Origin of the sequence: Dorea formicigenerans, assembly GCF_025150245.1 — a bacterium.
GTDB classification, from domain to species: Bacteria; Bacillota; Clostridia; order Lachnospirales; family Lachnospiraceae; genus Dorea; species Dorea formicigenerans.
In genome coordinates, this window is sequence record NZ_CP102279.1 from 1,696,102 (window position 1) to 1,753,772 (window position 57,671).

Genomic DNA, 57,671 nt, shown 5'->3' on the forward strand with positions numbered 1-57,671 from the left:
TATCGTAAATTGGTGTTTGGTCCATCATATCTACTCCTGATACAAGCAGGCACATTCCGTACTTTTCATGAGAAATGATTCGTTCCAGCTTTACACAAGACAGTCCGATTGGATTCGGGCGGTAAGGAGAACGACAGGCGAATACTCCGACTCGTTCATTTCCTCCAAGTCTCGGAGGCCGCACGGTCGCTTTCCATGTACCGGATTCTTGTCTTACTTCCGAAAATCCCCACAGAAGCCACAGGTGTGTGTATTCTTCAATTCCTCTCAGAGCGTCCGGCTGGCGAAACTCCGACTCAAATACAACAAGTCCAGTCGCATCGGAAAGCCCACTCTGTCTTGGAATCCCGAATTTAGTTGGAAAATCTGTGTGAATTCTTGCGATTACTTTTACCTTTTCTAAACTCGCAGTTTCTTTTTCCAGATTATTGCAGTCTCTCTTTTTCTTTACAACTTCATGCCCCGATACCGGTTCACGCATGCATATACCTCCTGTTTTCTCGGCATTGCCAGATTGCCCGGAACGTTTCCGCTCTCACAGACCGCTGCAAATCCTTCCGCTTCCAGCTTCTTCACCAGTCGTTGGATAATCTGTCCGGCTTCTTTTCTGCCGTCAAATTCCTGTTCTTCCATATAACGGAGAAGATACCCCAGGCAGGTAAGTTGTTCGGAATCTGCAAGCTGTTCCACATATCGAAGATCAATGTTTTCATGGTTCAAGACTACGCCGTCTCTTCCCATGGTCTTAATCTTGATACGTCCTTTATGAACTAACCCTGCATTTTTCTTCGGGCATCGTCTGGACTCTGGTAGTTTCACATTTCCTTCTGGCAATTCCAGTGCCGGATACTGGCTGGCAGCCTCTTTTGCAAGGGCTGTAATTTCTTTCGGGACATACCGATCCATCTGAATCACCACATCTGCTACCTGAAAATATGCCCCGGAGCTTCCCGCAACTAGAATTGTGGAAATGCCCTGATTTTCATATAAATCACGCATTCTTTCAATAAATGGTGTAATCGGCTCCATATCCCGGTGAATCACTCTTTGCATCAGTTCATCTCGCACCATAAAGTTGGTCGCCGACGTATCCTCATCAATGAGAAGCGCTGCAGCGCCAGCCTCCATGGCCTCCACCACATTTGCCGCCTGGGATGTACTTCCACTGGCATCCTCCGTGGAAAATGTTTTCGTGTCTTTCCCATTTGGCAGGTCATTGATGAACATAGAAATGTCTGTGTCCTTGATACTTCTGCCGTCCTCAGCGCGGATTTTCACTGCATCTGACTCTGTAATGACATATTCCCTGCCATCACCTGCAATGTGCGGATATACGCCCATTTCCAGCGCTTTTAGAAGGGTAGATTTTCCGTGATAGCCACCACCCACAATCAAGGTGATTCCTTTTTTGATGCCCATACCTGTAATTTTGCCTGCGTATGGTAAATCCATGGTCACTTTCATCGATTCCGGCGAAGCAAATGGCACAGCTCCTTTCATCGGCTTTGCTGAGACACCCGACTCACGCGGAAGAACGGCTTTATCTGCCACAAACGCTACAAGTCCCTGTTCTTTTAACTGCTCACGGATATATTGCTGGTCTACGGATAGCTCCATGACACGTTCCACTTTTTTCTTATCTTGTCTTGCATAGAAAAGAGAACTCTCCACGCACTCCGGGAGATAATCGAATAAAATTTTTGAAAGCTCTCTTGCATTGATGGTTCTTCCATTTGCCGGAAATCCAGCCTCAAATCGCATGCTAATGTTTCCATTTGCCGGATTGATCTCACAGGCGCTCCGCTTTAGAATTTCCTGACCACATCTAGTCACAGAAATAATTCCACTCTTTCCGGATCCTTTCGCCTGAAATGAATATTTTCCGATTGCTGCGCCAAACTGACGGATCAGATAATCCTCAAGTGCGATCCGTTTCCATGTTTCATCGTATAGACGCTCTGGAAATGCAGCCACTTTTCCTGAAACTTCAATATGAAGACTGGACGGCGCCGCGAATGGATCTCCCTGTACATGGTCAATTCCCAATGCATATTTTCCAAATCGATATACTCCTTTCGTACCCTTATAAGCCGGATAACTTTTTCTATCAATATTTTGTAATAACTGTCTTAAATCGTCTGCTGATTTCATGTCACTTCTTCTTTCTTCTGTTATAAATCTACAATCCTTGCTCTGTGGTGAATCTTTGGCAAAAACTTCTGTAATAAATCCTGTGTCTTAAATTTCAAATGACTTGTATTAATTCCCGGATTGCAACCGAACCATTCACTCTCTGCCACTTCTTTATCTACAATTACCTGCACATAGTCGTCTTCGTCCACGAGAAGTCCTGCCACACTGGCTGATCCCGGTGTCGTTCCAAGATGCTTAAGCATTTTCTCCGGCGGTGCAAATGACATATGGGATACACCCAGTTTCTTACTGAAAGCTGCTGTGTCGAAGGATTTATTTGCCGGCATGACAAGCAGGAAAAATGTTGTCTTTTTCTGGTTACATAAAAACACGTTTTTCCGGATTTCAGTTCCAAGAACTTTGTCCACCTCTGCACACTCCTCCATGCTCGCTGCCGGGTCATTGTCCACACGCTCATATGGAATCTTCAATTTATCTAAAGTCTCGTACATACGGCGCTCCAGCGGACATCTTTCGTTTGTCGGCGCACCAGTCATAAGTTCACTAATATACATCATTTCCCCTCCTCGATTATTCAAGAATCCCTCACCTGCATCACAGACAAGTTTTCTCTTGCAAGTTCACTCATTTCAGTTTACCATAAAAGTATTGATTTTTACAGAAAAGAGAGGTATTCATTATGAAATATATTCTGGCATCCCAGTCTCCGAGAAGACGTGAACTTCTTGCCCGCACCGGACTTGAATTTGAAGTAATTCCTTCTGACGTTGATGAAAAGATTACAAAAGAAATCCCTTCTGATGTTGTCATGGAACTGGCACACCAAAAAGCTGAAAATGTTTATGGAAAAATTACTGATTTGAACGATTACACGGTCATTGGTTCTGATACTATTGTAGTCTATCGCGATGAAATTCTTGGAAAACCAGTCGACAAACAGGAAGCCTATGACATGCTGTCTATGCTTGCAGACCGCACGCATCAAGTCTATACAGGTGTTTCATTGATTCAGAAAAAAAATGGTGAAAAAAAGACAAAAACCTTTTTTGTACAGACGGATGTCACTCTTTATCCAATTGATAAGGAAGATTTGCACCGTTATGTAGAATCCAAAGACCCTATGGATAAAGCTGGAGCCTATGGCATTCAGGGGAATTTTGCAATTCATGTAAAAGAAATCAAAGGTGATTATAACAATGTAGTCGGACTTCCGATCGGAAGAGTCTATCAGGAACTGAAATCTTTATAATTACGCCCATGAATTGCTCCGTGTTGTGTATTTTGCCCCTGGCGCAATATAAAAGGGGCTTTCGGTTAATACCACATTTCGGCATCTCCAGTAGCAATTAAAAGGATCCCTGCAAGGACAAAGTTTGTTAGCCGTCTACCTTGCGAGGGATCCTTTTCTCTATGAAAGATGAAATTTATTTTTGGCCGCAAAAATCCCTTGTCTGGATTTTTACAGCCACACTTTTAATCAAGCTGTTTTTTCCGTTGTTTTTCCCTCAAACTTCTTTAATTTTTCATTGAGAAAACGGCAGTATTTATATTCCTTCCGATTGCATACAACATGAATTCTTTGTACACTTTATCTGCGGAACGGTAATTAAAACGGCGGAAATTTTCGTTTTCTTTGATATCACCGAAATATCCTTCTGTCTGGATTGAACGTGTCTGCCGTTTCAGAATTCCACGCTCACTTTGGATGTTTGCATGGGATTTTTCACGCAGTTCCTCCCACTGCTCATTGATCTTCATTATCTTGTTTTTCTCAGTATCCTTTGAGTTCACTGTCCAGTTACAATATTCATAAATGTAGCCTTTCCTTCGCCGTTTGCTCCTATAAGCCCAATATGTTCTCCTTCTGTATTATACAACGAAGGCTTCGAGAGGCATTTTTTGCTCCCCGAAGCCTTTTTTCATTCAATCACTGGTTTTATCCCCTGTAATTGTCTGCTTATTTTTCAATATCTTCCATAGAAATCAGTTCCTGTGATACCTCCAACTGGGAGAAACGAAGACCATGATCCTCGTACTCAAATTCTCCTCTCTGATTATCAATCGGATCGATGCGAAGCCATTTTTTCTCCGGCATAAATTCTTTTTGGATTTCAGAGTTGGCTGGCATACGGAAAATATCCAGATTACCAAAGTAATAGTTCCAACGCTCTTTCTCTCCTGCGCGCCATGCACTTCCACCAAAGGAAGGATCTGCAAATACCCATCCGTAAGGTGCTACATAAAACTGTGCCCAATCATGACATCCTGTATAATACTCTGTTGCATACAGACCTGACTGCCAACGTGCCGGAATTCCGGACATGCGGCAAAGTGTAATGAATAACAGTGCCTGTACACCACAATCACCTTTCAGGTTAATTGCACAGTATTCTGGAATACACTCAATTGTAAAATACTCTCTCATGAAAGAATACATAACTTTTGTTGTCACAAAATCATAGAATCGACGCGCCAAAATAATTGGATTCGTCTCATCACCTGCCAGCTCGTCTCTCAGCTCTCTTAAGTAAGGAGTGAATACGATATGTGGTGCCTGCTCTTCCAGACAGAAATCCGGCTGTTCTTCAGATACCTTGGCAGGATCTAACTCTACATAATTTACATGGTAGTCAAATGAATAATCTACCATAAATTCCTGATCTGCTTTCAGTTCAGTCTCAAAATACACTGTTCTCTGCGGTGCATCTTCAGGTGCTATATAAGTAATCTCTGGATTAGATGCATGGATCTCTACATTAGAAACCTGCTCGTATACCTTCGGAATCGGAAGATGTACACGAACCTTGCGTCCTGCCTCTTCGAATTCTTTCTTAGCTTTTATCGTTGAACGTATACGAGTGCGTACAGTTCTTCCACCATGCTCCTTCATGTAATGTATATTTCCGTTCAGCAGCTTCTGCTTCAGATTATTTTCCTTTTTATCCTCTGGATTCTCTACAATTACACGCTCAGCTAAGTCTGGACGAGTCTTAATCAGATTTTCATAAAATCGACGCTGAAAATGTACCTCTCCGTCAATATAAATCCAATCTGCTGCACTGATTTCTTTCAGATGATCTAACTCTTCTTTTTTGAAATCACGCAGATGACTAGTCATAATCTCCAATGCTTCATCATATGTAAATGGATATTCATTTCCACCCATAACACCAATGACTTCCTGTTCGATTTCCAGACGTTTTCTAAGCGCCTGTGGAATGTCCTTCTCTTCCAGGAAATAACGAATCATTTTCTGGGCTCCGGCATAATCACCATAAATTTTTAATTTCAGAACGTCCTCCGGAAGCGGAACCTTCATAAAAGATAAATCCTGATACATGAGTTATACCTCCATACAAACTAATTTATATTACTGTTCGTTCTCAAAACCAATAAATCCAAATCCTGGAACTTCAGGGAGTACCAGTTTCTTTGTATCCTCTACAATCACACCACCCTTGAATGGCATATCTGTCAATGTAAAGATTGCATCCAGATCTGCACGAGTAATATTCTTTGTTGCTGCACCAAGGCTGGCTGCTGCAGTAATACCCAGATTACTCTCTTCTGCCATACATCCAAGCATAACCTCAATACCTGCTGACTCGCAGATTGCATTGATCTTAAGTGCCTCACGGATACCGCCGCACTTCATCAGCTTGATGTTAAGGTAATCAATTGCACGACGCTCTACAAGACGAAGTGCATCTTTTGAATTGAAGCAGCTCTCATCAGACATAATTGGCACGATAGAATGTTTTGTAACATACTCAAGGCCGGCAATATCATGATATGGAACCGGCTGCTCTACAAGCTCAAGATTATATTCGTTCAGACGCTCAATCAAACGAACAGCTTCTTTTGCACCCCATGCCTGGTTTGCATCTACACGAATCTTAACATCATCACCAACAGCCTCACGAATTGCTTTTACTCTTGCAAGATCTTCATCAAAAGATGTACCTACTTTAGTTTTAATTGTATCAAAACCATCTGCCACATGCTTCTTAGCTTTAGCTGCCATAACTTCTGGTGTGTCGATTCCGACTGTCATATCTGTCTCGATGAAGTTCTTGTGTCCACCAAGCAGTTTGTACACTGGCATACCTGCTTTCTTGCCAAGGAGATCATAGCAAGCCATATCAATAGCATTCTTTGCACTTCCGGAATGTGCTGCAGTACGATCCATGATCCAGTATACTTTTTCCAGATCAGTAGGATCTACACCAATGAGTTCTCTCTCCATTGCCTTAATGACATCGTTTGTACCGGATAAGCTCTCTCCTGAAATCAGGATAGCCGGAGCACCTTCACCATATCCAACGAGACCTTCATCTGTCTCTACAGATACGATAGCACTACGAGAATGAGTAATCACTCCCAAAGAAATGCGGAAAGGCTCAATTAATGGTACTTCCACTTGACGAACTTTGATTCCTGTAATTTTCATTTTTCTCTTCCCCCGTATATAATAATTTTATTGGAACACTATTTTATTCTGGTTGATTTTCCGGAAAATGGCATGCACAGCAATGACCATTTCCACAATCACGAAGTTCAGGTACCTGCGTCTTACAGATTTCCTGAGCTTTATAACATCTGGTGTGGAATACACAACCTGATGGTGGATTCGCCGGGCTTGGCAAATCTCCCTCCAGAACGATTTTTTCTTTTTTATGTTTACGATCCGGTACCGGAATAGCCGATAACAGTGCTGTCGTATACGGATGCATTGTTCTCTTATAAAGATCATCTTTATCTGCCAGTTCCACCACATGACCAAGATACATTACCATGATTCGGTCAGAAATATGTTTGATGACACTTAAATCATGAGAAATGAAAATATATGCCATGCCCATTTCTTTCTGCAGATCCATCAAAAGATTCAATACCTGTGCCTGAACAGATACGTCCAATGCAGATACCGGCTCATCACATACCATCAGCTTTGGTCCAAGAACAATTGCTCTGGCAATACCGATTCTCTGACGCTGACCTCCTGAAAATTCATGCGGATAGCGGTTCACGTATCGCGTATTCAGACCTACACGTTCCATAGTCTTCAGCACTCGCTCCATACGCTCTTTTGTAGGAAGTTTCAACTGGATATCCAGTGGCTCTCCAATAATATCACCGATTGTCATTCTAGGATCCAATGATGCATACGGATCCTGGAAAATAATCTGTAAATCGCTACGTGATTTTGCAAGCTCTGAACTTTTCAGTGCTGTATAATCTTTTCCCTCAAACAGCACCTGTCCGTTGGTAGGTTCCAGCAAACGTAAGACAGAACGGCCCATGGTAGATTTACCACAACCAGACTCTCCTACTACTCCCAGCGTTTCCCCTGCATTCAAGGTAAAACTGACGCCGTCTACTGCCTTGATAAATACCTTTTCCTTGGAAAACGGTGAACTTTTCGCAGGAAACCATTTTTTCAGATCTTTTACCTCTAACAAAGGTGTTTTATTTTCTTCACTCATTAGGCTTCCTCCCATTCCTTAGAATATTTAAAGCAGCGAACCTTATGTCCATTCACATCCATCAGCTCTGGCATACGCTCACGGCAGATATCCTTTGCCTCTGAACAACGCGGACAAAATGCACAACCCTTAGGCATCTGGTCAAAGCTTGGAACCATTCCTTTGATTACATCCAGACGAGTATGATCCTCATCTGTTAATTTTGGAATACAGTTCATAAGACCGCTTGTGTATGGATGCTTCGGAGATTCAAATATATCATCAGCAGAACCATACTCTACTACTTTTCCGGCATACATAACCATTACATCATCTGCCACCTCTGCAATAACACCCAGATCATGAGTGATCATCATTACAGAAGTTCCCAGCTTTTCTTTTAATTCATTGATCAGATCCAGAATCTGTGCCTGAATCGTTACATCTAACGCCGTTGTCGGCTCGTCACAGATCAAAAGTTTCGGATTACAGGACAATGCCATTGCAATCATAACACGCTGACGCATACCACCAGACAACTGATGCGGATACTCGTTAAAACGCTTCTCAGGAAGCGGGATTTTTACAAGCTTCAGCATCTCAATTGCACGTTCTTTTGCTTTTTCCTTATCCAGATCTGTATGGAGTCTCAATGCTTCCATAATCTGTTTACCTACCGTAAACACCGGATTCAGAGAAGTCATCGGCTCCTGGAAGATCATAGCGATTTCGCCGCCACGAATCTTACGCATTTGATCTTTATTCTTTTCCAGAAGGTTTTCGCCCTGATAAATGATTTCTCCACCCACAATTTTTCCCGGTGGAGTCTCTACCAGCTGCATGATAGAAAGAGATGTAATACTTTTTCCGCAACCGGATTCTCCTACAATACCAAGGGTCTTGCCTTTCTCTACATCGAAAGAAACATCATCTACAGATTTTACGACACCTTCATCTGTATAAAAATACGTCTTTAAGTTCTTTACTTCAAGTAGTTTTTCTGACATTTTTCTTCCCCTTTCTTACTGATTCTTCATCTTAGGATCCAGTGCATCACGAAGACCATCACCAAAAATGTTGAACGCGATAACCGTAATCATGATTGCAAGACCTGGGAAGATACTATAACCTGGCAGGTAACTGATATAGGACTGGGCAAAACTGATCATAGATCCCCAGCTCGGTGTTGGAGGCTGGATACCCAATCCTAAGAAGCTTAATGATGCTTCATACATAATTGCATTCGGAATACCTAATGTTACAAGTACGATGATTGTTGAAATACAGTTCGGAATCAGATGTCTTGTAATAATATAGAACGGGGATGCACCACTTGCCTTAGCCGCTTCTACATACTCTTTCTCCTTTAACTGTAAAATGGAACCACGAATCATACGTGCCGTACGCACCCAGGTCAAAAGTCCCAAGGCAACGAAGATATTTTTCATACCTGCACCTAATACATACATAATCGCCATTGCAAAAATCAAATCTGGGAATGCAGCAAAAATCTCCATGATACGAGAAATCAGTGTATCTACCCAACCACCATAATAAGCAGCCAAAGATCCCATAGTCACTCCGATGATTGTTGCAATAACCTGTGCAAGAATACCAACACTTAAAGAAATTCTAGTTCCGTAAATAATTCTGGATAAAATATCTCGTCCATACTCATCTGTACCGAGTAAATGCTGCTTGGATGGTCCCTGTAAAATGGATGCATAATCCTGTACAGTCGGATCATATGGTGCAAGCAACGGTGCAAAAATAGCAATAAGAATCAACAACAAAATCACAAACAAACAAAACATGGACATTTTATTCTTCTTCAGTCGTTTGAAACTGTCTTTATAATAACTGGAATATTCCATATCCCCAACGGCATATTCACCGGACAGGACTTCTTCTTCAAATTTTTTCTGTTTATTAAAAATATTAATCTTCATTAGCCCTCTCCTTTCCCGTAACGAATTCTAGGGTCAATCAGGGCATAAGAAAGGTCAACAACCAGATTGACAACAACAAATACAAGGGCAATGTATACTACCGTTCCCTGAAGCTGCGGAAGGTCACGGTTACTCATGGCATCTACTGCCAGCTTACCGATTCCAGGAATGGAGAATACTTTCTCGATCAGCATAGAACCAGTCAACATATTACCAAGTTCTGTACCTACCAGTGTAACAATTGGAATCATGGCATTCTTAAGCGCATGCTTCATAATGACAAGAGATTCTTTCACACCTTTTGAACGCGCTGTACGAATGTAATCCTGCTTAATAACATCCAGCATACTAGTTCTTGTAATACGTGCAATACTTCCTGCATAACGGGTACCAAGAGCAATACTTGGCAAAATATAATTTAAAGGGCCATCAAATCCAGAGATTGGCAGAAGATCCAATTTTAATCCTATTAAAATCTGCAAAATGATTGCAATCCAGAAAGACGGAGCTGATACTCCGACTACAGATAACGTCATCAACGTCGAATCTATCCACTTGCCTCGGTAGACCGCGGCAATCATACCACACGTGACACCCAGCACCACTGCAAACAGAAATGACATCGCAGCCAGTTTTACAGTTACTTTAAAACAACGAACAATAGCATCAATTACTACCTCTTTTGTAAAGTAAGATGTTCCAAAATCTAACTTTACTGCGCCTTCCACAAAATCAATATATTGCTCATGAAGCGGAACATCAAGTCCCATTTCATGGCGGACTTTCTCAATAGTAGCTTCGTCCGCACGCTTATCCAGCATCATCGCCACCGGATCTCCCGGTACAACATTCAAGAGCAAAAATGTGATCAGCGTAATTCCAATCAGAACCAGAACTGTCTGTCCCAGTCTTTTTAATGTGTATGAAAACAAGGAAGCCCCTCCTTTTTTTATTCTTTTGTGCTGTTTTTATCTAAAACAGCAATCATCTATGACTACTTTTCCTATAATCATAGAAATAGCTACGGACTAAGAGTACAGCCGTAGCTATTTCCTATCTTATTCGTTTTGAAAATCTAGTACTCAATATCTGCGTCTTTAAACATTGTTCGATATGTAAAAGTAACTTCAAAATTCTTTACATAAGGTTTTTTCAAATAGAACATTGTCTCGTTATAAAGCATTACCACTGGGAACTGCTCATGTGTCAGGATGTGATCTGCTTTTGCGTAGATTTCCTGTCTCTTTGCAGTATCTTCCGTCTGAATACCTTCAATCATTAACTGTTTGAATTCATCATTGTGGAAGAAACTTGAAGAAAGATCTGTACGGCCATCACTCATCGGATATAACATACTATCCGGGTCATTGTAGTCAACATACCAGTTACCAATACCACAAGTTACTTTTCCTGCTTTCTTCATATCTGTCCATGCTGCACTGTCGACCTGTTCGATCTCAACGCGGATACCAGCTTCTGCCATCTGTGCCTGGATAGCTGTAGCAATCTTCACTGAAGTAGGATACTTTGTATTTACAGTCATTGTTAAATCATATCCATTCGGATAACCAGCTTCTGCCAAAAGTGCTTTTGCCTTCTCTGGATCATACTCGAACTGCTCTGCACTGTCATCTGCTCCAATCAGACCATCCTGTATGAAGTTGGAGTTCGGTATTGCTGTTCCAAATAATACGCTGTCACACAGTGCTTTTCTGTCAACTGCGTATGTCATAGCCTCACGCACTTTAACTTCTTTTACTTCATTTACATTGAAGTTCAGATAGTAACCGCCAACTGGATTGAAAGAATAAAGTTCGTCTTTCAGCTCTCCGTTTGCATATGTAGGATACAGGGAGGAATCCAGATAAACTACATCAATGTTACCTTTCTGATATTCAAGGACACCAGTGTTCGGATCATCAATAAATGTGTATTTGATACCATCCAGTTTTACGTCTCCACCATGGTAATTCTCATTCTTAGTAAGTTCAACACCAACGCCTGTCTTATAACTTACCAGCTTAAATGGACCTGTACCATAAAGCACTGTCATACCCCAGTTATCACCAGCCTCTTCACATGCTTCTGCAGGATAAATTGCGCAGTAAGGTGTGGAAAGTGCTGATAAGAAAGGTGTATAAACCTCTGACATATGAATATTGAAGTGTTTATCATCAACAATTTCAATACCTGTGATCTCATCAGCCTGCTCATCAAAGTATGCCTGATATCCTTCTACCTTTTCCAACAAAGAAGACATCTTGTACTTTCTTACCATTCTCTGAAGAGAATACTTTACATCATTACTTGTAAGCGGTGCATCATTGTGGAAAGTAACACCATCTTTCAATGTGAAAGAATAAGTCAGCTTATCATCAGACAATGTAGGCATCTCTTCCAACAATGTAGGCTCAAGTTCACCTTTTTCATTCGTTAACAGCAATGACTCTGTAACATTGTCTGTTATCTTCATGATAATACTGTAAGTATTCAGCTGCATATCCAGCGGTACCTGTGGATCCTCAGATGCCACACGAAGAATCTTCTCTCCACCTGCTTCTGAAGAATTCGTTGCATCTGCCTTCTTCTCTGACTTAGAGCCGCCACAGCCAACAAGACAGCCTGCAGCTACTGTAAGTGCAAGAACAAGACTAAATAATCTTTTTTTCATACATTCTTCTCCTTTTTTTCGTCTTTTGGCTCATCCTCATAAATTCTACAAACTTGATCAAGTAAATATCATTTCCCTAAATTAAGCAAGAACCTTTCTGTATATTATATTTGTATTAATTTAACGTGTCAATAATATTTACCCATTTTTATTTTTTAGATATTTAATTATTAGGCATTTTGCTTATTTTTCCTTGTGTGTATTGTACAAAATCACCAAATAGTGATTTTATTAAAAAATTAATTATAGCTAGCATCAATTAATGTTCCAATATATTCTGTTCCCTGGCAATTTCATAAAGTACCATTCTGGATTTCAACTGCTTTTCTGCTTCCTTGATGAATTCATCCATCAATTCTTTCTCTGTAGTACCTGTTCCTTCATAATACTTTTCAAAATCTTCTCCATTATTAGCCAATTGCCGATCCATTGCACGCATCATTTTCTGTGCCCATTTTTCAGCTTCCTTCTTTGACACTTTTATTTTACTGGCTTCTACTGCTTTCTGCAAAAATGCTGTCTGTAAAAAATATCTTCTTGTATCAGCAGCACTTTCTTTCGGAGCCATTCTTGCTGCTTCTTCTGCTTGTCTGATATCTTCTGGCAGAAGAGCTATTTTCTGATAATCACATAATTTAATGCTTGATTGTTTTCATATCCTATATTTTCTATCTCTCCGTAATTATATCGTATTTCCAAAGAAGTCCAGCACCGGCTGATCCTCCTGCTTCACCCTGTCATAATCTGTAATATAGATTACGCCTTCCAAATGCTCTATAATATTATCATCTGCCAGCTTCTTCACTAAATTATAAAAGTTCCTTCTGCTAATTCTGAACATCTCACAGATAGCATTTACATTATTGACATGGCCGGCACCTCCAACTTCATTCACAATGATATGATGTGCAATCTGCTCACAAGCTCTTTGGATAGAACTTACTGGTGAAATACCAAGAACAGACATCTTTGATATATCAGCTAGGAGATGACTCCCACCTCTATAGGGACGCCACTGAAAAACTGTTTTTGCATACTATATATAGTGTCTCAAACTTGATTGATATGCTTTATTTTGTGTTAATTTATACGCAAAAAGGACTTTTTCATTGTATGTACTTCTATAAATATTGCTATATATGCTGGGTCAATAAAAAATTCTTTCGCTAAGCACCTTAATGATATTTTTAATACGGTATATATTATGAATTTAGAACGGAGTATCCTCTCCAATATAGCAGGCAATATCATTATTAAGATAGCGTTCCTGCAGTTCCAACATACGTTCTTCTGGCATATCCCCATGATCACTGTATTCATATTTCTTTCCACGCTGCTCCCATTTGGTCGCGCCCATTCGATGGAAACGAAGAAGATTGATCTCATATAATCCAATTGCCGTATACATCTTTTCTTTTCTGCAACGCTGTAACACCTGATCAAGGAATTCATGATGAAGCAATGGCTCACCATCAGAGAATGTAACTTCACCATCAGATCCCCGGTTTGGGAAATCTCTCATTAAAATTTTCATAAGTTCATCTACTGATAAAAACCTTACGCATTGTTTTAATGCTCCAGCTGCACAAGAATCAACACACTCGATAGTTTCACAGTCGCTACAAATCTTCCAATCTACAGTCATTTTACCATTCTCGTCAAAATGAATAGAATCGTATGGACATGCATTACGACACGCAGTACAGTTTTGGTCCCATTTGCAGGAGCGTTCAGCTATCTTTATTCATCATAGAGATTCACCTACCGTTATTTTTGTTTAAAAACGAAGGGGCTGTCGGGAAATAGACAGTTCTAAGAGAGGGAGGGTGTGACTCATACCGAGTCACACCCTCCCCCAATTTTTTTACCATAAAAAGAAAAAAAGATGGCTAACGGCAACCATCTTTCTCTCCGTTACATGTTATAATGTAACTATGCTAACATCTTTATTTAAAAGAAAAAGGAATAGAAAGCTATATAAAATTGCAGGATCATGAAAAACGCAAAACACGTGCATATGCCGAAGATATCAGCAAATATTACAACATGAAAGTCGAAGTATTTGAAGATGAGCAGTTCTATATCTGCCATGATGGACGTGAACTGCGTCACATAAGAACGGAAACTAAAGAGCAGAATGGTTATACCCAGACCTTTGAGGTATACGGCTGCGCCGACTGCAGTGGATGCGAACATAAAGCCCGCTGTTTGTATAAATATAATGCCGAAAAGGATACTGAGAAAAACAAGATAATGAAGATCAATGAGCAGTGGGAGGAACAGCGTGAAAAATCCCATGCAAACATCCAAAGTGAGCGTGTAATTCTGAAACGGCAGACACGTTCGATCCAGACAGAAGGACATTTCGGTGATATCAAAGAAAACGAAAATTTCCGCCGTTTTAATTACCGTTCCGCAGATAAAGTGTACAAAGAATTCATGTTGTCTGCAATCGGAAGGAATATAAATAAATACTGCCGTTTTCTCAATGAAAAATTAAAGAAGTTTGAGGGAAAAACAACGGAAAAAACAGCTTGATCAAAAGTGTGGCTGTAAAAATCCAGACAAGGGATTTTTGCGGCCAAAAATAAATTTCATCTTTCATAAAAAAAAGGATCCCTCGCAAGGTAGAAGGCTAACAAACCTTGTCCTTGCAGGAATCCTTTTAATTGCTACTGGAGATGTCGAAATGTGGTATTAACCGACAGCCCCTTTTTTGCACATATTAGTTATACTTGCGTTTTCTAGCAGCTTCAGATTTCTTTTTACGTCTTACGCTTGGTTTCTCGTAATGCTCTCTTTTACGAATCTCCTGCTGAATTCCAGCCTTTGCACAGTTTCTTTTGAATCTGCGTAAAGCGCTGTCTAACGTCTCGTTTTCTTTTACGATTACATTTGACATAGTCTCACACCTAACCTCCCCTCCAGTCCTATATTGTGCATTATACGACTGTTCGGGTATATTTTTTGCACACATACGATTATATCATAAATTTACGTTACGTCAATATCTTTTTACAATCTTTTTTTAATTATCATGTATGCCGGCAGTCCAAGCAGCATAACAATTATGCTGGCAATGGAAATTACGGTTGATCTGTGCCCTGCCAGAAAAATCTGATTGATAATAACAAAGATTCCGCTGGCAATCGCAATGAGCGGAACAATAGGATATAACGGCACTTTATAGGTTCTCACTGCATTCGGACGGTCTTTTCTGAGTTTAATCACACCGATAAATGTCAGTGTGTAGAATGTCCAACTTGAAAATACCGCCAGGTCTGTCAGCAGATTGAACTGACCACTTAATGCATAAAATGCACCGATGCCTCCGACAAGCATAATTGCATTTGCCGGAACCTGTGCTCCATTCAATTTTGCAAATGTCTTGTGGAATGGAAATTTTCCTTCTGCCGCAAGAGAATATGCCACACGGGAACCGGAAAGTATAAATCCGTTACAGCTTCCGAATACGGAAACAATGATTCCGATTGATACAATCTGTCCTCCAAGCTTTCCTAAAATCTTCACTGCTACAGCTGATGCCGGTGCAGTCAGTGTTGCAAGTTCGGATGCCGGAAGTACCCACAGATATGCAAGATTAATGATAAAATAAACTGCCATGATCAGTGATACTCCGCCAACGATGGCAACAGGAAGATCCTTTCCCGGATTCTTCATCTCTCCCGCAATTGCTCCTACATTGGTCCAGCCTTCGAATGCAAATAAAATCGCGATCATAAGCTGACCGAGAACAACCATCGGACTTAGTCCTTCGCCTACCATCGGAGTAAAGACTGGATTCGTTCCTGCTCCGCGCACAAACCCGAAAATCATCAAAAGGATTAACGGAATCATCTTGCAGACTGTAAAAATGACTTGTACACTGCCACCTATCTTGGATCCCATAGAATTCAGAAAGATGATAATGATAATCATGGCAACTGCTACCGGAGCAACATAACCGTCCCCGATAAAAAACGCCATCTGCTGACCTCCTGCCACTGCAAGGGCAGATATCATGGCTGGATAAAATAATAAAATCTGTACCCAGCCTGCCAAAAATCCAATCATCGGATTATAAATTTCTTCCAGATAGGCTACGATTCCACCTGTTTTTGGAATCATGATCGCAACTTCTGAAAATGTCAATGCTGCTGCGATACTTACAATTCCGGTAATCAGCCAGGCATGCATTCCAAGTCCAGGAGCGCCGCCTGTCGCTGTATAAATAGCCTGGGGTTTAAAGAAAACCCCAGACCCGATAACGCTTCCGACAACGGTTGCCATCGCTGTCACTGCGCCCAAATTCTTTTTTAACTCTTGTTTCTGTTCTTGTTTTTGCTCCATAAACTACCCCTGAAAAGTCTGATCAAATGTCTATAACTGGCTCTCCAGGACTTCACTTACTTTTGCAATTGCAGCGTCAATTCCGTCTGGATTCTTTCCTCCAGCCTGTGCCATATTCGGACGTCCACCGCCGCCACCTCCAACAAGACCGGCAATACCTTTGATCAGATTTCCGGCATGGGCACCTTTCTTCACAGCCTCATCTGTTGCCATTGCAACAAGGCTTACTTTTCCACCTGCCGCGGATGCAAGAACGATCACACCTTCACCAAGTTTTTCTTTCAACTGATCTCCAAGATCACGAAGGCCATTCATATCTACATCATCTACTTTTGCAGCAATAAGTTTTACACCTTTTACTTCTGTAACCTGATCAGATACATCTCCCATTGCCTCTTTTGCCATCTTACTCTTCACGCTCTCAAGCTCGCTGTGAAGATCTTTATTCTCAGCCTGAAGATGACGGATCTTATCTGATAACTGGTTCGGAGTTGCTTTCACAAGAGCTGCTGCCTCTTGAAGTTTCTTTTCCATATCATCATAATATTTCAGAAGTCCCTTTGAAGTCAGAGCCTCAATACGTCTGACTCCTGCTGCAACACCTGTCTCAGAAATAATCTTAAGTGCACTGATAACTCCTGTATTCGATACGTGAGTACCTCCACAGAACTCTACTGAAAAATCTCCCATGCTTACGACACGGACAACATCACCGTATTTCTCACCGAAAAGGGCTGCTGCTCCTGTCTTTCTTGCTTCCTCGATTGGCATATTCTTAGCTACGACCGGTAAGCATTCTGCAATCTTTTCATTTACAATATTTTCTACTTGCTTTAACTCTTCTTTTGACAATGCTGAGAAATGTGTAAAGTCAAAACGAAGTCTCTCAGCATCTACATAAGAACCTGCCTGCTCAACATGTGTTCCAAGTACCTGGCGGAGAGCTGCCTGAAGAAGATGTGTTGCACTGTGGTTTCTTGCTGACAGATTACGGTTCTCTTTATCTACTTCCATAGATACTGTATCACCGACTTTGATCATTCCATGGCTTACATATCCCACATGTCCAATCTTTGTTCCGGCAAGGTGAATTGTATTCTCTACTACGAACTCTCCATCAGCAGTCTTAATGGTACCGATGTCACCTTCCTGACCACCCATTGTTCCATAAAATGTAGTCTTGTCAACAATAATTGTACCTTTCTCGCCATCGGATAATGCGTCTACAATCTCCTCTTCGCTTGTAAGTGCTGTCACTTTTGCATCACATACAAGATTCTCGTATCCTACGAATTCTGTTGCAAGCTTTGCATCCAGTTCATCATAAACTGTAGCGTCTTTTCCAGTGTAGCTGTGAGTACCAAATGTTCCCTCCGATTTCGCACGCTGCTCTTTCTGAGCTTTTTCAAATCCTTCCTTATCATAAGTCAGGCCCTTCTCTTCCAGAATCTCGCTTGTCAGATCAATTGGGAATCCATAAGTATCATAAAGTTTAAATGCATTTTCTCCGGAAAGAACTGTCTCACCATTTTTCTTCATCTCTTCTTCCATATCTGCAAGAATAGAAAGTCCCTGATCAATTGTCTTATTGAACTGAGCCTCTTCTTTTGCAATCACGTTGAAGATAAAGTCTTTCTTCTCTTCAAGCTCCGGATATCCATCTTTTGAACCATCAATAACAGTCTGTGCAAGCTCTACAAGGAAAGCTCCCTCGATACCGAGAAGTCTTCCGTGACGGCAAGCACGGCGGAGCAGACGGCGGAGTACATAACCACGGCCACTGTTAGATGGCATAATTCCGTCTGAAATCATAAATGTAACAGAACGGATATGATCTGTTACGACACGAAGAGAAACATCTGTCTCGTGGTCGATGCCATAATGCTTTCCTGACATAGCGCATACATGGTCACGCAATGCTTTCATTGTATCAATATCAAACATGGAGTCTACATCCTGTACGACACATGCAAGACGCTCCAGTCCCATACCTGTATCAATGTTCTTCTGAGCCAGGTCAGAATAGTTTCCATGTCCGTCATTGTTGAACTGTGAAAATACATCATTCCAGATTTCCATATAACGGTCACATTCGCAGCCTACTGTACAGCCTGGTTTTCCACAGCCATATTTTTCACCACGGTCATAATAAACTTCTGAACATGGACCACAAGGACCTGAACCATGCTCCCAGAAGTTATCTTCTTTTCCGAAACGGAAGATACGCTCTGCCGGGACACCGATTTCTTTATTCCAGATTTCCCATGCTTCATCGTCATTCTCATATACAGAAGGATATAATCTCTCTGGATCAAGTCCTACAACCTCTGTAAGGAACTCCCATGTCCAGTGGATTGCCTCTGTCTTGAAATAATCTCCAAAAGAAAAGTTACCAAGCATCTCGAAAAATGTACCATGACGAGCTGTCTTACCTACATTCTCGATATCTCCTGTACGGATACACTTCTGACAGGTTGTCACTCTTCTTCTCGGCGGGATCTCCTGTCCTGTAAAGTATGGCTTCATTGGTGCCATACCGGAATTGATCAACAATAAACTTTTATCGTTATGTGGCACCAGTGAAAAACTTTTAAGTGCCAGGTGATCCTTGCTTTCAAAGAATTCAAGGAACATTCTTCTTAATTCGTTAACTCCGTATTTCTGCATAATTTCCTCCTCAAAATTCACTAACTTATAATTATAAGTAGTCATCTTTCGTTTGTCAACGTCCGTTGAATTTATTTCAATTCAATTTCTTCCAGTTCTTTTGGTGGAATCTCCTTTCCTCCTGGCAAACGAAATTTATCCGTTTACATTTTTATAATCTATAAAAGGATAATGTCATGCTCTCTGCATGTCTGTCTCATCTCTTCCGGCCAGAGACTTGCCTGCACCTCTCCTACATGAGCACGGTCGAGAAGGAGCATACACAGTCTGGACTGTCCAATACCTCCTCCGATTGTGTATGGAAGTTCTCCGTGAAGAAGCATTTTGTGGTATGGAAGCTCTCGTCTGTCCTCGCATCCTGCTTTCTTAAGCTGGGAAGCAAGAGATTTCTCATCTACTCGGATACCCATGCTGGAGATTTCAAGTGCACAATCTAATGTATCATGCCAGAACAGAATATCTCCGTTCAACTGCCAGTCGTCATAATCCGGTGCACGTCCGTCATGTGGTTCACCACTTGCAAGCTTATCTCCAATCTTCATCAGAAATACACAGCCATATTCTTTTGTAATCAGGTTCTCTCTCTCCTTTGGAGTTTTGTCCGGATATCTGTCTTCCAATTCCTGAGTCGTGATAAATGTTACATCATCCGGTAAATGTTTCACTGCCTGCGGGTATTTGTACCACACCTCATGTTCCATATGTTTGATAATTTTAAAGATATGACGTACGGTTGTCTTTAATGTCTCTTCTGTTCTGTCCACCTTACGGATAACTTTTTCCCAGTCCCACTGGTCAACATAGCAGGAATGAAGGTTATCAAGTTCCTCATCGCGCCGGATAGCGTTCATGTTTGTGTAGAGTCCTTCGCCTGGCTCAAAGTCATATTTTTTGAGAGCCATACGTTTCCATTTTGCAAGAGAATGTACAACTTCTACTGTCTCTCCCGGAATTCCGGCAACATCAAACTGTACCGGTCTTTCAACTCCATTCAGGTTATCATTAAGGCCACTGCTCTTCTCAACAAAAAGCGGTGCTGAGATACGCTCCAGATTCATTTCTTTTCCGAATTCTCTCTGGAATGTATCACGGATATACTTAATTGCCTCCTGTGTCTCGCGCACGGTCATGTGTGGATCGTAATTTTCTGGTAATATTAAACTCATGTCTATTTCTCTCCTCCAAATAATTGTTGTGCATAATAAACGGACTGCATCGCATCTTTTCCGTAGAAATCTGCTCCGATCATATCAGAATAATCCTGATTCAGTACCGCTCCGCCGACCATTACCTTGCATTCTGGTTTTTTCTTGCGAAGCTGTCTGATCGTCTCTTCCATGCTGACTACAGTTGTAGTCATCAGAGCGCTTAATCCCACCAGTCTGACATCTTCCTTTATTGCTGTCTCGACAATCTCCTCCGGCGGAACATCTTTTCCAAGATCAATCACATCAAAGCTGTAATTTTCAAGAAGAACTTTTACAATATTCTTGCCAATATCATGAATATCTCCTTTTACGGTAGCAAGAATGACTTTATCTTTAGCCTGCTCGCTCTCACCGCTCTTGGCAAGTTCATCTTTCAAAACTGCAAATGCTATCTTTGCTGCATCGGCACTCATCAGAAGCTGTGGTAAAAATACGGTTCCTTTTTCAAATCCTTTTCCAACCTGGTCAAGTGCCGGGATCAGTTCCTCGTTAATGATATCCAGTGGAGCTTTATCTTTCACAAGCTCTGCTGTTATGTGATGTGCTTCTTCCTTCAGGCCTTTCTCAATGGCAGTCTTAAGCGTCATCTCCGCCTTTGTGGCAGGTGTCACAGCCTGCACTTTCTGACTTCCATACTGTTCAATATATTTCTCACAATTTTCATCATAATTCATCAGCGCACAGAAAGAATAATAAGAACGCATCATATCCTCTGAAAGTGGATTAATGATTCCCGCGCTTAAGCCTGACTGCATTGCCATAGTATAGAAATTGGAGTTCACTGCCGGTCTGTATGGAAGCCCAAAGGAAATGTTTGATACACCAAGTACCGCACAAACTCCATATTTTTCTCGTACCTGTCTCAGAGCTTCCAGCGTAGTGATTGCTCCTGTCGGCTCAGAACTGATCGTCATACAAAGAACATCAATTACAATATCTTTCTTATCGATACCATATTTCTTTGCCTCTTCGATAATTTTGCCTGCAACCTTTACACGCCCTTCGGCTGTTGCCGGAATTCCATCTTCATCGAGAGTAAGACCGACAACTACCCCGCCATATTTCTTAATCAGTGGAAATACTGCATCCATGGAACTTTGTTTTCCATTGACTGAGTTGACCATTGGCTTTCCGTTGTAAATTCGCATAGCTGCTTCCAGAGCACTTATATCTACCGTATCAATTTGAAGCGGAAGACTCGTTACACTTTGAAGCTCCTGCACCACCTCACGCATCAAAGCCGGTTCATCTATATCTGGAAGCCCTACATTGACGTCCAGGATATGTGCTCCTGCATCCTGCTGTGAAATAGCTTCTCTTAATATATAATCAATATCATGGTCTTTGAGTGCCTGTTTGAATTTCTTCTTACCTGTTGGATTGATTCTCTCTCCGATGATCATCGGTTTCCCGCCAAGTTCCACAGCTCGCCCATAGGAGGACACGATTGTCCGGTTCTTAAATTCTTTTCCAGGCCGGTCTGTAATGTCCCTCTGATCTTTCGTTGCTTCCACCATGGCACGGATGTGTGCCGGAGTTGTTCCGCAACAGCCGCCGATCAGACTGGCACCACGTTTCAGGATTTCAGCCATGAATCTCCCGAATTCTTCAGGTTCTACGTCGTAATACACCTCTCCGTCTTTTTGTTTTGGGAGCCCGGCATTCGGCTTAACAATGACGGGAACAGAAGCATATTGTAAAATTTCATCCAGAATCGGCATCATCTGCTCCGGTCCCATGCCGCAGTTGATTCCAAGTGCGTCTACGCGGAGCCCTTCCAGCATTGCTACAACCGATGGCACATCTCCTCCGGTCAGTAGTTTTCCTTTGTCATCAAAGATCATAGTTGCAAATACCGGAAGTGAAGTATTCTCCTTTGCAGCAAGTACTGCTGCCTTCACTTCATAAGTATCACTCATCGTCTCTATATGGATCAGATCAGCACCTGCTTCTTCGCCAAGTCTTGCCACCTCTGCAAACGCCTGATATGCATCTTCAAAATCCAGATCTCCCATTGGCTTTAAGAGTTTTCCTGTCGGCCCGATATCAAGTCCTACATAAGTCTCTCTGCCATCTTTGACACCTAGTTTTGCTCCTTTTCTCACATTTTCAATTGCTGCTTTTACGATTTCATCTAATTCATGTCTGGAATCATGAAATTTCAGTGCATTTGCGCCAAATGTGTTACTTAGCACAATATCACTTCCAGCCTCATAATACTGTCTTGCGATATCAATCATATCATCTGCATGTTCCAGGCTCCATGTTTCTGGCAATTCTCCCGGTTTTAATCCCCGCTCCTGCAGAAGAGTTCCGGTCCCCCCGTCAAAATATATGAGTTCTTTCCCTAATCTGTCTAATATCATTCGTTAATTCCTCCGGTAAATACAATCTTTTTTACTGCAGGATTCGCATCCTTCTTCATGACAGTGAACCTCTTCCCTGCCAAGTCCAATAACTGCTGTTACTGATTTCGTAGGTGTCAGCATACTGCTTTCAGTCATAGTAAGTCCAATCTTCTTTGCACAATCCAGCATTCCGAGAATATCCTTTTGGTGTAAAATACTGAAATCACCGTATCCCGGGCTAAATCTCGGACGCAGGAAATATCCCTGTGAGGTCATCTCTTCTTTCAGACTTTTCTGCCAGTTATTTAAATATTCCTCCAGCATTGCTGCTGCACAAGCCTGTAAAACAACTGTTCTGGACATTTCTGTCAGAGAATAACGCTTCATCAGCATATCAACTTCTACTCCAAGCGTTGCACCAAGCATCACGACCTGGGTACAACCTTTCATATTCTTTGCCAGATTCCTGCTTGTAATTTCAAGTCCTTCAATATTCAAGTGTTCTTCGTCCGATACCTTTAACTCAAAGATGCGATAGACGATTCTCCTCTTAGCGACCCGTTCCAGGTCTTCAAATGAATCCCGGATCAAGGCTAACGTCTGATCGTCTACCGCATGTTTTCCATATCCAAGATAACGGACCGCTTCTAATGTCCTTTTATCCATGTTCCAACATCCAGTCTAATCTTCTACTTTTAATATTGCTGACAGGTTATTCATGATTGCTTCTGCTACATCCGGTTTATTCATAGAATACACATGAATGTGATTGATACCATTGGCGATCAGGTCAATAATCTGATCTGTTGCATACGCGATTCCCGCCTGCTTCATTGCCTCAGGATCATCTCCAAACCGATCGATAATTGCCAGGAATCTCTGTGGAACTGCTGTCCCGGATAATTCCATAGAACGTCTTAACTGCTTTTTATTCGTAATCGGCATGATTCCCGGAAGTACCGGAACCAAAATTCCTTTTTCACGTATACGATACAGGAAATTATAAAAAATATTATTATCAAAAAACATCTGTGTTGTCAGGAAATCAACTCCACAATCTACTTTCGTCTTCAGATTGCTGATATCGTCTTTCTTATGCTCCGTCTCCACATGGCCTTCCGGATAACATGCCGCCCCGATGCAGAAATCTCCCTGCTGTTTGATATCTTCAATCAGTTCACATGCATAACGATATTGGTTCGGAAGTGGAAATGCATTATCTTTCGGAATATCTCCGCGAAGCGCTAATATATTATCAATGTTCTTTTCTTTTAACTTATCAATGACCCGATGTACTTCTTCTCTTGTAGACGACACGCACGTCAGGTGCGCAAGACTTGTTACTCCAAAATCATCTTTGATATGAGATGCAATACTTACAGTGTTCTTACTTGTTCCACCGCCTGCTCCATAAGTTACACTAATAAACGACGGCTTTAATGCCGCAATCTTCTCAGCAGCGGAAAGCACACTGTCATATCCTGCATCTGTCTTCGGTGGAAAGATTTCAAATGAAACCTGTGGTGTCTGATCTTTTAAAATGTCTCTTATCTTACATGTCATCGTATAATTCCTCATACTGTTTTGCAGAACTCTTCCATGAAAAATCCTTACTCATTCCCCGTTCTACAATCTTATTCCAGTCTCTCTTCTTGTCGTAATATATTTTTTCTGCATAACGCACAGTTGCCATCATCTCATGTGCATTATAATTTGCAAAGCTGAATCCTGTTCCAGTCTTCTCATATTCATTATATGGCTCTACCGTATCCTTAAGTCCTCCAGTCTCTCTGACAATCGGAACCGTTCCATATCTAAGGCTCATAAGCTGACTCAGACCACAAGGCTCAAACAGTGACGGCATCAGAAATGCATCACATGCCGCATAGACCTTGTGAGACATTGCCTCTGAATAATAAATATTCGCAGATACTTTATCCGGATATTTCCATGCATAGTGGCGGAACATATTCTCATACTGCTCCTCACCTGTTCCAAGCGCAACAATCTGAATTGCATCCTGACACAGTTCATCCATCACACAAGCGATCAGATCAAATCCCTTCTGATCTGTCAGTCTGGATACGATACCGATCATCAGCTCCTTATGGTCCTGTGCAAGTCCAAGCTCTTTTTGAAGTTCAATTTTATTCTTAATCTTCTCTTTCCGGAAATTCTCTACACTGTAATTCCTGTAAATATCCTTGTCTGTCTGCGGATTATATACATCATAGTCGATTCCATTCACAATACCGGAAAGGCTTGCCGACCTGGCCTGCATCAGTCCTTCCAGCTTTTCTCCGTAAAACGGAGTCTTAATTTCCTCTGCATAGGAGTTGCTGACAGTTGTCACTTTATCTGCATAGACGATACCGCCCTTTAACATATTGGCATCATCATAAGATGTCAGCTTGTCCGGTACAAAATAATACTCCGGAAGTCCGGTAATGTCACGCACTTTTTTTGCATCCCACATCCCCTGGAACTTCAGATTATGTATCGTCATCACAGTCTTGATTCCGCGGTAATATTCATTGGAATACCGAAAATTATCCAGAAATATCGGGATCAGTCCCGTCTGCCAGTCATGGCAGTGAATGATGTCCGGTCTGAAATCAATGACCGGAAGAGCACTCAATACTGCTTTTGAGAAAAATGAAAACTTCTCAACATCTGTATACATCTCTCCATATGGTGCAAAACCATTAAAATAAAATTCATTATCGATAAAATAAAAGGTGACTCCTTCATACTCTGTCTCCAGAACCCCGACATACTGTGTCCGCCAACCAAGATCCATATAAAAATGCGTCTTATACTGAAGCTTTTCCTTCCAGGATTCTTTCATACACATATACTTTGGAAGCATGACTCTTACATCATATTTTTCTTTATCAAAGAATTTCGGTAAAGAACCTGCCACATCTGCCAGACCTCCGGTCTTAATAAATGGCACTGCTTCTGAAGTGGCAAAGAGTATTTTTTTCATAATAATTTCCTCCCGATTCCACGATATATGAATCATTATACAGTATTTTTTTTCAGAAGAAAAGCCTTTTATCTATGTTTATATTCTAAACGTATCGTATCTGCGATAAGTGCGATGAATTCAGAATTGGTCGGTTTCCCTTTTCCACCATTCACAGTATATCCAAACAGCTCGTCCAGAGTATCTAATTTTCCTCTGCTCCACGCCACTTCAATTGCGTGACGGATTGCACGTTCCACACGGCTTGCCGTCGTCTGATGCATCTTTGCAACAGTCGGATATAATACTTTTGTCACTGCATTTAATACATCCATATCTTCAATTGCCATAAGAATCGCATCTCTCAGATAATGATATCCTTTGATATGTGCTGGAATCCCTATCTCATGGATCATATCCGTTACACGATTTTCCAGATTTATCTTCGGCTCCGAAGCTTCTGCATTTCCAACCGGTGCAAATGATTTTGCTTCCGGCACATGATATTTTCCAGCTTCACGGATCTTGTCCAGCACCATCTGATTACTGAACGGTTTCAGAATATAGTAAGAAGCACCTTTACGAAATGCATCTTCTGTAATCCGCTCCTGTCCCACTGCAGTGATAATAATAAAACTTGGATGTTTTCTGATATCATGATCCCGATTCACGGTATCCATAACACTTAATCCATCCATTTTCGGCATAATCAGATCTAATAGTACAACATCTGGCTGTTTTTCCTTAATCAGTGTATATACATCTTCTCCATTATTGGCTTTCCCAACCAGCTTCATCTCTTTGTTATTTTCAATCATTTCGCCAAGCAGATCCAGAATTCTCTCATTATCGTCTGCGATTGCAACAGCTATTTCTCCCATATTCCAAAATCCTCCTCGATTTTATTTCTCGTTGGATTTTATTATAATTTTCTCCTTTTTTCGAATCAAGAAATTGCTGTCGGAAAGTTCTATCACTTCTCGACACGGTATTTTTTATTCCGACTCATTTATCATAGATTCTGCAAAAATGCCATAACCTTTTGTCGGATTGTTGACAAAAACGTGAGTTACTGCGCCGATTAGTTTTCCGTTCTGGAGGATTGGACTGCCGCTCATTCCCTGGATGATCCCGCCCGTCTCATCCAAAAGCAACGGATCTGTCACTTCGATTGTCATGCTTTTATTTACTTCGCCCGACCACAGATTGACTTGTGTGATTAAAATATTATATTCTTTTATTTCTCCATCCACAGCACAGCGAATGATAGCAGGCCCTTCTTCTACCTCTTCTTTTTTTGCCAGTTGTACCGGAGTCTGATTTGCGAACAGGACATCAACCCGGTCAATAGTTCCAAAAATTCCTGCCTCTGTATTCTTCTTTATTTTTCCAAGCACGTTATAATTATTATAAACAATGATTCCTTCCATACCACCAGGTGTCCCATTCACACCTTTTTGGATTTCCTTAACACTTGTCAGATATAGTGTTCCATCGGAAATATTAAGAAGCTCCCCTGTATCGATATCATGGATTCCATGTCCCAGCGCGCCAAAATGACTGTCCGAGTCCAGATAAGTAATGGTCCCAAGTCCTTGTGCATTATCCCGCACCCAGATTCCGAGTTTTTTTGTCCCATCTTCACACTGGATCATATCCATTTTTACATGAATCGTCTCCCCCTTCCTGCAAATATCTAATTTTGCTTTTTGTTCCGAGAAGGAACTTACTGCTTCAACCAGTTCATTTTTAGTATTGATATCTTTGCCGTTAAATCCAGTGATGTAATCTCCGGCTTTTACAATATGAAGCGCCGGTTCATATTCTGCACCGTCTTTCCCTTTGATTTTCTGTGTATCCAATACCATAACACCTTTTGTTTTCATATAAATCCCTACCGGCATGCCACCTGGAATTACCAGGTCTTCTTCAGAGGTCTGAGCGCTCACCTCTCGCCTCATGGCATCTTTTTTCTGCTCGATCAAAAGATAGCTTCCACCTACCGATACAAAAAACACCAATGCCATAATTAAAATTCGCCGATACCAATACTTTTTCATACACTCTGATCCTCCCATGTTTTTTACAAAAAAATCTCAATCAGCATCCTGCCGGAGGCTATATCAGATGAGTATGGACTTTCTGCCACTGATACTGATTTTTTTGCTTGCCATCTACAACGGCAGGAAGCATCTCACATCTGATAGAACAAAGAATGTGCCTTGGCACATTCTAGCGCCTGCGGCGGTCGCTTGCGACATCATCATTGAACGCCGCAGTGCGCATCCTGCCGGAGGCTTTTTTATATAATAGGAAATGCAATTTCCTATTATATAAATAAAGACAAGTGTCCCTCAATCAGAACACCTGTCTTAGTATGTGTATTATTTGAATTTCAATTCTTTTATTTTTTGATCTGCGCTGCCAGTTCCTGCATTTCTTTTGCATTCTGTCTGACCGTGTCCGTAATCTTAGCACCGCCAAGAATTCTCGCCAGTTCATCGGTAGATTCTTCCGCCTTAAGTTCCCTGATAGATGTCTTTGTCTGACCATCTGACACATTTTTTTCGATCATAAAATGATGATCTGCCATAGCCGCAATCTGTGCAAGATGTGTGATACAGATGACCTGATGCTTTCTGCCGATCAACGCCATCTTCTCAGACACTTTCTGTGCTGTTCTTCCACTTATCCCCACATCGATCTCATCAAAAATCAGCGTCGGAATCTCATCCCTGTCAGCCATAACACTTTTGATCACAAGCATAATTCTGGACAGTTCTCCACCGGACGCTACTTCCACAAGCGGACGCACCGGCTGTCCGGGATTCAAAGAAATCATAAACTCTACGTCATCAGAACCATTTGCAGAATAAGAACCAGACTTTTCAAATGCAATAGAAAATTTCACATCTTCAAAATTCAGATCTGCAAGACCTTCTGTAATCGCCTGTTCCATAATCTGCGCCTGCTCTTTTCGGATCTTCGTCAGCTTCTTTGTCACTTTCTCAAGCTTCTGCTCTTTTTGTTCCAGATCTCGCTTTAAATCCGCAATATAATTCTCATAATCTTCCAGTTTTTGTATCTTTTTCTGTTGTTTTATTCCATAATCCAGAATTCCTGCAATATCCGTGCCATATTTCGTCTTCAAACGGTTGATCTCATTAAGGCGCTCAGTAATTGTCATATAATCTTCTTCTGAGAACTCCAGACTATCCTGATAATCGGAAAGATCATGATTAAAATCATTTAACAGACTGTCTATCTCCATCAGCTGGCTGTACAGATTTCCTGCTGTCTCATCAAGATTACTGACTGGTGCCAGCTCCCGGATCGCGCGGCTCAGGCATTCGCTTGCACTTCCGGCTTCCCCACTCGTATAAGTATACGAAGCCGCAGTACTCTCAGCAATCTTTCGTCCATTTTCCATGCGTTTGAAGGTTGTCTCCAGTTCTTCATCTTCTCCTTCTTTTAACATGGCATCTTCAATCTCAGATACTTCAAATTTTAAGAAATCCAATTCCTTTGCACGGCTTGATTCGTCCATATCAGCCTCATCCAGAGTCTTTTTACATGTACGATATTCCTGATAAGCCGAAGCTGCCTGTTTTTTTATATCTGCAAGATAATCCCACGCAAATGCATCGACAAACCCGAGATGATTCTTTTTATATAACAGAGACTGATGTTCATGCTGCCCGTGAATATCGATCAGAATAGCAGCTACTTCCTTTAAAACAGCAATTGTTACAGTCTCACCGTTGATCCGGCTTACACTTCTGCCATCCATTAATTTCCGGCTCAAGATCAAAAGGCCATCCTCCGGATAAATACAAAGTTTCTCCAAAGCTTTCAGACGGCTTTTTTCCGTCACAGTAAAGACCAGCTCCACCAGTGCATAATTCTCCCCCTGACGGATCAGATCTTTTGTGTATCTTCCACCCAGTGCCAGATTTACAGAACCCAAAATAATAGATTTTCCTGCTCCCGTCTCACCGGTCAGAATATTTAACCCTTCTGCAAATTCTACTTCTATCTCATCAATCAATGCCAGATTCTTTACGTGTAAACTCTGTAACATCTATTCCTCCTGCCGAACAATTTTACGAATCTTATCCATCACCTTCGGAGTATCCTCTGTCGTGCGGATTGCACACATAATTGTGTCGTCTCCGGCAATACTTCCCACGACCTCGCTCCAGTTCATAGCATCAATAGCCAGGCATACAGCCATCGCCATTCCAGCCACCGTCTTGATGACCAGAATATTCTGTGCCATATCCATCGACATATATCCGTCTCTTAAAACACGGATATATTTTTCACTCATGCCATTGCCACTTTCCTGATGCAGCGCATATTTCTGTTTGCCGTTCTCAGCTGGAATCTTGGTAAGTTTCAGATCCCGGATATCTCGGGACACCGTTGCCTGAGTCACTTTAAATCCTTCCCGGTTCAGATAATCTGCCAATTCCTCCTGGGTCTCAATATGATATTTGCCAATCAGTTCAATGATCTTAGCATGTCTGTTTACTTTCATATCTCTAATTTCCTTTCATCTTCCTTCGAAGCGTTTCCAGAAAACTATCCTGGTTCAATTTTATAATTCTTGTCTGGGCTTCTGCCTTGCGGATCTCTACCATATCACCGGAAGTCAGCTCCACTTCGTCCACACCGTCAAATGCCACGTATGCCTCATCTGGGATTCCATGTTTTCCTTCTCCGATCTGTATCACGATCTCATCTTCTGCTGACAATACAATACTGCTTGTATTTAACGCATGCGGACAGATTGGTGTGATCACGATCATGGATGCCGTCGGCTCTACGATCGGACCTCCCGCTGCAAGGTTATACGCCGTAGATCCTGTCGGGGTAGATATGATCACTCCATCTGCTTCATAGGAGTTCAACAATTCTCCATTTACAAAAAGTCGGAAATGAATGACTCGAACAGCCCCTTTTCTTGCAACTACAATATCATTCAAAGCCAGATCCATTCGCTCTCCGTCAAAACTGCCTTCTAACATCATTCGTTTTTCTACCGTATATCTGCCTTTCACAACACGTTCCAGAGCTCCCTCAATATTCGTTAACTCTACTTCTGTCAGATATCCTAATGTTCCCATATTGACTCCCAGAATCGGGACATCTCTGCCACGCAGAGCACGCGCCACCTCAATAAAACTTCCGTCACCCCCAATAACGATCGCATAATCAAGATCCGGTGGTATCTGCTCGGAAACAATGGCATTATTCTCATCTTTTGGACACTGCAGACATATCTTTCCTGCCTGTGTCAGATACTCTTTGACCTGATTCGTTATTGCATAGTCTGCATCTTTGCCATCATTTGTTACAATCAACACTCTCTCTGCCATATCTTTATTCCTTTTTTGCGAGGTTCCCAAATGCCTCATCTACAATTTTTTCAATCTGAATTTTTTCATTTATATCGCCCGGCTCTTCACATTTTTCTAACTGGACAAGATATTCAATATTTCCTTCCGGTCCTTTAATTGGTGAAAATGTAAGATCCAGCACATGAAATCCATGGGTAGACGCATAGTCCAAGATCATGGTCACAACCTCAATATGTGTACTCTTTTCGCGCACAACTCCTTTTTTACCAACTTTCTCTCTTCCCGCTTCAAACTGTGGTTTAATCAGTGCTACAATCTGTCCTTTGTCTGTCAGATAATCACGAATCGGCATCAGCACTTTTGTCAGGGAAATAAAGGATACATCAATTGATGAAAAATCAACCGGCTCACCGATATCTTCCGGTGTCACATAACGGATATTCGTCTTCTCCATGCAAACTACACGCTCGTCCTGGCGAAGTTTCCAGTCTAATTGTCCATGACCTACATCAATGGCAAACACCTTGACCGCGCCATTTTGCAACATACAATCTGTAAATCCACCTGTAGAAGAACCTACATCTGTGCAGACTTTTCCTTCTACAGATACCTGAAATTCTTTCATTGCTTTTTCTAACTTAAGTCCGCCGCGGCTGACATAAGGCAGTGTATGGCCACGCACTTCAATCTTAGATTCTTCTGGGAATGTTGTTCCTGGTTTATCTTCTTTCTGGTTGTCCACATAAACATTTCCAGACATGATAATAGCTTTTGCTTTTTCTCTGGACGCGGCAAGATTTCTCTTCACCAGCAACACATCCAAACGTTCTTTCATCTTCTATAACTCCTTATACGTCTCTATAATTTTTTCAGACATACTCTCACTGTCAATTCCTGTCATCTTACGGAGCACATCAACACTTCCATGTTCAATGTAATCATCCGGGAGTGCCAGTGTCAGGACGTGTGACGGAAGCATTTTTCGCATCACGTATTCTGATACACGCTCTCCGCATGCTCCGGTCTGGACATTTTCTTCAATCACTGCAATCAGTTTGTGTGTCTGACAGACTTTTTCTATCATTGCTTCATCGATTGGTTTAATGAAACGCATATTGATAAGTGTCGGCTCATATCCTTGTTCGATCAGTTTATCTCTTGTCTTCACAGCCTCCTCGAACATATGACCGACGCTTAAAATTGCAATTTCTTTTCCTTCAAAGATCCATTCGCTCTTTCCGTAACTAATCCTTTCCCGGCATCCTTCATATCCGTCGTAAGCCTTTCCTCTCGGATAGCGGATTGCCACTGGCGAATTCATCTGAAGCGCAAACCGTAACATATCGGCTAATTCCCATTTATTCTTCGGTGACATAACGGTCATATTGGGAATATTGGATAAAAATGACAGATCAAATATTCCCTGATGAGTCTCTCCATCGCTTCCGACAAGACCCGCACGATCTACCCCGAATACCACCGGCAGATTCTGCAGTGCCACATCGTGGATTAACTGATCATATCCTCTCTGCAAAAATGAAGAGTAAACTGCAAATACAGGCTTTAATCCTCCTGCTGCCAGTCCCGCAGCAAATGTTACACCGTGTTCTTCCGCAATTCCAACATCAAAAAAACGATTCGGATAATGCTTCTTAAATCTGGCAAGTCCGGTTCCATCTGCCATGGCAGCTGTGATTGCCACAATATCTGGATTTCTGGATGCCTCGTCACAAAGCACTTTACCAAACACATCTGTATAAGTATCTCCGTCTTTTTTTGCAAGTACCTTACCGCTTTCTATGTCAAAAGGTCCGATCCCGTGAAATTTATCCGGTGCTGTCTCTGCAGGTTCATAGCCCTTTCCTTTTGTTGTCATAACATGAAGGAGTACCGGACCTTCCACTTTCTTCGCTTCCTTAAGAGCTTTGCAGAGCATTGGTAAATTGTGTCCCGGAATCGGTCCCAGATAAGTAATTCCCATATCCTCAAAGAACATGCCTGGTACCACAAGCTGCTTGATACTGCTCTTCGTCTTCCGGATATGCTCAATCATACGGTCTCCCATGACCGGCACCTGCTGCAAAGCATTTGTCACACCTTTTTTCAGTCCGGTATAGATATCTGCCGTCCGGAGATTTGCCAGATATCTGGACATTCCGCCTACATTTTCTGAAATGGACATATGATTGTCATTGAGTACCACAATAAAATTCGTCTTCAGATTCGATGCATTGTTCAGCGCCTCATATGCCATACCTCCGGTCAGAGAACCATCGCCGATCACAGAGATAACGGTATAATCTTCATGTTTTAAATCTCTTGCTCTCACATAACCAAGTCCTGCAGAAATCGAAGTAGAGCTGTGTCCTGTATCAAATGCATCACACTGGCTTTCTTTTCTCTTCGGGAATCCGCTCATACCGCCGTAACTTCTTAAATCTTCAAATCCTTCTTTTCGTCCGGTCAGTAATTTATGTGTATAGGACTGGTGTCCAACGTCCCAGATAATCTTATCCTTTGGCAGATCACAGATCAGATGCAATGCCATCGTAAGCTCTACAACGCCAAGATTGGAAGCCAGATGTCCTCCTGTCTTGCTGACCTTCTCTACAAGGAATTCACGGATCTCTCCTGCAAGGCACTCCAATTCCTCGCTGTTTAGTTTTTTTATGTCATTTTCCTTTTGTATTCGTTCCAGCATACTGGTCCCCCTCTATTTTTTCCTGTGAATCAGCTCCATAAGCAATTCTTCCAGATATGGATTCTCATTCGGAAGTGTCTGAAGCAGGCTGATCGCCTCTTCCGATTTTTCTTCGACCACTTTCTTTGCATCGTCAATGCCAAGTAATGTTACATAAGTAGTCTTCTCATTCTTTTCATCACTATGTATCGGTTTGCCAAGTTCTTCCTGGGTGCTTATCACATCGAGAATATCATCTTGCACCTGGAATGCCAGTCCAACAAGGCTTGCAATACGCTCTACCGTCTTTACCTCTTCCTGGCTTGCTCCACCAAGAATTGCTCCGATCATCATAGCAGCTTCGATAAGTGCTCCGGTCTTTAATTCGTAGATCGTATCTAACACATCTTTTGAAACAGCATGCCCGGTCTCTTTTACATCGATGACCTGACCTCCAAGCATTCCGTAAATTCCGGCTTTCTCACCAAGTACGCGGATTGCATTTCCGATTGTCATACTATCTTCCGGTTCCAGAACAAATGCTTTGACTGCTGTCTCAAATGCGTAATTCAACAAAGCGTCTCCCGCCAGAATCGCCATGTCTTCTCCGTATACAACATGCGTCGTCTTACGCCCTCTTCGATATTCATCATTATCCATTGCCGGAAGGTCATCATGTACAAGAGAATATGTATGAACCATCTCAATCGCTGCCATAAATGGCTCAATTACTTTTGAGTGACCGCCGAACAAAGTATAAGTCTCCTTCATCAACATCGGACGAAGTCTCTTTCCTCCGGCCAGAAGACTATATCCCATAGCTTCCATAATAATTTTCTGGTATCCCTTTTGCTTTGGCAGGTAATTCTGCAGAGAATCTTCAATCTCCCTGACTTTCTGCTCTTTTTGTACTTTAAAATCAAGATTCAAACTCATGTGTCTCTCCTTCACTATCCAATACAAGCATCTGCTTTTCGATTTTATCCATCTTATCATTGCATGCCTTTAACATATCAATGCCTTGATGATACATCTGAAAAGAATCTTCCAGAGATACTTCCGGCTCCTCCATAGCCTGGATCAGTTTATCCAGTTCCTGAAACATCTCATCCAGTGTTTTTTCTTCCTTAGCCATGGCGCTCCTCCTTTACACTCTCTACTATCATCTGAATGGATCCATCTGTCACATATGCCGACAGATGATCACCACATCTGACCTGTTCGATACTTCGGACTGCTTTTTTGTCCACATCTTCAATATATGCATATCCCTGATTCAGTTTCTGAAGTGGGGATAATCCTTTCATCTGTTCCATATAAACTGCAAACCGGTGTCTGTACTGCTCTACTTTGCGATGTAGCAGCATATGCAGCTTTTCTTCTGTATCCACCAGTCTCTGCCTGTCTTCTTGAAGCTTATGCTCAGGGTGCAGATACTTTAACTTCGTCTCATACTTCTCGATTCGAAGTCTAGATACCTCCATTTTTCTTCGCAGATAGCCCTGTAACTGACTTCTTCTTACATCCACCTGTTCCTGTGTCTTCCAGTAATCATACACTGCCAGTTCTGCTGCTGCAGAAGGAGTCGGTGCTCGAAGATCTGCCACATAATCTGCAATAGTCGTATCCGTCTCATGCCCTACCGCAGAAATCACCGGTGTCCGGCAGTAAAAAATTGCTCTTGCAACTTCTTCTTCGTTGAACGCCCACAAATCTTCAATGGATCCGCCGCCTCGTCCGACAATGATCACATCTATGTCATCCTGATCCAACATACGTATACCTTTTACAATGCTCTCTTTCGCGCCTTCTCCTTGCACAAGTGCCGGGTACAAAATAAGTTGTACAAAAGGATTTCTTCGTCTGGAAATGTTCATAATATCCCGGATTGCAGCTCCGGTCGGTGCTGTCACAACACCGATTCTTCGTGCATATGCAGGAATCGGCATCTTATATTCCGAAGCAAACATTCCCATCTCTTCCAACTCACGCTTAAGAGCCTGAAAGCGCTCATAAAGAACACCTTCTCCGTCCAAACGGATCTCCCTTGCATATAACTGATAAGAACCTCCTCTTTCATAGACATTGACCTGTCCGAGCACTACGATCTGCTGTCCCTCACACATACGAAAAGAGAGCCCGCCGCGCTGCCCGGCAAACATTACGCAGGCAATCGTTCCAGACTCATCTTTCAGTGAAAAATATATATGTCCTGAAGTATGGTATTTACAATTAGATACCTCGCCCTTCACATAGATACGGTTCAACATGTAATCCTGTGTAAACATGTTCTTGATGTAAGCATTCACCTGGCCTACCGTATATACATTCCGTGTCATTACACACCTCTATATTCAAGATTCGCCCGCGGGGCAACATGTAATGTTCTACTCAATCCCCCGTCAGGCGTATATCAGTCTGTTATTTATGACAGCCGGGCCAGCACACCATTGATAAATGCCGGGCCTTCATCACCACTGTATTTTTTTGCGAGCTCTACCGCTTCGTTGATTGCAACTCCTACCGGTACGTCCTCGTCATATTTCATCTCATAGACCGCAAGTCTTAAGATACTTAGATCCACCTTGTTCATGCGGCTTGTCTTCCAGCCTGTCACATGTTCATTGAGCATCTCATCAATCTCTTCAGATTTCAAGATGACGTTCAGAGCCTTGTCTCTGATATATGCCATGTCTTCCTCTTTTGGTTCCTGGTCAAGCTGTTCAAAATAAAGCTGCATCTGTTGCGGCATCTCCTGATCACTGTTAAATTCATAACTGAACACCATTCTGAAAATGTGTTCCCTCATCTCTGTTCTCTTCACTTATGCTTCCTCCGGCACATCAACTCCAGCTACACGGATATTCACGTCCGCAACCTCAAGTCCTGTCATATTTTCAATTGCAGCTTTTACCTTCTCCTGCACTTTTGCTGTAATATCTTTAATACTGTATCCATAGCTCATATTAAGAGCCAGTGTCACAGTCACGATGCCGTCCAGGACATCTACTTTTACACCTTTGGATAAAGATTTCATTCCAAGCTTTGCGATCAGCTCTCTTGTCGCATTCCCTGCCATAGAAGAAACACCTTCTACTTCCATAGCTGCAAGTCCTGCGATAATTGCTACAACTTCATCGGCAATCTTTACTTCGCCCAGATTCTCATCTGACTTTATTGTATAAGTTTTCTTTTCTTCTTTACTCATATCTACCAATCCTTTCGGTTTTTCTATACGTCCTTTTTAAGCATTTTACCACATTCGCATACATTTGCAAAGGTTCACGGTAAATATTTACAAACCTTATCGGGCAAATTCAGTCAGAACCAGTCCATCGTTACGCTCCTGGGTCATGCGGATACTCCACTCATTGACAAAAAGAAGAAGCGGACGGTCTTTTAAATCCTTCACTTTCTTCATATCAGAAGTACCTGAAAGTTTTGCAAGATCGAAGTCCTGCGGATTATCAATCCAGCGGATATACTCATATGGCAGATTCTCCAGTCTGATATCTACGTTATATTCATTCTCCAGACGATATTTTAAAACATCAAACTGCAAAACTCCTACAACTCCTACAATGATCTCTTCCATACCTGTATTAAACTCTTGGAATATCTGGATCGCACCTTCCTGCGCAATCTGATTAATTCCTTTGATGAACTGTTTACGTTTCATCGTATCGACCTGACGCACTCTTGCAAAATGTTCCGGTGCAAAAGTCGGGATTCCTTCATAACTGAACTTGTCAGAGGAGGTTGTCAATGTATCTCCGATTGAGAAAATTCCCGGATCAAAGACACCGATAATATCTCCACCGTAAGCTTTATCCACCATGTGGCGCTCACTGGCCATCATCTGCTGTGGCTGGGAAAGTCGTACTTTCTTGCCTCCCTGCATATGGAATACATCCATACCTGCCTCGAATTCTCCGGAACAGATACGCATAAATGCGATACGGTCACGGTGTGCTTTATTCATATTTGCCTGAATCTTAAATACAAATGCAGAAAAATCGCCTTCTTCCATCGGGTCGATCTCACCTTTATCAGACTTTCTTGGAAGCGGTGATGTAGTCATCTTAAGGAAATGCTTCAAGAATGTCTCTACTCCAAAGTTCGTCAGAGCAGATCCGAAGAATACCGGTGAAAGTTCTCCTTTACTTACCATCTCCTGATCCAGTTCTGCTCCGGCTCCATCCTGAAGTTCAATCTCTTCCTCCAGCTTTGCTTTCTGCTCTTCACTGATGAGTCCATTCAGGGAAGGATCGTCGATCGGCACAATCTGCACTTCTCCCTGTGTCGTACCCTTTCTTGTATCTGAGAATAATTCCACACTCTTTGTAGCACGGTCATAGACACCACGGAACTCCTTACCGGAGCCGATCGGCCAGTTGACCGGACAGGTCGCGATTCCCAGTTCATTTTCAATATCATCTAATAGTTCAAATGTATCCATCGCCTCACGGTCCATCTTATTGATAAATGTAAAAATCGGAATATGGCGCATCGTACATACTTTGAACAGCTTTCTTGTCTGTGCCTCAACACCCTTGGATGCATCAATGACCATGACCGCAGAATCTGCTGCCATCAGAGTACGGTATGTATCCTCTGAGAAGTCCTGATGTCCCGGTGTGTCCAGAATGTTGATACAATATCCTCCATAATTGAACTGCAATACAGAAGAAGTAACTGAAATACCTCTTTCTTTCTCAATTTCCATCCAGTCAGAAACTGCATGTTTTGATGTTGCTTTTCCCTTTACACTTCCCGCCTGATTGATTGCTCCTCCATATAGCAGAAACTTCTCAGTCAGAGTCGTCTTACCGGCATCCGGATGGGAAATGATCGCAAATGTTCGTCTTTTCTCAATCTGTTTCTTAACATCGTCCTTTATCTTTGACATATATTTGAATTCTCCTATCTAAACTGTCCCATCTTCACACTTCATATCTACATCATATTTTTTACATTTATTAAAGTTATGAACAAATGTGGACTTATCTCATGTTTCAATCAGCGACATACATTATAGCATAAGGAGACATTTTCCTCAACGAAAATTTGGCGGCTGTAGATAGCCGCCTTATCGCAAAGTAACAAGTCTGCGTAAATCGATTATTTTCCTTCTGCATATACTGGAGTGATTACAATATTCTGCGCTGCCACGCCTGTTTTCCTTGTTACAATGTCTTCAATCTGAGCCCGGTTTGCTTCCGTCAGTTCTGATGCATTAACAACAACGTCTGCAGAGTCCTCTGAAATACTGACTACAGAATCAAGAAAGCCTTTTGACGCCAGCATTGTCTCTGCTGCCGTTTCTTTTTCTGCAATCTCTGTCATGGCTACCATCTGCGCCACAGCGTCCTGCTTCTGGGCATCACTTAAAGAGTCACTGTCAATGATGCTCTGAAGCGTCTCCTTGTTCTTGGCACGCACCTGTTCTCTTGTGACCTTCGCCTGTGCAGCCACTGCCTGAGCATCCCCTGAAGTTAAGACCGCTTCGCCTGGATTGCCATCTACTTCGCCTTCATCGCCGTCCTGGCTTTTGATATCCCCGGAAGCACTGGCAACATCTTCATCAGAAATATCCAGAAGTTCTTTATTCGCAAGGTCACTGCCTGCCTCCTTCGTATTCTGAGATCCCGGTAATAATCTTCCGGAATAATTCAGATATCCTGCTGCTGCGATCATCACTGCAAGAGCCGCAATGATCAATTGATTCTTTTTTAAGATTCGCTTCACTTACTTCACCCTCCCGCCTTTCATTATTCTAATCTTATGCGTGTCTATCTCAAATAATGCCTGCACAGCTTCCGTAATATTTTTTACGACTACTGCATCGTCTCCGCCCGGCGCAATCACAATCACACCTTGTGCTTGAGGGGAAAGCTCCTTGCTGACATAAGGCTCCTGTACACCGGAAGTACTGCTTCCACTATTATAGACTGTCGTCTCCTGCGTGTCATGGCTGCTCGTTGTCCTACTGCCTCCCTGACTGTCCTGCTCGGACACATTTTCCTCATTGGACTTTCTGTCCTTTTCAACCACCTTTTCACCATCAGACTTCCAGGTAATCATCACCTGCACCTGTCCCGCCCCGTCAATCTGGGAGAGAATCCGTTCCAGTCGTTCTTCCATATAAGCTGTATACTCACTCTGCTTTGTCGTTCCGACACTGCTTTTTGACGAATTGGCCAGTGTTTTCTTAGTTCCAGTATTGCTGTCTTTCTTAGTTCCGGCAGGAATTGAAATCACGAGTAAAAGAATTCCCACCAAAAACACGATAAGAAGCTGGTCTTTTTTTACCTTTCCATGCTTTAAATGTTCAAACACCTTACGGATTTTCACTGCCGTGTCCGATTCGGATTTCCTCCACCTGGATTCCACCGGGCTCTCCCCCTTCCACGTTTTCACTTAGCTCATCTTCTGCGTTTCTGTTATCCTGAGATTTCATCACAGATTCCAATCCGGAGGTATTCTTTAACATCTCCTCTACCTGTGTCTCCATTGCATCATACTGATCCTGAAACTGAACAAATAGATCATCTGAAGTAAAGAATTTTATCACAGGCGATGCTATCAGAATGATCAGCACCAGTCCTGTAAAAAAATGAATGTACTTGCGGTCTTTCTCTCCTGGGACAAGCTGTAATACTGCCGTCATAAAAATCAGATATCCAGCCAGTTTCCACACCCAGTCATAACATTCCTGAACCACTTGTTTCTCCTTCCTGTTTCTGTCTTATGTCTTTTCACAGTTTCATTTTGCTGTAAAGCTTTTATGTTGTCCCAGTAGATGCCGCCACCAGTATAATTGTAATAAGGAACAACATTCCTACTGTAAACACTGCCCGGATCAAAAGCCTCATACCTTCTCCTACAGTCTCCATACATCCAATAATCCGGACATCTGATACCGGCTGCATCAGAGCTGCCGCCAGTTTATAAAGAAGTGCGATTGCCCCTATCTGTACAATCGGCATCAGGCAAAGAGCAAAACAGATAATTGCTCCCACTACACCTATTCCATTTTTCACAAGCACTGCCGAAGCAAAAATCACCTCTGTCACACCGCCAATCGCATCTCCGATCCCAGGTATTGCCTCAGTGCCCCTCGTCAACGCACTTCTCTTGACTGTATCCATAGCAGGACTTAAAAGGCTCTGCACCAGATTCAGCCCCACTACACCTGCCAGAATTGTCTTCATAATCCACACAAGTACAGTCTTTATCAACTCTGCCAGTTTGCTCAGATACGATTCCTTCGTCAAATAATTCAGCATACTTACTAAAATATAAATATGAATTGCCGGGAGCACCACATACTCCAGAAACATCTCTACCAGATATACAAGAAAAAGCGTCAGGCTGTAAAAAGAAATTGCAGTCACACTCCCTTTTGCGACTGCCACCGCCGGAAAATAAATAGGACCAAATACTGTCATGAACTGTATCAGATTGCTGATTCCTGCCTCCACCCAGTCCATGATGATCTGGCAGGAATTCAGACAAAGTGCCACAATCAGAAGATACATCACGTAAAAGCCGGTGTCTGCTGCCTGACCATTTCCAAATGCCCGGGCAAAATTCGTAAATACTGCCGTCATAATCGCCAGCATGAGAATATGTATCAGGTTCTGCCTGCTGCTCGCAAATGCATAGGAGAACTGTTCTTTAACAAGCTGCTTCAATAATTGAGCTGAAAATGTAATATCACCAGACAGAACTCCTATAAGTATTTCTTTAAAATCCAGCCTTTCCTTGGGAAAGAGTTCTTTTAATGTCTCATCAATTTCGCCGTAGTCGTACTGATCTGCAAACTGCCAGACAACACTTGAATTCAGTGCAGATTCATCGTTTATACCTGATTGCAGCTGTGATGCATAAACATTTCTCCCAATAAGTAACTCCATACAGAAGCACAAAAAAAGTATCCCTAATCCCACAAATCTCCGACACATAAATCTCCGGGAATTTTTCGTGAATTTTTCCACGTCCGATATTTTTCTTATCAACATACGCTCTACCCCAGAAACCCTCGTACAACCTCCAGAAGTGTCATAAGAATCGGAATACACAAAACCATGATCCCAAGCCTTGCAAATATTTCAATCTGAAGTGCAACTGACTGATATCCTGCATCTTTACAGATTGTAGACACAAGTTCCGACACATAAGTAATTCCAAGCATTTTCAATAAAATTGCGACATATGCATAATCTAAATCCAAATCCTCTTCCAACTTATCAAATGCATGGATCAATATTTCCAGATATCCCAAAATTCCGCCAAAAATTAAAATTCCCAATACAACACTTATATAAGTGCTATATTCTGTTTTCCCATTTTTAAACTGAACTGCCAGAAGAACTCCGGCAACTGCGAGAGCCCCTACTTTCAAAATACTCATGTAAGATGCCGCCTTTCCTTTTCGCGCTCACTGCTCTTTTACAGTGTAAACAATCTTTGGATCGATTCAAAAAGTTCATATATGTAAGGTACAATCCAAAATAATACAAGAATCAGGCCTGCAAGGCTTGTCAGAAATGCCTGTTCCTCTCTCCCACTGTGTTTGAGCACCTGACTTATAACAGACACAAGAATTCCAACTGCTGCAATTTTGAAGATTAAATTGACACTCATAGTTACCTCCTGATTCACATTCGCAGCTCATGGTTTTTCATTTACAACTAAATATTCCTTTGTTATATCAAGAATATGGTAATCAATATGCCTGCACTTGCTCCTAGACAAATTCGCACTTTCATTCGCATTTGAATATCTTTTCTCATCTCGTCCATCTGTAATTCTATTTGTTTCAAATAACGTTCCATGGACCAAATCTGCATCTGCCGATCGGCTCCTCCAAGATTTCTGCCCAGCATTTTTAAATGGTTTAAAGCTTCCATACCAAGTCCGCTTTCCTTCAAAAAACCATTGACATTATCCTCCCATATTTCAGAAAATGTCTTTCCATCTCTTCTTTCCATCTGTATTTTCATTCCAAGCAGCCAATTTCGATATGGTGCATCCATTTTTTTCGAAAGACATTCGAACATTTCTCCAAATTCCGAGCCCGCATAACTTAATTCATTTTTCATCATTCCAATCAAATGATATATTTTTCCTAACGCCTGATAGGAGTGTTTCACTTCTTCTGCTTTCCAGATTCCAATCCCGGTCATAGAACTTACTATAAAAAGACTTCCAAGAAACTTTAACATATAGCAGTTTTTTCCTCCTGATCCTGATACAGAAGCGAACCTCTCTCATCATAAATTTCCTGAATCGTTCCTATCTGTGGCTCATTTCCAAGTAATACATAACGTTCAAATCTTTTTTCCCGTATCAACCGATCAAATACTGGTTTCTTTTGTAGTTCCTCCATAGAATCTGCGTGAGCTGTTGCAATCATACGGCAGCCGCAATGCATTGCATATTCAATAGCATGTACATCTTCACTCCCTCCAATTTCATCAACTGCAATAACTTCGGGACGCATCGAACGAATCAGCATGATCATTCCCTCAGCCTTTGGACACCCATCCAGTACATCTGTACGGATTCCCAGATGATTCTGTGCCACACCTCTGTAACAGCCGGCAATCTCTGAACGTTCATCGACAACACCGACAGACATTCCCTTAATAAACTCATTGCCTTCTGAAATTTGTCGTATCAGATCCCGAAGTAGTGTCGTCTTTCCACAACCCGGAGGCGAGACAAGAAGTGTATGATACAATCGCCTGTGGAAAGTAATATAAGGCAATAGTCCATCTGCACATCCAAGTATTTCATGTGACATTCTCACATTGATCGATGAAATGTATTTTAAATTTTTCACCTTTCCGTTTTCCATTATAGCCTGTCCTGACAGTCCCACTCTATGCCCTCCTTCAATTGTAATATATCCCTGACTCATCTCACGTTCATAAGAGTACAGTGAATATCCACTGATGTAATCTAACATTTCCCGTATTTCATCTTTTGTGATGTAATACGGCCTGCCGTCTGCCTTAGGAATCACTTCATTTCCTCTGTACAGCAAAATCAAAGGTTTTCCGACCCGAAGCCTGATTTCCTGAATACTCTGGAAATCAATATTCTCTCTCTTAAGAACCTCCCTGAGCTGATGCGGCAAAATGGTTAAAATAACTTCTTCTTTCATGATTTCTCACCTCTTACTCTCAATATATGTAAATGGACAGGATTTATGACTGGTTTTTTTCACTAAGAAAGGATACCCTGTCTTCCAGAGTACCCTTAACTGTTGCCCGACACGAAGTATCATCTTAATAAGAATAAAACCATTCTGTACTTGCATCTGTAAATGGAAATATTGCATCTCCACTTCCTTCTGTTACAAGCATTTCTCCATAATTTACCATTGTATAAAACTCTCCCTCCCGTGTACCATCAGGAGTGTACAACACATAATGTACAACGAGTTCTCCATTTCTGAACTGGTCTGTTACCTCAAAAGTTCCCGACCAACATTCTAAATCATGTCCCATTTGACCATACTGGAATTCAAAATATTGATAATCTCCAAAATACATTCCGTATGTAATATTCTGTCCGGACTGATTTTTCAATTCTGTTGATAGCCATTGCCCGATCAGTCCAGGTTCTTCTCCTGCAGCCTCTAAAGGGGCACCATAACCTTCCGGATCACCGCATCCTCCGCATTCTCCGCCTTCATTCCAGACTGGTATCTCCAGATTATCATAAAGCGTGAAATCATAGATTTCCATCCCATCCAGATTATATGCATACAATGCCCCATCCATGAGACTTAATGATGGGGAGTAAGAAAATGTCTCTGTCCCTTTTGTCAATGTGATGACAACATTGTAACTCAGCTCACTGAGATTACACTTAAGTATCACAGGAGCTGCCTTTTGGCTTATGTACAATGTATCCCGGACCATTGCATTTGCATTTTCATCCCAATCAAAAGACTCAACCTTCATAGCATACTGAGTACTTTGCGGAACAATTGCATATACTTCTTCCCCGTTATAGGAAATGTAATTTTCTTTTGGGACATCTGCCAAAAAAGAATATTGTTCTTCATATTTTCCATTCTTCAACAGCGTCCGGACTTGATCCCGAAATGGACTGTTATCATCTGCATATCCAAGGTATGCGGCTGCCATTGGCATGCGGCTTCTCCTTAGATTCTTCTGAAGGTTTTGGAGTGACTGTTCGGATTTTGAAAGATCTTTGTTATCCGCTTTCACAGTTTCCTTTTTTCCCTGCTGGCTTTCCTGACGATTTTCCCGCTTTCTTTCCTGCTTTTTTTGTTTTCCATTACAACCAGAAAACGCCATTACCAGCACTAAGACTATAGAGATAAGCAATCTTATTTTTCTTTTATATAATCTCTCGTTCACTCTGTCACCTTCTTTCGTCCTTACTAAAAGCTTCCGCTCTTTCCTCCGTGAGAAGTTCCTGATGATCCATTATGGACCGAACTGCCACCTCCGGAAGAATTAGAATTGTTATTTTGAATCACCCGCGTAGTCACAGTTCTGTTCACGAACCGATCAGAATTCATCGTCAGTCTGAGACTTCCTGGTTTTGTATATTCCTGAGCTGCCACCTGCTTTTTCACAGATTTAAGTTTTGCTTTTTTTACATTTCCCCAAATCAATGCAATTAAAATTCCAATCGCCAGATCACCAAATATCCAAAACGGTGAGACACTTCCTTTTGGCATGTGTCCTGAATCATATGGTTTACCTTTCTCTGCCTGGTTCAGGAATTTATCGCTTAACCTGGCAAATGTAGTAAAAGCTTTGTTATACTTCTCATCACTAAGATAAGTGATAAATGTTTCACCGATATAATCAAGTCCTGCATCGGTAAACGCATCGATTGCATCTCCGGTCGTACACATATTCCACTGCCGTTCTTTCATGCTGACCATCAGCATAATTCCGCTTTTTTTCTCACCTTGCCCATATCCCATCGAATCATAGAAATCCTCTGTAAATGATTCGATATCCTGGCCGTTTGTAGTATTGGCCACTGCAATCACAACGTCACAATGATGTTCTTTGCTGATTTTATCCAGTTTTTTCTCAAGCTTTTGAGCCTGACTACTACTCAAAAGTCCTGCGTCATCCAAATATCTCGGATAGTTTTCATCTTCTGCCATTACCGGAACAGACATACTAAATACCAAAAGGAAAGAAAGAATCACACCGAATATTTTTTTCTTTTCAGAACTCATTTTCATCTTTGATCCCTCCTTCTATATCAATGTCACGATCCACATGACAGCATAAATAATTGCTCCAAGGATCACTCCTCTAAGTCCTACAAATTTCCAGAAAGCACCTTGATCTGCCGGAAGATCTCCAACCATCTTTCCCGTCTGTCCATTCATGGCAAATGTATATTTTTCTCCTTTCCAGGTCGTATTTAAAACCCAGACAGGATACATTGCATACCAGTACTGCGCACTCATAATATTAATCTGACGATTTGTAGTAGTAACTGTCTGATACCCTTTTACAGTCTCTCTAAGAGCATCTTCCGCACTTTGCCGGATCCGATTGGTTGCACGCCCCATACATTCTTCCATATTCACATCATATCGGTCTGCCACATATCCGGCAAGATACGGTGTCTGAAATGGCACAGCATCTTTAAAATCATATGGTTCGATTGCTTCCATAAGTGCATCGTCCATTTTTCTTGAACAATCTGTTGGAACATGTTCAAATTCAATGCCGCCGGCTCTGTCCACATGATAATATTCATGCTCCGTATGTTCTTTATTTCCCTGTCTCCAGGTTCGTATCCGCTCTGCATTGTATGTCATATATGCCTGTGCATCTACATCGAACAGCCAGAATGGAACATAGACACCTACAATCTCATCAATGTGATTTTCAAAGCTGAATACTTTTGGAAGAAATGATTTCTTTTCTAAATGTTTATAGTAAGCTGCTTTTGCAGCCTTTTTATCCAGCTTAAACGGAATGATATAATCCGGCCTCAATTCTCCTTCAAACTGGCCTTTTAGAACAACACGATTTCCACAGAACGGACATGTCGTAGCTCCTGTTGTTTTGTCTGCTGTAATTTCACCGCCACAGGACTGACAAGAATAAACTGCCATGCCAGAAATTTCATCTTCTTTCCATTGTGCTCCATTACCAGCTTCCCAGCGTGTTTCCTCTGGATTTTTCTTCTGTTCCTGTTCGAATTCTTCAATAGATACTTCTGTGTCGCAAAATGGACATTTCATCTTTTGAGATCCGCTATCAAACTCCATAGCTCCTCCACATGCAGGGCATTTATATTCTCTTAAATCAGACATCCTCTCAACTCCTTTCCCTAATTAGTTATAAAACCTTCTGCTTACTGCATGTCATTCTCATCAAATGGATCTCCGCACTCTGGACAGAATCTTGGTGGATTCTTTGGATCTTCAGGCTCCCAGCCACATTTATCACAGCGATATAATGGTTCTCCTGCCGGTTTTTGTTTTCCACACTCCATACAGAATTTCCCCTTATTCACAGTTCCACAACTACAAGTCCAGCCATCTGCCGGTTTTTGTTTTCCGCACTCTATGCAGAATTTTCCGGTATTTACTTTACCACAAGCGCACGTCCAGCCAGCCGCTGTTTCTGTCGTCTGTGTGTTCTGTGCCATTTCCTGCTGTTTTATCTGTTGTTGCTGCATCTGTTGTTCACGCATCTGCTGTTCCTGCATCTGTTGTTGCTGCATCTGTTGTTGTGCTGCTCCCTGGTTATAGAGTCCTTGAAGATTCATGCCACCCATACCGCCTCCGGCCATGTTCATACCCATAAATCCCATCATCGCACCATTAGGATTACCGGCAGCAGTCTTCATTGCCTCTGCCTGAGCCATTCCAAGAGTAGCTGCCATCATATTCGGATCGCGATACATCGATGCATTCTGTGCCTGTTTGATTGCCTCTGCATCTTCTTCTTTCAATGTAACTGGATTAAATGCTACAGATACAATTGAAATTCCTCTAAGTTCTGACCATTTTTTCGTCAGCACCTCATTCATCGCATCTCCAATTTCCATAGAATGTGCCGGAATCTGGCTTGGACGTATCTCCAGTTCAGCTATCTTCGCAAATGCCGGTTGAAGAGCATTGATAAATTCTGTGCGAAGCTGTGTGTCAATCTCACTTCTTTCAAATCGGTCTGATACATTTCCGCCTAAATTCGTATAGAACAAAAGTGGATTTGTGATACGATAGGAATAAATTCCATTACAGCGTATTTCAACATCTTTATCCAGGTTGATTTTTTGATCGACTACACGGAACCAGACTGGATTTGCTGTACCAAATTTATTGTCTGTAATTTCTTTCGTATTAAAATAATAGACTCTCTGATCTTTACCCGTGTCACCACCGTATGTAAATCTTTTTCCAATTGTCATAAATGTTGATTTAATACTGTCACTTAAATTTCCGGCAAAAATACTTGGTTCGGAAGATGTATCATATGTATACTCTCCTGGCTCTGCACAAACTTCCACAACTTTACCCTGTTCTACAATCATCATACACTGTCCATTTGCTACTGCAATTCCGGAACCGTTACTAATAATGTTGTCACTTCCTTTTGTATTGGAAGATCTTGCTCCTGTACGTTTCTGACCTTTGATCATCAATGTATCCTGATCCAACGCATCACAATAGAAAAATTCTTTCCATTGATCCGCCATAACACCGCCTGCTGCTCCCATTGCCGCTTTAATAAGTCCCATATTTTTAACTCCTTTCGCATCTGATATCACACTCAGGCGGAACCCACCACAAGATGTGCTCCACCTGACTTATTTTCACCTATTTCACCTTATTCAAGAATGCTTTCGGCATACTTTGTTTCTTGATTAATCTCTGGCAAAATGAACTGTGACTCCACTGACTTCATAGGTCAACGTATTGTCATCTAATTTCTGGAATTCCATCTCATCTTCTATTGAAATACCATTCTCTGTTTCATCCCATTTACCAGTTGTTTCATCACCATTTACATTTAATTTTACTTTTCCGTTATCCTGTAGTGTAAAATGAAATTCATCAAATACGGTATCTACTCCAACTTCTATTCCGGCATATTCAGCCTTTGTTGCTTTCCACTTTCCGAGATATTCACTTCCGGACATATCTTTTCCGCCACATCCGAAAAGCATCATAGCGGCTGTGATCACAGCAATTAAGACCGCCAATTTTTTTCTCATAATAAATTCACCCTTTCCTCTTATGTGTTCTTAGATTACTTATTTATTTTTTTCCGTCTGCAAAAAATGGCTGGAGCAGCGCTGCAACATTTGCGATCGGCATTGTCTGAAGAATAATCTTACCTGGTCCTCTCACTACAGTATTAAATAATCCTTCACCACCAAGGAACATATTTTTCATTCCTTCGACTTTAACAATGTCCATTGTACAAGTCTCTTCCATTGCAGCCAGGTAACCTGTATCAACAATCATTTCCTGTCCTGGAGCAAGATTATATTCTACTCCGTAACCATCAATTTCAATAAATGCTGTTCCTTGTCCGGTTAATTTCTGCATGATGAATCCTTCACCACCAAACAATCCTTTTCCAAGTTTTTTCTGCATGTAAACAGAAAGTTCTACGCCCTCCTCCGCTGCAAGAAATGCTTTTTTCTGAACGATCATGCTCTTTCCTGGTCCAATCTCTAATGCATTGACAGAACCTGGAAAGCTGGAAGCAAATGCAATCATTCCATCGCCGCCCTGCGCACTGTAACGATTCTGAAATGCATTTTCTCCTGAAAATGCTCTTCCAAGCATCTTCTTCATTCCTCCGCCGACTGTCTCCATTTTCATATTCGGGCTCATCCAGCTCATACTTCCGGATTCTGTGATCATACCTTCTCCTGACTGTAAATAACAAATAACGACTGGTAAATTCCCTCCTGTGATTTCATACCTCATATAATTTTCCTCCTTATAAAATATTTCTAATTAATTTTGCTCTAATTTAAAATCCGCTCAATCTGTAAAGTAATAATTCAGTAGCTGAATCATCATCTCGATCTTGTGTCAATGCAACCAATATACTTCCATCGTCCTGTTTAGCTGCACCTGCAATCCATGCATATCTAGCTCCAAACAGATCCGGTGCTTCTACTGAGCCAAGTACACTTGCATCCGGTCCCCAGATATAGAGATCTCGCATATTCGCATCAATTCCAAAGAAACCTTCTGGAATTTCCATGATCTGTGATACATATGCAAGCCAATCATCACCATCTTTTCCCTTTTCTCCGAAGGTCAGTAAGTGATTTCCTTCCATATCATATGCTTTTAAAATATAGGCATCTAATTCCTCACTGCGTCCTCCGATATATGCATAGTTCTCACTGATCAGTGCTGTGCTTATAATATCGTACTCCTGCGGCATCCAGTCCTGTGCTGTTGCTGTTCCATCTGCTACTACAATCTTTTTTATATCAAAGAGAGCAGATATACCAACATTTCCACTTCTTTGCATTTTTACAGGTCCAATGTCCTTTGCCAGCTCTTCTATGTTTCCGTCCTTAATTCTCAAGAATGCATTATTGGTAAGCTTACTGGAAACATATAAGTTCCCTGTTTCATCTGCTGTGATCTCTGAATACCCATCACCAATTGGAATATCTTTTACAAATGTAACTGCATCATTTGCATACTGATATTCTTTTAACTTGTCATCTGCGAGTATCCATACCCGGTCACCTGCTGCAGCTACACGTCCACTGAAAATATCATCTACAATATATGGACTTTCAAATGGAATCCACTGACAATGTACTGTAACCGGTCCCATTGTCACATCACGTACGGCTTCTGTCGTAAATGGTGTTCCTTCTTCTGGTGAAAGTTTTACTTCCTCTTCTTCATCTTCTTTTTCTTCCGACTCTTCTTTTTCAACTTTCACCTTGGCTTCATCAGATTTCTTTTTTTCTTTCTTATCTTTTCCGCCACACGCACTAAATAATAAAAGTACACATAAGACAGAAAGAATAATTCCTAATGCTCTCTTTTTCATTTTGATCATCTCCTTTTTCTTCTTTTCAAATCTTTGAGCTATGTGATTTTCTGGTTTTATCTTATATGTTTTTTTTATTATTTTCTATTCACCCACGGCTACTTAATGGCCTGTTTTCGTTAATGGTATACCAGGTATACCATTATTTTTCCCTTATAATACAAGCTTTCTCTTCATGTCGATCACAACATAGTTCTTTTTACCTAAAACTAAAAAAGGTCCACCGGACCTTTTTGTCGTATGCTTGGCAACAGAAAAACCGGGCAAAAGGCTTTCGCCCTCTGCTCGGTTTCCATCACTTAATCCTGTAATCATCTTATCGTTCCAGCTCACTGATCCGTCCGCATCTCTCAAACAGATCCAGATATAACATCAGTTCATTGTAAGATGAAACTTTTAATTTTTCATAGATATTTCTATTATGTTTTTTTACCGTACTCATACTAATAAATGCAATTTCAGGAATCTGTGCAATCTCGTATCCTTCCATATAGTAATGAAAAATTATATACTCTGTTTTTGTCAAAGTACATACTCCCAGTGCAAATCTAGTAAACAATTCTTCAATATTCGGTGGCAGTGACTGTGTATGGATCTTTTCATTTTTCTTCTGTTCACCAGTGAATCGCAATAATTCTTCTAACTCTTCAATACCCGATTCATTTCTTAAAAGTTCTTTATTTCCAACAATGTCAGAAAATCCCCGAAGTATAGGCTTAACAAACCTCTGTGACAAATGATTTGCAAGGAAAAACATCACAACTAAAAAACCTATTCCGGCTAACATCATATAATTTCGGTTCCGCCAGACAGAAGCTTGCCATTTATCTTTCGGAAGAAGTACTGCAACTACCCACCGATTTTCTTTTTCTCCCGGAATCTGTATTTCCTTCTGCAGACCTATAAACTCTCCTTGACCGGAAAAATATTCATTGTAATATTTCTTATGATTGATTTTTAAATCTTCAACTGACTGAAGCCAGGTTCCATCGGTAGAACCTGTCATACCTTTCTGCACTTCCAATATCTGATCGCTGACTGGTGCAAGTATCGTAACCATAGAGCCGTATTTGCTGTCTACAGCTGTGTAATTCTGATTAAAATACATGGAATTCAGTTCCACTCCACATTGTCCATATATGTCTCCTGAATTTCCAATGATCGGGACACACAAGAACATGACATCTTCCCACGTTCCGGTCAATGACGTCTTCTCACTCCAGAAATATGACATTCCTTTTCGTTTTTTTTCATCTACCAATGTGTGATATCCCGGCATTACATCCGTATTAAACTCCAAATTCCATCGATTATGTAATTCCAGTTCTTTTTCGCGTGCAATATCCGGACTGCCACGGAACAAAATGGTCTCCGCCATTAAATTTCCAGTATTGGTAACATTTTTTAATCTTAGATAAAGTCCGCTTCTTGACTTTTCACTCCCGGATATTTTCGTATTGACTGTAGCATCCAATACTGCATATACACCACTCGGACGACAGATTTGAATTGTCGTATTCATTTCCGGATATATCTGTCTCTGTAATTCAATCAGTGCTTCCTGGTCATCATTATAATCTGTAAGTTTCTTTGCATTATTTTTCAATTGATTATCTATATTCTGACTGATCTGTCCGGAAAGAGAAAGTCCATATCCTGTATATTGTTCAAGATCTTCCTGCATCTGTGCTGTACTGGAATCCAACTGCATCTGTAATACATCTTGTATCTGTTTATGCGTTCCAAACAGATTTCTTGTCAGGACAAGCAGCAGACACACTATTCCAAGACCTGCCATGACCATGGTGCATAAGTACAGCATCAGCTTTTTTCGCATTGGAATATTCTTTTTTCTTGCCAGATAGATAATCTGGCCAAGTTCTTTTATTTTCTTTATCATTTCTTACCCATACTCTATCTTATTATTCCATCGAATCACTAAATTCCTGAAATGTATCCCATACTAATGTTTCTATATCTGCCTCGTTGTTCATATATCTTTTTCTTGCAGATGTTAATTTCATTCTGATATTTTTTTCGAATTTCATTTCCGAGTCAAGATAACTATCCATTTGAGGTGCGCAATAAAATGTATATTCATTTTGTGTATCTATGAATGCCTGATACAGACTTTTATATTTTTCATTTGTAAGATTATTTATTGCTTCCGGTAATAATTCGAATGCCTTTTCCGTCACTGGCATATATCCCACGCTTGTAACAAATTGAACATTCTTTTCTGGTTCAGTCAGCCATTTTACAAATTTTGCTGCTGCTTCTTCTCTTTCTGGATCAGACTTTGTAAGGCAGATTCCTGCACCTCTTTGCATAACAAGCCTGCCTCCATTTTTGAAGACCGGAACTGGTCTGGCAATAATTTCAATTGGCTCAGAACGATTATCGGAGTAAGTTACAATATCTTCATAATATAATACACTGGCTGAAGATGCTACACTGACAATGGACTCACCTGTTCTAAGAGGCTCTGTTGCATACCCTTCATTTAACCAGATTCCACCTTCTATAGCCGCCCTTGCATAAGGCTCCCATACTTGCCCAAACTCGCTGGTATCATAGACGATTTTGTCCCCATTAAAAAAATCTGTCCCCAGTGACTCTACTCCTACTTGAAAATAATTAAAATGATAATCATGAACAAACATGCTCTTTCCATCACCATCTACATCAGGAGTCTGAGCATCTGACCATTCATAATAGGTATCTGCCAAGTCAAAAAGATCTTCCCAAGTGGTAAGCTGTTCCATAGAAGCTCCGGTATCTGCTGAAAAACGATCAAATATCGTCTTGTTAACAAATAAGATTTCTGTAGATTTAGCAACCGGAAATACGAGGAGGCGACCGTCAATTTCACCTTCTTTAAGAAACTCCGGTATAAAATCTTTCAACTCGTTTTCTGAAAAATAATCATGATAATCTGCCAATATACCGGAATCATTCATAGCTAGCACTGTTTTGGGATATGAGATAAAAAGATCTGGTAATTTTGCCGCTCCCGGATCTTTATTCGCTGCTTTTAGTACTTCTTCATGAATCGTATTTGTATTAGATACCATCCCTACCTGGATTTTTATACCTTCTTTTTTCCCTTCCGTCCCATTAAATTCATCGATCAGATCATTTAACGGAGAATCTGTCTGTCCTCCATATACATGCCAGATAGTCAATGTGATTGGTTCTTTGCGGCTCTGACTTTTTCCACACCCGGCCATCGTTGACAGAATTGCTACAATAATAACCACACTGATAACTTTTCTTTTGATTTTTTCTTCTGTAGATCTCATTCTCGTCCCCCCTTTTAAGCGAAAACTCTCTCTTAAATATCATATCAATTAATCAAAAGAAAGACATGAACCAAAAGATCTATTTTTATATCTTTATTGCAATTCCACTAATTCTTGCTTCTATTGCAAGCTCTGTGCGGCTTTCACAGCCTGTCTTTTCCAACATTCGATGGATGTGATTTTTCACAGTACTTTCCGAAATCACCAGTTTTTCAGCGATCGCAGCATTCGAAGCACCAGTGGTCATCAATCGCAGTACTTCCATTTCCCGTTCTGTAAATTCATGACTTGTGGCCATCCCTACCTTAACTTGTGGTACCTTATCCGGATAAACAGATTCTCCACTCATCGTTCTGTCCATTACCTGCAGGATAGTTTCTTTCGATGCTTCTTTATACCAGAAGCTATCGATTCCAATCTCTCTTGCCCTTGTAAGCCAAGATGTTTCCGGCATAGATGTTACAGCAATAATCTTCACTTCTGGTCTGAATTTTTTTATCTCACAGGCGGCTGACAGTCCATTCGAACCATCTGACATAAGAATGTCCATCAGAATTAAATCAACTGGATTTCCTTTCAGTGCTTTTGTGGCCAATGCTGCTGAATCTACCTGCATTACAAGTTTATATTTTTCACTGGATTTTATGTACATTTCAAATAACTGCCTGGCTATATACTGATCATCTACGATCATTACTTTTACTTTCTCCATACTTTCTCCTTTTTTAAGGTCACATAAATTGCAAAAATCGGGAAACTTTCAATGCGAAACTCTCCATCTATTGATTCTACCATCATCCTGAGATTGCGAAGTCCGCCCTTTTCTTCTATTTTCTGTTTGGGTATCTCTCCATCATTGTGCAGACATACCTGCACATCTTCTCCGGAATTGTCTATTTCAATGTAAAGATAATGTCCTCCGGCATGCTTGATCATATTATTCAGGCTTTCTCTTAAAAGTGCATATATAACCCGCTGTTCTTTTTCTGTCTGTGGAAGCTCTCCTTCAAAAATAATTTCCACATCCATTAAATCTGCAATTTTTTTCAATTCCTCAAATGACTTCTTGTTTTCTTTTTCTCCTGCCTCATAAGTCATCGAATTTACAACATATTTCCACATTGCAAGAAGTTCCTTGCGCCTCTTGGAATTCTCAGGTTCTTCCAGATAAGTCCGAAGTGCAAGAAGAACGCGTCCGAGATCATCATGTACTTTCATCTTTGCTTCCAACATTTCTTTCTGCCGCGTAACGGTTTCTACTTCTTCATTAAATTTCATGAGCCTTCTATTGATATCATTCAACTTAGTATTTCTATCCTTCAGCTCCCGATTCAGCTGGTACTGCTCTGCGATATCGTATGCTATAATTTCCTGATACGAAGTATCTTTCATGGACACTTCTTTTTTCAAAAAGTTCCATACTTTTGTGTCTGAAAATCGAAGAATCAAAGACGGCTCATTCCTTATGACTTCTGCTTTCTCTGAAGTTTGAATGTTCTGTAAATCTTCCCAGAAATCATTCGCATTCATAATCTCTGTTTGAAATAAATATCCGCAAATCTCATTCATTTGTATGTTTACCAGAATTGGCTGTCCCTCCATAGATGCATAGCAGATTCCATCCATTCTTGCATCGAGTGTTTCCTTTACAGACCGAGCCGTCAGATATTCCGGAGTATTTTTTTCTTTTTTCCATAGTAAATATTCTACTCCATACAAAAGTGCAAGTAGTAAAACACCATATGAAAATGGTATCTTTTCAAGAATTCTACCTGGCACAGATTCAGTCATATGTCCACCTCTTGCAAGATCAGCAAGTCCTTGCATTAATATTGTTGAAAAAATGAGTATACCGACTGCCAGTGACAACAAGTACCATCTTCTTTTTCTTTCAATCATATTCAAAAAGGCAGAAATTTCCCAAATTGTAATTATAGTAATAATGATTCCCAATATAATCTGACTTTCTTTTGACAATTCAGTAAATGAACGTTTCATAATATCCATGATTACTGTTTTCATGAAACACCACCTCCTAAAAGCGGTAATGTTCCCCGGATATATAACGTATCTTCTTCCGAAAATGTCTCAAAGGTTCCATTACATTTTTCAAATTTTTTCTGTATTTCCAATAAATTCCGGGTACTTTTTACCCGGTCAAGTTCTATTTTTATTGAAAGAACATCTTTCATATCCAGCAGAACCATTACTGCTCTTGTTTTTTGAAGGACACTCTCTATAATCTTTTCAAAAGACTCATATACCAAAATTGCATCTTTTCCGTAAAGGAATCCTTCTCCTTTTTTCTCTCCATAAGCCTTGATTCCATATAACCGCATATATTCCAATGATTCAGATAATGCAAGCCATAATTCTCCAACATTCAAGACTCCTGACTGCCTGGACATAATCAACAGATTTGAACACCGTTTTATATATACATTCAAAACTCCTCCATAGCAAAGTTTCTCTCTAATGTCCTGATCATTCTGCTCTAAGGAATTCAAAAGCTCATTTAATTCCTTTAGCTGCGGTGACACCTCTCTGGCAATTTCATTATATAACTGATTCTTTTCTTCCACCTTGATTTTCTTTTCAGATAATCTGATTGCTCCCTCCAGCATGGCATTTTCTTCAACCAGAACATCTCCAACATCTTCAAGATTTCTATTTAATTTCAAAATATCCGAAATATCTTTGTACCAAAATCCCCACCCTCCGCTGACTTCATGACTTCTTAATATTGTCTGTTCGTCAGATAAAAGAACGGTTTTTCTTTTTGCAGTTATAACCTGCTCCTTCTTTACTGGCAGACATTTCTCTGAAGAATAAAAGATATTCCCTTCAAAATCCATAAGCCCACCGCCAGCCGACGAAACTTGCCACAAATCCATGTAGCTATCATTAGACGGAAGAAGTCGGGCTAAAATCAGACATTCCATAAACGCCGGAAAAATAAAACAAATTACTTCTGCCATTTTGTATAATGAAGGGAAAAGCCCCTTGGGACTTAATATATATATAATTGTGTACACTCCCCCGATTCCTAATGGAATCATCGGAATCCAGATTTTTCGGCGATTTTGTGAAAACGCACATCTGGAAAATGTGATCACCAGGATCATGGCACAGAATATCACGATCCAGCCAATTGCCAGAATATATAAAAATCCCCTTGTGTATTCCATTCCCCAATTCTGTATTCCATCTGGAAAACGAAAAGCAAGCTGATGAAAATCATTAGTCATAATTCCGCCTATCAAAATGAACGCCGGAATGTAAAGTATTCTCCACTTTCGCTCTAATTGATAATGATACGGTTTTCCAATATATAAAACTGCAAAAAACATCCATAGTACCGCAAGTGTCTGCGGAACATAATATAAATACCAGGCATATCGTGCATATACACTTCCACTTGGTAAAAAATCAAATTTTATCGTCCTTACTGCCATCAAAAATAACATCAAAGCAGCG

The 57,671-nt window shown here is 41.1% G+C and carries 57 protein-coding genes and 3 pseudogenes (2 of these 60 only partly in view); 3 read left to right on the forward strand and 57 right to left on the reverse strand.

The features are described from left to right. The 3 genes in view from tsaA to NQ560_RS08340 are tightly spaced (at most 20 nt apart) and all read right to left on the reverse strand, a layout consistent with a single transcriptional unit that may run on beyond the window. Window positions 1-481: the 5' portion of a tRNA (N6-threonylcarbamoyladenosine(37)-N6)-methyltransferase TrmO gene (gene tsaA / locus NQ560_RS08330; RefSeq protein WP_081445639.1), read on the reverse strand. 290 nt of this gene lie to the left of the window's left edge; only the first 481 of its 771 coding nucleotides appear in the window; the start codon lies at window positions 479-481; its stop codon lies beyond the left edge, outside the window. After that, window positions 448-2,151, reverse strand: a complete 1,704-nt coding sequence (locus tag NQ560_RS08335) for an ABC-ATPase domain-containing protein (RefSeq protein ID WP_005330323.1) — start codon at window positions 2,149-2,151, stop codon at window positions 448-450. Before NQ560_RS08335 ends, tsaA begins: the two co-directional genes overlap by 34 nt. Window positions 2,152-2,171: 20 nt before the next feature. Then, a complete protein-coding gene (locus NQ560_RS08340; RefSeq protein ID WP_040015214.1) occupies window positions 2,172-2,708 on the reverse strand; it encodes a prolyl-tRNA synthetase associated domain-containing protein in 537 nt (178 codons plus the stop codon). Between the two features lie 125 nt (window positions 2,709-2,833). On the opposite strand from NQ560_RS08340, the gene NQ560_RS08345 reads away from it, so the two are divergent. Beyond that, on the forward strand, window positions 2,834-3,403 hold the full coding sequence (locus tag NQ560_RS08345; RefSeq protein ID WP_005330316.1) for a Maf family protein: 570 nt from the start codon (window positions 2,834-2,836) through the stop codon (window positions 3,401-3,403). Between the two features lie 228 nt (window positions 3,404-3,631). Here the strand turns inward: NQ560_RS08345 and NQ560_RS08350 are convergent. The 12 genes and pseudogenes from NQ560_RS08350 to NQ560_RS08400 form a co-directional block, all read right to left on the reverse strand. Beyond that, window positions 3,632-3,921, reverse strand: a pseudogene (locus NQ560_RS08350) (transposase); the annotation flags it as partial. Window positions 3,922-3,944: 23 nt separating this feature from the next. Next, window positions 3,945-4,031, reverse strand: a pseudogene (locus NQ560_RS15875) (hypothetical protein); the annotation flags it as partial. Between the two features lie 80 nt (window positions 4,032-4,111). Further along, the gene (locus NQ560_RS08355; protein ID WP_005330312.1) at window positions 4,112-5,494 is read right to left on the reverse strand and encodes a transglutaminase-like domain-containing protein; all 1,383 of its coding nucleotides are present in this window, start codon (window positions 5,492-5,494) and stop codon (window positions 4,112-4,114) included. Between the two features lie 30 nt (window positions 5,495-5,524). After that, window positions 5,525-6,604, reverse strand: coding sequence for a mandelate racemase/muconate lactonizing enzyme family protein (locus NQ560_RS08360; RefSeq protein WP_005330308.1), 1,080 nt, complete (start codon window positions 6,602-6,604; stop codon window positions 5,525-5,527). A 43-nt stretch (window positions 6,605-6,647) separates the two neighbouring features. Next, the gene (locus NQ560_RS08365; protein ID WP_005330307.1) at window positions 6,648-7,640 is read right to left on the reverse strand and encodes an ABC transporter ATP-binding protein; all 993 of its coding nucleotides are present in this window, start codon (window positions 7,638-7,640) and stop codon (window positions 6,648-6,650) included. Then, window positions 7,640-8,626, reverse strand: a complete 987-nt coding sequence (locus NQ560_RS08370) for an ABC transporter ATP-binding protein (RefSeq protein ID WP_005330306.1) — start codon at window positions 8,624-8,626, stop codon at window positions 7,640-7,642. Before NQ560_RS08370 ends, NQ560_RS08365 begins: the two co-directional genes overlap by 1 nt. A gap of 15 nt (window positions 8,627-8,641) precedes the next feature. After that, a complete protein-coding gene (locus NQ560_RS08375; RefSeq protein WP_005330297.1) occupies window positions 8,642-9,568 on the reverse strand; it encodes an ABC transporter permease in 927 nt (308 codons plus the stop codon). Next, window positions 9,568-10,500, reverse strand: a complete 933-nt coding sequence (locus tag NQ560_RS08380) for an ABC transporter permease (RefSeq protein ID WP_005330296.1) — start codon at window positions 10,498-10,500, stop codon at window positions 9,568-9,570. Before NQ560_RS08380 ends, NQ560_RS08375 begins: the two co-directional genes overlap by 1 nt. A 143-nt stretch (window positions 10,501-10,643) precedes the next feature. Beyond that, entirely contained in the window at window positions 10,644-12,239 is a 1,596-nt protein-coding gene (locus tag NQ560_RS08385) for an ABC transporter substrate-binding protein (protein ID WP_005330295.1), read from the reverse strand. Window positions 12,240-12,498: 259 nt separating this feature from the next. Continuing rightward, window positions 12,499-12,807, reverse strand: a complete 309-nt coding sequence (locus NQ560_RS08390; RefSeq protein ID WP_005330294.1) for a hypothetical protein — start codon at window positions 12,805-12,807, stop codon at window positions 12,499-12,501. 114 nt (window positions 12,808-12,921) lie between these two features. Then, complete coding sequence (locus NQ560_RS08395) at window positions 12,922-13,206, reverse strand: hypothetical protein (protein WP_005330293.1); 285 nt, start codon at window positions 13,204-13,206, stop codon at window positions 12,922-12,924. A 243-nt stretch (window positions 13,207-13,449) separates the two neighbouring features. Then, on the reverse strand, window positions 13,450-13,884 hold the full coding sequence (locus NQ560_RS08400; RefSeq protein ID WP_005330292.1) for a radical SAM protein: 435 nt from the start codon (window positions 13,882-13,884) through the stop codon (window positions 13,450-13,452). 299 nt (window positions 13,885-14,183) lie between these two features. On the opposite strand from NQ560_RS08400, the pseudogene NQ560_RS08405 reads away from it, so the two are divergent. Then, window positions 14,184-14,777 (forward strand): annotated as a pseudogene (locus NQ560_RS08405) (transposase); the annotation flags it as partial. Window positions 14,778-14,964: 187 nt separating this feature from the next. On the opposite strand, the gene rpsU reads toward NQ560_RS08405, so the two are convergent. From rpsU to spoIVB, 10 genes are all read right to left on the reverse strand, one after another. Beyond that, window positions 14,965-15,141 (reverse strand): 30S ribosomal protein S21, encoded by a 177-nt coding sequence (gene rpsU / locus NQ560_RS08410; protein ID WP_004054229.1) that lies wholly within the window; start codon window positions 15,139-15,141, stop codon window positions 14,965-14,967. Window positions 15,142-15,254: 113 nt separating this feature from the next. Then, complete coding sequence (locus NQ560_RS08415) at window positions 15,255-16,589, reverse strand: APC family permease (protein WP_005330285.1); 1,335 nt, start codon at window positions 16,587-16,589, stop codon at window positions 15,255-15,257. 30 nt (window positions 16,590-16,619) lie between these two features. Further along, complete coding sequence (alaS, locus tag NQ560_RS08420) at window positions 16,620-19,256, reverse strand: alanine--tRNA ligase (RefSeq protein WP_040015213.1); 2,637 nt, start codon at window positions 19,254-19,256, stop codon at window positions 16,620-16,622. A gap of 158 nt (window positions 19,257-19,414) precedes the next feature. Further along, complete coding sequence (gene asnA / locus NQ560_RS08425) at window positions 19,415-20,422, reverse strand: aspartate--ammonia ligase (protein ID WP_005330281.1); 1,008 nt, start codon at window positions 20,420-20,422, stop codon at window positions 19,415-19,417. A gap of 2 nt (window positions 20,423-20,424) precedes the next feature. Next, window positions 20,425-22,830, reverse strand: coding sequence for a homocysteine S-methyltransferase family protein (locus NQ560_RS08430; RefSeq protein WP_005330279.1), 2,406 nt, complete (start codon window positions 22,828-22,830; stop codon window positions 20,425-20,427). Window positions 22,831-22,833: 3 nt separating this feature from the next. After that, window positions 22,834-23,478 (reverse strand): vitamin B12 dependent-methionine synthase activation domain-containing protein, encoded by a 645-nt coding sequence (locus tag NQ560_RS08435; protein WP_005330265.1) that lies wholly within the window; start codon window positions 23,476-23,478, stop codon window positions 22,834-22,836. Window positions 23,479-23,493: 15 nt separating this feature from the next. Then, entirely contained in the window at window positions 23,494-24,375 is an 882-nt protein-coding gene (metF, locus tag NQ560_RS08440; protein ID WP_005330262.1) for a methylenetetrahydrofolate reductase [NAD(P)H], read from the reverse strand. Continuing rightward, a complete protein-coding gene (glgA, locus tag NQ560_RS08445; protein WP_040015212.1) occupies window positions 24,365-25,801 on the reverse strand; it encodes a glycogen synthase GlgA in 1,437 nt (478 codons plus the stop codon). The genes metF and glgA overlap by 11 nt, the downstream gene beginning before the upstream one ends. Before the next feature lie 68 nt (window positions 25,802-25,869). Beyond that, entirely contained in the window at window positions 25,870-26,661 is a 792-nt protein-coding gene (gene spo0A, locus NQ560_RS08450) for a sporulation transcription factor Spo0A (protein WP_005330257.1), read from the reverse strand. Between the two features lie 114 nt (window positions 26,662-26,775). Continuing rightward, the gene (spoIVB, locus tag NQ560_RS08455) at window positions 26,776-27,840 is read right to left on the reverse strand and encodes a SpoIVB peptidase (RefSeq protein WP_040015211.1); all 1,065 of its coding nucleotides are present in this window, start codon (window positions 27,838-27,840) and stop codon (window positions 26,776-26,778) included. A 67-nt stretch (window positions 27,841-27,907) separates the two neighbouring features. Between spoIVB and NQ560_RS08460 the strand changes: the two genes are divergently transcribed. After that, entirely contained in the window at window positions 27,908-28,090 is a 183-nt protein-coding gene (locus tag NQ560_RS08460) for a hypothetical protein (protein ID WP_040015210.1), read from the forward strand. A 94-nt stretch (window positions 28,091-28,184) separates the two neighbouring features. Here NQ560_RS08460 and recN read toward each other — a convergent pair whose 3' ends face one another. The 32 genes from recN to NQ560_RS08620 all read right to left on the reverse strand — a co-directional run. Beyond that, entirely contained in the window at window positions 28,185-29,861 is a 1,677-nt protein-coding gene (gene recN / locus NQ560_RS08465) for a DNA repair protein RecN (protein WP_005330251.1), read from the reverse strand. Continuing rightward, entirely contained in the window at window positions 29,862-30,320 is a 459-nt protein-coding gene (gene argR / locus NQ560_RS08470) for an arginine repressor (RefSeq protein WP_005330250.1), read from the reverse strand. A 4-nt stretch (window positions 30,321-30,324) separates the two neighbouring features. Beyond that, the gene (locus NQ560_RS08475) at window positions 30,325-31,161 is read right to left on the reverse strand and encodes an NAD(+)/NADH kinase (protein ID WP_040015209.1); all 837 of its coding nucleotides are present in this window, start codon (window positions 31,159-31,161) and stop codon (window positions 30,325-30,327) included. A 4-nt stretch (window positions 31,162-31,165) separates the two neighbouring features. Further along, window positions 31,166-31,978, reverse strand: a complete 813-nt coding sequence (locus NQ560_RS08480) for a TlyA family RNA methyltransferase (RefSeq protein ID WP_005330246.1) — start codon at window positions 31,976-31,978, stop codon at window positions 31,166-31,168. Window positions 31,979-31,981: 3 nt separating this feature from the next. Beyond that, window positions 31,982-33,844 (reverse strand): 1-deoxy-D-xylulose-5-phosphate synthase, encoded by a 1,863-nt coding sequence (gene dxs, locus NQ560_RS08485; protein ID WP_005330245.1) that lies wholly within the window; start codon window positions 33,842-33,844, stop codon window positions 31,982-31,984. 12 nt (window positions 33,845-33,856) lie between these two features. Next, window positions 33,857-34,759 carry a polyprenyl synthetase family protein gene (locus NQ560_RS08490; RefSeq protein ID WP_005330244.1) on the reverse strand — a complete coding sequence of 301 codons (903 nt, stop codon included), beginning with the start codon at window positions 34,757-34,759 and terminating at the stop codon, window positions 33,857-33,859. Further along, window positions 34,743-34,958, reverse strand: a complete 216-nt coding sequence (gene xseB / locus NQ560_RS08495; protein WP_005330243.1) for an exodeoxyribonuclease VII small subunit — start codon at window positions 34,956-34,958, stop codon at window positions 34,743-34,745. Before xseB ends, NQ560_RS08490 begins: the two co-directional genes overlap by 17 nt. Further along, a complete protein-coding gene (gene xseA, locus NQ560_RS08500; protein ID WP_005330242.1) occupies window positions 34,951-36,162 on the reverse strand; it encodes an exodeoxyribonuclease VII large subunit in 1,212 nt (403 codons plus the stop codon). Before xseA ends, xseB begins: the two co-directional genes overlap by 8 nt. Window positions 36,163-36,248: 86 nt before the next feature. Beyond that, entirely contained in the window at window positions 36,249-36,647 is a 399-nt protein-coding gene (nusB, locus tag NQ560_RS08505; protein ID WP_005330241.1) for a transcription antitermination factor NusB, read from the reverse strand. Further along, window positions 36,648-37,031 (reverse strand): Asp23/Gls24 family envelope stress response protein, encoded by a 384-nt coding sequence (locus NQ560_RS08510; RefSeq protein WP_005330237.1) that lies wholly within the window; start codon window positions 37,029-37,031, stop codon window positions 36,648-36,650. Window positions 37,032-37,127: 96 nt separating this feature from the next. Next, complete coding sequence (locus NQ560_RS08515) at window positions 37,128-38,732, reverse strand: peptide chain release factor 3 (RefSeq protein ID WP_005330235.1); 1,605 nt, start codon at window positions 38,730-38,732, stop codon at window positions 37,128-37,130. Window positions 38,733-38,944: 212 nt separating this feature from the next. Continuing rightward, window positions 38,945-39,571 (reverse strand): SpoIIIAH-like family protein, encoded by a 627-nt coding sequence (locus tag NQ560_RS08520; protein WP_005330233.1) that lies wholly within the window; start codon window positions 39,569-39,571, stop codon window positions 38,945-38,947. Further along, window positions 39,572-40,216 carry a stage III sporulation protein AG gene (locus tag NQ560_RS08525; protein ID WP_081445637.1) on the reverse strand — a complete coding sequence of 215 codons (645 nt, stop codon included), beginning with the start codon at window positions 40,214-40,216 and terminating at the stop codon, window positions 39,572-39,574. After that, window positions 40,164-40,547, reverse strand: a complete 384-nt coding sequence (locus tag NQ560_RS08530) for a stage III sporulation protein AF (protein ID WP_005330230.1) — start codon at window positions 40,545-40,547, stop codon at window positions 40,164-40,166. The genes NQ560_RS08525 and NQ560_RS08530 overlap by 53 nt, the downstream gene beginning before the upstream one ends. Before the next feature lie 61 nt (window positions 40,548-40,608). Continuing rightward, window positions 40,609-41,742, reverse strand: a complete 1,134-nt coding sequence (locus NQ560_RS08535) for a stage III sporulation protein AE (protein WP_005330226.1) — start codon at window positions 41,740-41,742, stop codon at window positions 40,609-40,611. Between the two features lie 110 nt (window positions 41,743-41,852). Continuing rightward, window positions 41,853-42,239, reverse strand: coding sequence for a SpoIIIAC/SpoIIIAD family protein (locus NQ560_RS08540; RefSeq protein WP_005330224.1), 387 nt, complete (start codon window positions 42,237-42,239; stop codon window positions 41,853-41,855). A 38-nt stretch (window positions 42,240-42,277) separates the two neighbouring features. Further along, window positions 42,278-42,472 carry a stage III sporulation protein AC gene (spoIIIAC, locus tag NQ560_RS08545; protein WP_005336645.1) on the reverse strand — a complete coding sequence of 65 codons (195 nt, stop codon included), beginning with the start codon at window positions 42,470-42,472 and terminating at the stop codon, window positions 42,278-42,280. Between the two features lie 62 nt (window positions 42,473-42,534). Continuing rightward, complete coding sequence (locus NQ560_RS08550) at window positions 42,535-43,053, reverse strand: stage III sporulation protein AB (protein ID WP_005330218.1); 519 nt, start codon at window positions 43,051-43,053, stop codon at window positions 42,535-42,537. Continuing rightward, window positions 43,047-43,997 carry a stage III sporulation protein AA gene (gene spoIIIAA, locus NQ560_RS08555; RefSeq protein ID WP_005330216.1) on the reverse strand — a complete coding sequence of 317 codons (951 nt, stop codon included), beginning with the start codon at window positions 43,995-43,997 and terminating at the stop codon, window positions 43,047-43,049. Before spoIIIAA ends, NQ560_RS08550 begins: the two co-directional genes overlap by 7 nt. A gap of 124 nt (window positions 43,998-44,121) precedes the next feature. After that, entirely contained in the window at window positions 44,122-45,225 is a 1,104-nt protein-coding gene (locus tag NQ560_RS08560) for a hypothetical protein (RefSeq protein ID WP_040015208.1), read from the reverse strand. A gap of 23 nt (window positions 45,226-45,248) precedes the next feature. Continuing rightward, window positions 45,249-46,073: a TPM domain-containing protein gene (locus NQ560_RS08565; RefSeq protein WP_005330212.1), complete on the reverse strand. Its 825-nt coding sequence runs from the start codon at window positions 46,071-46,073 to the stop codon at window positions 45,249-45,251. A gap of 15 nt (window positions 46,074-46,088) precedes the next feature. Next, the gene (locus NQ560_RS08570; RefSeq protein ID WP_005330210.1) at window positions 46,089-47,162 is read right to left on the reverse strand and encodes a TFIIB-type zinc ribbon-containing protein; all 1,074 of its coding nucleotides are present in this window, start codon (window positions 47,160-47,162) and stop codon (window positions 46,089-46,091) included. A 41-nt stretch (window positions 47,163-47,203) separates the two neighbouring features. Continuing rightward, window positions 47,204-48,595: an SPFH domain-containing protein gene (locus NQ560_RS08575; protein ID WP_040015207.1), complete on the reverse strand. Its 1,392-nt coding sequence runs from the start codon at window positions 48,593-48,595 to the stop codon at window positions 47,204-47,206. Window positions 48,596-48,721: 126 nt separating this feature from the next. Next, window positions 48,722-49,072 carry a hypothetical protein gene (locus NQ560_RS08580; protein ID WP_005330205.1) on the reverse strand — a complete coding sequence of 117 codons (351 nt, stop codon included), beginning with the start codon at window positions 49,070-49,072 and terminating at the stop codon, window positions 48,722-48,724. 43 nt (window positions 49,073-49,115) lie between these two features. Next, window positions 49,116-49,796, reverse strand: a complete 681-nt coding sequence (locus NQ560_RS08585; RefSeq protein WP_005330204.1) for a TIGR00266 family protein — start codon at window positions 49,794-49,796, stop codon at window positions 49,116-49,118. A 46-nt stretch (window positions 49,797-49,842) separates the two neighbouring features. After that, on the reverse strand, window positions 49,843-50,892 hold the full coding sequence (locus NQ560_RS08590; RefSeq protein ID WP_040015206.1) for a hypothetical protein: 1,050 nt from the start codon (window positions 50,890-50,892) through the stop codon (window positions 49,843-49,845). A 153-nt stretch (window positions 50,893-51,045) separates the two neighbouring features. Beyond that, on the reverse strand, window positions 51,046-51,207 hold the full coding sequence (locus NQ560_RS08595) for a hypothetical protein (RefSeq protein WP_005330202.1): 162 nt from the start codon (window positions 51,205-51,207) through the stop codon (window positions 51,046-51,048). 1 nt (window position 51,208) lies between these two features. Beyond that, complete coding sequence (locus NQ560_RS08600; protein ID WP_005330201.1) at window positions 51,209-52,792, reverse strand: helix-turn-helix transcriptional regulator; 1,584 nt, start codon at window positions 52,790-52,792, stop codon at window positions 51,209-51,211. 22 nt (window positions 52,793-52,814) lie between these two features. After that, window positions 52,815-54,194 carry an extracellular solute-binding protein gene (locus NQ560_RS08605; protein ID WP_005330200.1) on the reverse strand — a complete coding sequence of 460 codons (1,380 nt, stop codon included), beginning with the start codon at window positions 54,192-54,194 and terminating at the stop codon, window positions 52,815-52,817. Window positions 54,195-54,279: 85 nt separating this feature from the next. Then, the gene (locus tag NQ560_RS08610) at window positions 54,280-54,906 is read right to left on the reverse strand and encodes a response regulator transcription factor (RefSeq protein ID WP_005330199.1); all 627 of its coding nucleotides are present in this window, start codon (window positions 54,904-54,906) and stop codon (window positions 54,280-54,282) included. Next, the gene (locus tag NQ560_RS08615; protein ID WP_005330198.1) at window positions 54,894-56,216 is read right to left on the reverse strand and encodes a sensor histidine kinase; all 1,323 of its coding nucleotides are present in this window, start codon (window positions 56,214-56,216) and stop codon (window positions 54,894-54,896) included. The genes NQ560_RS08610 and NQ560_RS08615 overlap by 13 nt, the downstream gene beginning before the upstream one ends. Beyond that, a protein-coding gene (locus NQ560_RS08620) for a histidine kinase N-terminal 7TM domain-containing protein (protein ID WP_154104202.1) crosses the window boundary here: on the reverse strand, window positions 56,213-57,671 show its 3' portion. It continues 212 nt past the right edge of the window; only the last 1,459 of its 1,671 coding nucleotides appear in the window; the start codon falls outside the window, past its right edge; the stop codon is at window positions 56,213-56,215. The genes NQ560_RS08615 and NQ560_RS08620 overlap by 4 nt, the downstream gene beginning before the upstream one ends.

What these genes read in the sequence shown, in the direction of transcription:
- NQ560_RS08550 (WP_005330218.1), bottom strand. Translation starts at nt 43,053, where the DNA reads ATGTTAAAGTTTCTTGGAAGTCTTTTTATAGTAAGTTCTATGACCGGG.
- NQ560_RS08475 (WP_040015209.1), bottom strand. Translation starts at nt 31,161, where the DNA reads ATGGCAGAGAGAGTGTTGATTGTAACAAATGATGGCAAAGATGCAGAC.
- NQ560_RS08430 (WP_005330279.1), bottom strand. Translation starts at nt 22,830, where the DNA reads ATGATATTAGACAGATTAGGGAAAGAACTCATATATTTTGACGGGGGG.
- NQ560_RS08355 (WP_005330312.1), bottom strand. Translation starts at nt 5,494, where the DNA reads ATGTATCAGGATTTATCTTTTATGAAGGTTCCGCTTCCGGAGGACGTT.
- metF (WP_005330262.1), bottom strand. Translation starts at nt 24,375, where the DNA reads ATGACATGTAAGATAAGAGACATTTTAAAAGATCAGACACCACAGGTT.
- NQ560_RS08460 (WP_040015210.1), top strand. Translation starts at nt 27,908, where the DNA reads ATGAGTATGGACTTTCTGCCACTGATACTGATTTTTTTGCTTGCCATC.
- NQ560_RS08575 (WP_040015207.1), bottom strand. Translation starts at nt 48,595, where the DNA reads ATGGGACTTATTAAAGCGGCAATGGGAGCAGCAGGCGGTGTTATGGCG.
- recN (WP_005330251.1), bottom strand. Translation starts at nt 29,861, where the DNA reads ATGTTACAGAGTTTACACGTAAAGAATCTGGCATTGATTGATGAGATA.
- NQ560_RS08585 (WP_005330204.1), bottom strand. Translation starts at nt 49,796, where the DNA reads ATGAGGTATGAAATCACAGGAGGGAATTTACCAGTCGTTATTTGTTAT.
- spoIIIAC (WP_005336645.1), bottom strand. Translation starts at nt 42,472, where the DNA reads ATGAGTGTCAATTTAATCTTCAAAATTGCAGCAGTTGGAATTCTTGTG.
- NQ560_RS08435 (WP_005330265.1), bottom strand. Translation starts at nt 23,478, where the DNA reads ATGGATAAAAGGACATTAGAAGCGGTCCGTTATCTTGGATATGGAAAA.
- dxs (WP_005330245.1), bottom strand. Translation starts at nt 33,844, where the DNA reads ATGCTGGAACGAATACAAAAGGAAAATGACATAAAAAAACTAAACAGC.
- rpsU (WP_004054229.1), bottom strand. Translation starts at nt 15,141, where the DNA reads ATGTCAAATGTAATCGTAAAAGAAAACGAGACGTTAGACAGCGCTTTA.
- spoIIIAA (WP_005330216.1), bottom strand. Translation starts at nt 43,997, where the DNA reads ATGAAAGAAGAAGTTATTTTAACCATTTTGCCGCATCAGCTCAGGGAG.
- NQ560_RS08535 (WP_005330226.1), bottom strand. Translation starts at nt 41,742, where the DNA reads ATGGAGTTACTTATTGGGAGAAATGTTTATGCATCACAGCTGCAATCA.
- NQ560_RS08580 (WP_005330205.1), bottom strand. Translation starts at nt 49,072, where the DNA reads ATGAGAAAAAAATTGGCGGTCTTAATTGCTGTGATCACAGCCGCTATG.
- NQ560_RS08610 (WP_005330199.1), bottom strand. Translation starts at nt 54,906, where the DNA reads ATGGAGAAAGTAAAAGTAATGATCGTAGATGATCAGTATATAGCCAGG.
- NQ560_RS08360 (WP_005330308.1), bottom strand. Translation starts at nt 6,604, where the DNA reads ATGAAAATTACAGGAATCAAAGTTCGTCAAGTGGAAGTACCATTAATT.
- xseB (WP_005330243.1), bottom strand. Translation starts at nt 34,958, where the DNA reads ATGGCTAAGGAAGAAAAAACACTGGATGAGATGTTTCAGGAACTGGAT.
- NQ560_RS08335 (WP_005330323.1), bottom strand. Translation starts at nt 2,151, where the DNA reads ATGAAATCAGCAGACGATTTAAGACAGTTATTACAAAATATTGATAGA.
- NQ560_RS08540 (WP_005330224.1), bottom strand. Translation starts at nt 42,239, where the DNA reads ATGAGTATTTTGAAAGTAGGGGCTCTCGCAGTTGCCGGAGTTCTTCTG.
- NQ560_RS08490 (WP_005330244.1), bottom strand. Translation starts at nt 34,759, where the DNA reads ATGAGTTTGAATCTTGATTTTAAAGTACAAAAAGAGCAGAAAGTCAGG.
- argR (WP_005330250.1), bottom strand. Translation starts at nt 30,320, where the DNA reads ATGAAAGTAAACAGACATGCTAAGATCATTGAACTGATTGGCAAATAT.
- glgA (WP_040015212.1), bottom strand. Translation starts at nt 25,801, where the DNA reads ATGAAAAAAATACTCTTTGCCACTTCAGAAGCAGTGCCATTTATTAAG.
- NQ560_RS08395 (WP_005330293.1), bottom strand. Translation starts at nt 13,206, where the DNA reads ATGTCTGTTCTTGGTATTTCACCAGTAAGTTCTATCCAAAGAGCTTGT.
- NQ560_RS08365 (WP_005330307.1), bottom strand. Translation starts at nt 7,640, where the DNA reads ATGAGTGAAGAAAATAAAACACCTTTGTTAGAGGTAAAAGATCTGAAA.
- NQ560_RS08590 (WP_040015206.1), bottom strand. Translation starts at nt 50,892, where the DNA reads ATGAAAAAGAGAGCATTAGGAATTATTCTTTCTGTCTTATGTGTACTT.
- NQ560_RS08570 (WP_005330210.1), bottom strand. Translation starts at nt 47,162, where the DNA reads ATGTCTGATTTAAGAGAATATAAATGCCCTGCATGTGGAGGAGCTATG.
- asnA (WP_005330281.1), bottom strand. Translation starts at nt 20,422, where the DNA reads ATGAGTTTAATATTACCAGAAAATTACGATCCACACATGACCGTGCGC.
- NQ560_RS08600 (WP_005330201.1), bottom strand. Translation starts at nt 52,792, where the DNA reads ATGATAAAGAAAATAAAAGAACTTGGCCAGATTATCTATCTGGCAAGA.
- NQ560_RS08385 (WP_005330295.1), bottom strand. Translation starts at nt 12,239, where the DNA reads ATGAAAAAAAGATTATTTAGTCTTGTTCTTGCACTTACAGTAGCTGCA.
- NQ560_RS08370 (WP_005330306.1), bottom strand. Translation starts at nt 8,626, where the DNA reads ATGTCAGAAAAACTACTTGAAGTAAAGAACTTAAAGACGTATTTTTAT.
- NQ560_RS08510 (WP_005330237.1), bottom strand. Translation starts at nt 37,031, where the DNA reads ATGAGTAAAGAAGAAAAGAAAACTTATACAATAAAGTCAGATGAGAAT.
- NQ560_RS08515 (WP_005330235.1), bottom strand. Translation starts at nt 38,732, where the DNA reads ATGTCAAAGATAAAGGACGATGTTAAGAAACAGATTGAGAAAAGACGA.
- alaS (WP_040015213.1), bottom strand. Translation starts at nt 19,256, where the DNA reads ATGCAGAAATACGGAGTTAACGAATTAAGAAGAATGTTCCTTGAATTC.
- NQ560_RS08390 (WP_005330294.1), bottom strand. Translation starts at nt 12,807, where the DNA reads ATGGCTCCGAAAGAAAGTGCTGCTGATACAAGAAGATATTTTTTACAG.
- NQ560_RS08595 (WP_005330202.1), bottom strand. Translation starts at nt 51,207, where the DNA reads ATGATTACAGGATTAAGTGATGGAAACCGAGCAGAGGGCGAAAGCCTT.
- NQ560_RS08565 (WP_005330212.1), bottom strand. Translation starts at nt 46,073, where the DNA reads ATGAAAATGAGTTCTGAAAAGAAAAAAATATTCGGTGTGATTCTTTCT.
- xseA (WP_005330242.1), bottom strand. Translation starts at nt 36,162, where the DNA reads ATGACACGGAATGTATATACGGTAGGCCAGGTGAATGCTTACATCAAG.
- NQ560_RS08400 (WP_005330292.1), bottom strand. Translation starts at nt 13,884, where the DNA reads ATGACTGTAGATTGGAAGATTTGTAGCGACTGTGAAACTATCGAGTGT.
- spoIVB (WP_040015211.1), bottom strand. Translation starts at nt 27,840, where the DNA reads ATGAAAAAGTATTGGTATCGGCGAATTTTAATTATGGCATTGGTGTTT.
- NQ560_RS08615 (WP_005330198.1), bottom strand. Translation starts at nt 56,216, where the DNA reads ATGAAAACAGTAATCATGGATATTATGAAACGTTCATTTACTGAATTG.
- NQ560_RS08375 (WP_005330297.1), bottom strand. Translation starts at nt 9,568, where the DNA reads ATGAAGATTAATATTTTTAATAAACAGAAAAAATTTGAAGAAGAAGTC.
- NQ560_RS08415 (WP_005330285.1), bottom strand. Translation starts at nt 16,589, where the DNA reads ATGGAGCAAAAACAAGAACAGAAACAAGAGTTAAAAAAGAATTTGGGC.
- NQ560_RS08345 (WP_005330316.1), top strand. Translation starts at nt 2,834, where the DNA reads ATGAAATATATTCTGGCATCCCAGTCTCCGAGAAGACGTGAACTTCTT.
- spo0A (WP_005330257.1), bottom strand. Translation starts at nt 26,661, where the DNA reads ATGGGAGAAATAGCTGTTGCAATCGCAGACGATAATGAGAGAATTCTG.
- NQ560_RS08605 (WP_005330200.1), bottom strand. Translation starts at nt 54,194, where the DNA reads ATGAGATCTACAGAAGAAAAAATCAAAAGAAAAGTTATCAGTGTGGTT.
- NQ560_RS08340 (WP_040015214.1), bottom strand. Translation starts at nt 2,708, where the DNA reads ATGTATATTAGTGAACTTATGACTGGTGCGCCGACAAACGAAAGATGT.
- NQ560_RS08480 (WP_005330246.1), bottom strand. Translation starts at nt 31,978, where the DNA reads ATGAAAGAACGTTTGGATGTGTTGCTGGTGAAGAGAAATCTTGCCGCG.